General features: G+C 70.8%; 52 protein-coding genes, 2 tRNA genes and 2 pseudogenes. 34 read left to right on the top strand and 22 right to left on the bottom strand.

Annotation, left to right across the window (positions count from 1 at the left end):
- Positions 1–21: 21 nt before the first annotated feature.
- From rplI to rpsF, 4 genes are all read right to left on the bottom strand, one after another.
- Positions 22–468 carry a 50S ribosomal protein L9 gene (rplI, locus tag IE287_RS27535; RefSeq protein WP_189851906.1) on the bottom strand — a complete coding sequence of 149 codons (447 nt, stop codon included), beginning with the start codon at positions 466–468 and terminating at the stop codon, positions 22–24.
- Between the two features lie 18 nt (positions 469–486).
- The gene (gene rpsR / locus IE287_RS27530) at positions 487–723 is read right to left on the bottom strand and encodes a 30S ribosomal protein S18 (RefSeq protein ID WP_005315025.1); all 237 of its coding nucleotides are present in this window, start codon (positions 721–723) and stop codon (positions 487–489) included.
- A 79-nt stretch (positions 724–802) separates the two neighbouring features.
- A complete protein-coding gene (locus IE287_RS27525) occupies positions 803–1,399 on the bottom strand; it encodes a single-stranded DNA-binding protein (RefSeq protein WP_189851905.1) in 597 nt (198 codons plus the stop codon).
- A 69-nt stretch (positions 1,400–1,468) separates the two neighbouring features.
- Positions 1,469–1,759: a 30S ribosomal protein S6 gene (gene rpsF, locus IE287_RS27520; RefSeq protein ID WP_004950685.1), complete on the bottom strand. Its 291-nt coding sequence runs from the start codon at positions 1,757–1,759 to the stop codon at positions 1,469–1,471.
- A gap of 284 nt (positions 1,760–2,043) precedes the next feature.
- On the opposite strand from rpsF, the gene IE287_RS27515 reads away from it, so the two are divergent.
- The 3 genes from IE287_RS27515 (at position 2,044) to IE287_RS27505 (ending at position 4,721) form a co-directional block, all read left to right on the top strand.
- Positions 2,044–2,352, top strand: coding sequence for a hypothetical protein (locus IE287_RS27515; protein ID WP_189851904.1), 309 nt, complete (start codon positions 2,044–2,046; stop codon positions 2,350–2,352).
- A 122-nt stretch (positions 2,353–2,474) separates the two neighbouring features.
- Positions 2,475–3,593 (top strand): lipid II:glycine glycyltransferase FemX, encoded by a 1,119-nt coding sequence (locus tag IE287_RS27510; protein WP_189851903.1) that lies wholly within the window; start codon positions 2,475–2,477, stop codon positions 3,591–3,593.
- Between the two features lie 96 nt (positions 3,594–3,689).
- Positions 3,690–4,721, top strand: a complete 1,032-nt coding sequence (locus IE287_RS27505) for an alanine racemase (protein ID WP_189851902.1) — start codon at positions 3,690–3,692, stop codon at positions 4,719–4,721.
- 49 nt (positions 4,722–4,770) lie between these two features.
- Here the strand turns inward: IE287_RS27505 and IE287_RS27500 are convergent, their stop codons facing one another.
- Both IE287_RS27500 and IE287_RS27495 read right to left on the bottom strand, forming a co-directional pair.
- Complete coding sequence (locus IE287_RS27500; protein WP_229883780.1) at positions 4,771–6,324, bottom strand: glycosyltransferase family 87 protein; 1,554 nt, start codon at positions 6,322–6,324, stop codon at positions 4,771–4,773.
- A gap of 196 nt (positions 6,325–6,520) precedes the next feature.
- Positions 6,521–9,376 (bottom strand): transglycosylase domain-containing protein, encoded by a 2,856-nt coding sequence (locus IE287_RS27495; protein ID WP_189851900.1) that lies wholly within the window; start codon positions 9,374–9,376, stop codon positions 6,521–6,523.
- 382 nt (positions 9,377–9,758) lie between these two features.
- Between IE287_RS27495 and IE287_RS27490 the strand changes: the two genes are divergently transcribed.
- The 3 genes from IE287_RS27490 to IE287_RS27480 all read left to right on the top strand — a co-directional run bounded on the left by IE287_RS27490 (position 9,759) and on the right by IE287_RS27480 (position 12,935).
- Positions 9,759–10,433 carry a PadR family transcriptional regulator gene (locus IE287_RS27490; protein WP_189851899.1) on the top strand — a complete coding sequence of 225 codons (675 nt, stop codon included), beginning with the start codon at positions 9,759–9,761 and terminating at the stop codon, positions 10,431–10,433.
- A 48-nt stretch (positions 10,434–10,481) separates the two neighbouring features.
- Complete coding sequence (locus IE287_RS27485; protein WP_189851898.1) at positions 10,482–11,564, top strand: inositol-3-phosphate synthase; 1,083 nt, start codon at positions 10,482–10,484, stop codon at positions 11,562–11,564.
- Between the two features lie 84 nt (positions 11,565–11,648).
- The gene (locus IE287_RS27480; protein ID WP_189851897.1) at positions 11,649–12,935 is read left to right on the top strand and encodes an MFS transporter; all 1,287 of its coding nucleotides are present in this window, start codon (positions 11,649–11,651) and stop codon (positions 12,933–12,935) included.
- 63 nt (positions 12,936–12,998) lie between these two features.
- Here the strand turns inward: IE287_RS27480 and IE287_RS27475 are convergent, their stop codons facing one another.
- Entirely contained in the window at positions 12,999–14,441 is a 1,443-nt protein-coding gene (locus tag IE287_RS27475; RefSeq protein WP_189851896.1) for a CCA tRNA nucleotidyltransferase, read from the bottom strand.
- Positions 14,442–14,676: 235 nt separating this feature from the next.
- On the opposite strand from IE287_RS27475, the gene IE287_RS27470 reads away from it, so the two are divergent.
- The 7 genes from IE287_RS27470 to trxA all read left to right on the top strand — a co-directional run bounded on the left by IE287_RS27470 (position 14,677) and on the right by trxA (position 24,465).
- Positions 14,677–17,070, top strand: coding sequence for a DUF6049 family protein (locus tag IE287_RS27470; protein ID WP_189851895.1), 2,394 nt, complete (start codon positions 14,677–14,679; stop codon positions 17,068–17,070).
- Positions 17,071–17,115: 45 nt separating this feature from the next.
- Entirely contained in the window at positions 17,116–19,464 is a 2,349-nt protein-coding gene (gene murJ / locus IE287_RS27465; RefSeq protein ID WP_189851894.1) for a murein biosynthesis integral membrane protein MurJ, read from the top strand.
- Positions 19,465–19,580: 116 nt separating this feature from the next.
- Positions 19,581–21,281 carry a protein kinase family protein gene (locus tag IE287_RS27460; RefSeq protein ID WP_189851893.1) on the top strand — a complete coding sequence of 567 codons (1,701 nt, stop codon included), beginning with the start codon at positions 19,581–19,583 and terminating at the stop codon, positions 21,279–21,281.
- Positions 21,282–21,308: 27 nt separating this feature from the next.
- Complete coding sequence (sigM, locus tag IE287_RS27455; RefSeq protein WP_189851892.1) at positions 21,309–22,010, top strand: RNA polymerase sigma factor SigM; 702 nt, start codon at positions 21,309–21,311, stop codon at positions 22,008–22,010.
- Positions 22,007–22,948: an RsmA family anti-sigma factor gene (locus IE287_RS27450; protein ID WP_189851891.1), complete on the top strand. Its 942-nt coding sequence runs from the start codon at positions 22,007–22,009 to the stop codon at positions 22,946–22,948. The genes sigM and IE287_RS27450 overlap by 4 nt, the downstream gene beginning before the upstream one ends.
- Before the next feature lie 172 nt (positions 22,949–23,120).
- Complete coding sequence (trxB, locus tag IE287_RS27445; RefSeq protein WP_043222709.1) at positions 23,121–24,086, top strand: thioredoxin-disulfide reductase; 966 nt, start codon at positions 23,121–23,123, stop codon at positions 24,084–24,086.
- A gap of 46 nt (positions 24,087–24,132) precedes the next feature.
- Positions 24,133–24,465 (top strand): thioredoxin, encoded by a 333-nt coding sequence (gene trxA, locus IE287_RS27440; protein WP_229883779.1) that lies wholly within the window; start codon positions 24,133–24,135, stop codon positions 24,463–24,465.
- 64 nt (positions 24,466–24,529) lie between these two features.
- On the opposite strand, the gene IE287_RS27435 is transcribed toward trxA, so the two are convergent.
- The 9 genes from IE287_RS27435 to rpmH all read right to left on the bottom strand — a co-directional run bounded on the left by IE287_RS27435 (position 24,530) and on the right by rpmH (position 31,220).
- The gene (locus tag IE287_RS27435) at positions 24,530–25,147 is read right to left on the bottom strand and encodes a GNAT family N-acetyltransferase (protein WP_189851890.1); all 618 of its coding nucleotides are present in this window, start codon (positions 25,145–25,147) and stop codon (positions 24,530–24,532) included.
- 165 nt (positions 25,148–25,312) lie between these two features.
- Complete coding sequence (locus IE287_RS27430) at positions 25,313–26,374, bottom strand: ParB/RepB/Spo0J family partition protein (RefSeq protein ID WP_189851889.1); 1,062 nt, start codon at positions 26,372–26,374, stop codon at positions 25,313–25,315.
- Positions 26,371–27,450 (bottom strand): ParA family protein, encoded by a 1,080-nt coding sequence (locus tag IE287_RS27425; RefSeq protein WP_189851888.1) that lies wholly within the window; start codon positions 27,448–27,450, stop codon positions 26,371–26,373. Before IE287_RS27425 ends, IE287_RS27430 begins: the two co-directional genes overlap by 4 nt.
- A gap of 238 nt (positions 27,451–27,688) precedes the next feature.
- Entirely contained in the window at positions 27,689–28,405 is a 717-nt protein-coding gene (gene rsmG / locus IE287_RS27420) for a 16S rRNA (guanine(527)-N(7))-methyltransferase RsmG (protein WP_189851887.1), read from the bottom strand.
- Positions 28,406–28,523: 118 nt separating this feature from the next.
- Entirely contained in the window at positions 28,524–29,033 is a 510-nt protein-coding gene (locus tag IE287_RS27415; protein ID WP_189851886.1) for a Jag family protein, read from the bottom strand.
- Between the two features lie 31 nt (positions 29,034–29,064).
- Complete coding sequence (gene yidC, locus IE287_RS27410) at positions 29,065–30,363, bottom strand: membrane protein insertase YidC (protein WP_189851885.1); 1,299 nt, start codon at positions 30,361–30,363, stop codon at positions 29,065–29,067.
- A 3-nt stretch (positions 30,364–30,366) separates the two neighbouring features.
- Positions 30,367–30,693 carry a membrane protein insertion efficiency factor YidD gene (yidD, locus tag IE287_RS27405; RefSeq protein ID WP_030493766.1) on the bottom strand — a complete coding sequence of 109 codons (327 nt, stop codon included), beginning with the start codon at positions 30,691–30,693 and terminating at the stop codon, positions 30,367–30,369.
- Positions 30,690–31,061 carry a ribonuclease P protein component gene (rnpA, locus tag IE287_RS27400; RefSeq protein ID WP_189851884.1) on the bottom strand — a complete coding sequence of 124 codons (372 nt, stop codon included), beginning with the start codon at positions 31,059–31,061 and terminating at the stop codon, positions 30,690–30,692. The genes yidD and rnpA overlap by 4 nt, the downstream gene beginning before the upstream one ends.
- 21 nt (positions 31,062–31,082) lie before the next feature.
- The gene (gene rpmH, locus IE287_RS27395; protein WP_015659252.1) at positions 31,083–31,220 is read right to left on the bottom strand and encodes a 50S ribosomal protein L34; all 138 of its coding nucleotides are present in this window, start codon (positions 31,218–31,220) and stop codon (positions 31,083–31,085) included.
- 270 nt (positions 31,221–31,490) lie between these two features.
- Here rpmH and IE287_RS39630 point away from each other — a divergent pair.
- The 12 genes and pseudogenes from IE287_RS39630 to IE287_RS27345 form a co-directional block, all read left to right on the top strand.
- Positions 31,491–31,646, top strand: a pseudogene (locus IE287_RS39630) (hypothetical protein); the annotation flags it as partial.
- A complete protein-coding gene (gene dnaA / locus IE287_RS27390; protein WP_189851883.1) occupies positions 31,577–33,373 on the top strand; it encodes a chromosomal replication initiator protein DnaA in 1,797 nt (598 codons plus the stop codon). The pseudogene IE287_RS39630 and the gene dnaA, both read left to right, overlap by 70 nt.
- 1,124 nt (positions 33,374–34,497) lie before the next feature.
- Positions 34,498–35,628 carry a DNA polymerase III subunit beta gene (gene dnaN / locus IE287_RS27385; protein ID WP_189851882.1) on the top strand — a complete coding sequence of 377 codons (1,131 nt, stop codon included), beginning with the start codon at positions 34,498–34,500 and terminating at the stop codon, positions 35,626–35,628.
- A 135-nt stretch (positions 35,629–35,763) separates the two neighbouring features.
- The gene (gene gnd / locus IE287_RS27380) at positions 35,764–36,639 is read left to right on the top strand and encodes a phosphogluconate dehydrogenase (NAD(+)-dependent, decarboxylating) (RefSeq protein WP_189851881.1); all 876 of its coding nucleotides are present in this window, start codon (positions 35,764–35,766) and stop codon (positions 36,637–36,639) included.
- A gap of 58 nt (positions 36,640–36,697) precedes the next feature.
- Positions 36,698–37,819: a DNA replication/repair protein RecF gene (recF, locus tag IE287_RS27375; RefSeq protein WP_189851880.1), complete on the top strand. Its 1,122-nt coding sequence runs from the start codon at positions 36,698–36,700 to the stop codon at positions 37,817–37,819.
- Entirely contained in the window at positions 37,816–38,376 is a 561-nt protein-coding gene (locus IE287_RS27370; protein ID WP_189851879.1) for a DciA family protein, read from the top strand. Before recF ends, IE287_RS27370 begins: the two co-directional genes overlap by 4 nt.
- A 520-nt stretch (positions 38,377–38,896) precedes the next feature.
- Complete coding sequence (gyrB, locus tag IE287_RS27365) at positions 38,897–40,927, top strand: DNA topoisomerase (ATP-hydrolyzing) subunit B (RefSeq protein WP_189851878.1); 2,031 nt, start codon at positions 38,897–38,899, stop codon at positions 40,925–40,927.
- Between the two features lie 41 nt (positions 40,928–40,968).
- Complete coding sequence (gyrA, locus tag IE287_RS27360) at positions 40,969–43,572, top strand: DNA gyrase subunit A (RefSeq protein WP_189851877.1); 2,604 nt, start codon at positions 40,969–40,971, stop codon at positions 43,570–43,572.
- 105 nt (positions 43,573–43,677) lie between these two features.
- Positions 43,678–44,250 (top strand): DUF3566 domain-containing protein, encoded by a 573-nt coding sequence (locus IE287_RS27355; RefSeq protein ID WP_189851876.1) that lies wholly within the window; start codon positions 43,678–43,680, stop codon positions 44,248–44,250.
- A 122-nt stretch (positions 44,251–44,372) separates the two neighbouring features.
- Positions 44,373–44,446, top strand: a tRNA-Ile gene (locus tag IE287_RS27350).
- A 211-nt stretch (positions 44,447–44,657) separates the two neighbouring features.
- Complete coding sequence (locus IE287_RS38780; RefSeq protein WP_208809277.1) at positions 44,658–44,792, top strand: DLW-39 family protein; 135 nt, start codon at positions 44,658–44,660, stop codon at positions 44,790–44,792.
- Positions 44,793–45,098: 306 nt separating this feature from the next.
- Positions 45,099–46,436, top strand: a complete 1,338-nt coding sequence (locus tag IE287_RS27345; protein WP_229883778.1) for a hypothetical protein — start codon at positions 45,099–45,101, stop codon at positions 46,434–46,436.
- Between the two features lie 38 nt (positions 46,437–46,474).
- Here the strand turns inward: IE287_RS27345 and IE287_RS27340 are convergent, their stop codons facing one another.
- Both IE287_RS27340 and IE287_RS27335 read right to left on the bottom strand, forming a co-directional pair.
- On the bottom strand, positions 46,475–47,779 hold the full coding sequence (locus tag IE287_RS27340; RefSeq protein ID WP_189851875.1) for a serine/threonine-protein kinase: 1,305 nt from the start codon (positions 47,777–47,779) through the stop codon (positions 46,475–46,477).
- A 93-nt stretch (positions 47,780–47,872) separates the two neighbouring features.
- The gene (locus IE287_RS27335; protein WP_189851874.1) at positions 47,873–48,424 is read right to left on the bottom strand and encodes a helix-turn-helix domain-containing protein; all 552 of its coding nucleotides are present in this window, start codon (positions 48,422–48,424) and stop codon (positions 47,873–47,875) included.
- A 128-nt stretch (positions 48,425–48,552) separates the two neighbouring features.
- Here IE287_RS27335 and IE287_RS27330 point away from each other — a divergent pair.
- A tRNA-Ala gene (locus IE287_RS27330) sits at positions 48,553–48,625 on the top strand.
- A 70-nt stretch (positions 48,626–48,695) separates the two neighbouring features.
- On the opposite strand, the gene IE287_RS27325 is transcribed toward IE287_RS27330, so the two are convergent.
- Together IE287_RS27325 and IE287_RS27320 are read right to left on the bottom strand one after the other, a co-directional pair.
- Positions 48,696–49,124: a hypothetical protein gene (locus IE287_RS27325; protein ID WP_189851873.1), complete on the bottom strand. Its 429-nt coding sequence runs from the start codon at positions 49,122–49,124 to the stop codon at positions 48,696–48,698.
- A 29-nt stretch (positions 49,125–49,153) separates the two neighbouring features.
- Positions 49,154–50,053 (bottom strand): RNA polymerase sigma-70 factor, encoded by a 900-nt coding sequence (locus IE287_RS27320; RefSeq protein WP_189851872.1) that lies wholly within the window; start codon positions 50,051–50,053, stop codon positions 49,154–49,156.
- A 427-nt stretch (positions 50,054–50,480) separates the two neighbouring features.
- Here IE287_RS27320 and IE287_RS27315 point away from each other — a divergent pair, with 427 nt between their 5' ends.
- Positions 50,481–51,587 (top strand): acyltransferase family protein, encoded by a 1,107-nt coding sequence (locus IE287_RS27315; protein WP_229883777.1) that lies wholly within the window; start codon positions 50,481–50,483, stop codon positions 51,585–51,587.
- 213 nt (positions 51,588–51,800) lie between these two features.
- Positions 51,801–52,157, top strand: a complete 357-nt coding sequence (locus IE287_RS27310; protein WP_189851871.1) for a DUF6344 domain-containing protein — start codon at positions 51,801–51,803, stop codon at positions 52,155–52,157.
- A 63-nt stretch (positions 52,158–52,220) separates the two neighbouring features.
- Here IE287_RS27310 and IE287_RS27305 read toward each other — a convergent pair whose 3' ends face one another.
- A complete protein-coding gene (locus IE287_RS27305; protein ID WP_189851870.1) occupies positions 52,221–52,985 on the bottom strand; it encodes a DUF5324 family protein in 765 nt (254 codons plus the stop codon).
- Positions 52,986–53,216: 231 nt separating this feature from the next.
- Between IE287_RS27305 and IE287_RS27300 the strand changes: the two genes are divergently transcribed.
- On the top strand, positions 53,217–53,735 hold the full coding sequence (locus IE287_RS27300) for a peptidylprolyl isomerase (protein WP_189851972.1): 519 nt from the start codon (positions 53,217–53,219) through the stop codon (positions 53,733–53,735).
- 23 nt (positions 53,736–53,758) lie between these two features.
- The gene (locus IE287_RS27295) at positions 53,759–54,625 is read left to right on the top strand and encodes a rhomboid family intramembrane serine protease (RefSeq protein WP_189851869.1); all 867 of its coding nucleotides are present in this window, start codon (positions 53,759–53,761) and stop codon (positions 54,623–54,625) included.
- A 303-nt stretch (positions 54,626–54,928) separates the two neighbouring features.
- On the opposite strand, the gene crgA is transcribed toward IE287_RS27295, so the two are convergent.
- Entirely contained in the window at positions 54,929–55,183 is a 255-nt protein-coding gene (gene crgA, locus IE287_RS27290) for a cell division protein CrgA (protein ID WP_031003056.1), read from the bottom strand.
- Positions 55,184–55,323: 140 nt separating this feature from the next.
- Between crgA and IE287_RS27285 the strand changes: the two genes are divergently transcribed.
- The 4 genes and pseudogenes from IE287_RS27285 to IE287_RS27270 form a co-directional block, all read left to right on the top strand.
- Positions 55,324–56,103 carry a DUF881 domain-containing protein gene (locus IE287_RS27285; protein ID WP_189851868.1) on the top strand — a complete coding sequence of 260 codons (780 nt, stop codon included), beginning with the start codon at positions 55,324–55,326 and terminating at the stop codon, positions 56,101–56,103.
- 103 nt (positions 56,104–56,206) lie between these two features.
- Positions 56,207–56,368: a hypothetical protein gene (locus IE287_RS27280; protein WP_189851867.1), complete on the top strand. Its 162-nt coding sequence runs from the start codon at positions 56,207–56,209 to the stop codon at positions 56,366–56,368.
- Positions 56,365–57,003 carry an aminodeoxychorismate/anthranilate synthase component II gene (locus tag IE287_RS27275; protein ID WP_189851866.1) on the top strand — a complete coding sequence of 213 codons (639 nt, stop codon included), beginning with the start codon at positions 56,365–56,367 and terminating at the stop codon, positions 57,001–57,003. The genes IE287_RS27280 and IE287_RS27275 overlap by 4 nt, the downstream gene beginning before the upstream one ends.
- Positions 57,000–57,671 (top strand): annotated as a pseudogene (locus tag IE287_RS27270) (hypothetical protein); the annotation flags it as partial. The gene IE287_RS27275 and the pseudogene IE287_RS27270, both read left to right, overlap by 4 nt.

Here is a 57,671-nt window from a genome sequence, read left to right as displayed (position 1 = left end):
CGCAGACTGCTGAGCGCAGCGTTACGCGGCAACGACCTCGATGCCGAGCTTCGCGGCAACCTCGGGGTGCAGACGCACGAGAACCTGGTGCGAGCCCAGGGTCTTGATCGGCGAGCCGAGCTCGACGCGACGCTTGTCGACCTCGGGGCCACCGGCGGACTTGATCGCCGAGGCGACGTCGGCCGGGGTCACGGAGCCGAAGAGACGGCCGGCGTCGCCGGAGCGAACGGCCAGACGGACCTTCGTGCCCTCGAGCTTGGCCTTGACCTCGTTGGCCTGCTCGATGGTCGCGATCTCGTGGATCTTGCGGGCGCGGCGGATCTGCGCCACGTCCTTCTCGCCACCCTTGGTCCAGCGGAGCGCGAAGCCACGCGGAACCAGGTAGTTGCGAGCGTAGCCGTCCTTGACCTCGACGACGTCGCCGGCCGCACCGAGGCCGGAGACTTCCTGGGTGAGGATGATCTTCATTTTTCGGTCACCCTTCCCTTATCGCGCGGTGGACGTGTAGGGCAGCAGCGCCATCTCACGGCTGTTCTTGACGGCCGTGGCGACGTCACGCTGGTGCTGCGTGCAGTTGCCGGTCACGCGGCGGGCACGGATCTTGCCGCGGTCGGAAATGAACTTCCGCAGCATGTTCGTGTCCTTGTAGTCCACGTACGCGGTCTTGTCCTTGCAGAACGCGCAGACCTTCTTCTTAGGCTTGCGCACAGGCGGCTTCGCCATGGTGTTTCTCCTGTGTGATCAAGAAGTGTGGGGTACGAGCCGTCCCCGGGGCCTCTCCCGGAAGACCGGAAGGGGATCCCTAGAAGGGGGGCTCGTCCGAGTAGCCGCCGCCGGAGTTTCCACCCCAGCCGCCTCCGCCGCCCTGCTGCTGGCCGCCGGAGGACGAGCCGCCGGTGGCCCACGGGTCGTCGGCGGGAGCACCGCCGCCACCCTGCTGCTGGCCGCCGCCGCCGGAGTTTCCACCCCAGCCGCCGCCGCCCTGCTGCTGGCCGCCGCCGCCGAAGCCGCCGCCGCCACCCTGACCGCCGCGACCGGTGGTCTTGGTGACCTTGGCCGTGGCGTTGCGCAGGCTGGGACCGACTTCTTCGACGTCCAGCTCGAAGACCGTGCGCTTGACGCCCTGGTTGTCCTCGTAGGACCGCTGCTTCAGCCGGCCCTGCACGACGACACGCATGCCGCGCTGGAGGGACTCGGCGACGTTCTCCGCCGCCTGACGCCAGACCGAGCAGGTCAGGAACAGGCTCTCGCCGTCCTTCCACTCGTTGGTCTGCCGGTCGAAGGTGCGGGGAGTGGACGCGACGCGGAACTTAGCGACCGCCGCACCGGACGGGGTGAAGCGCAGCTCGGGGTCGTCGACGAGATTGCCGACGACCGTGATGACGGTCTCGCCTGCCATGGGTGAACCTCTCGGCGTTGCTTCTGGCTGCTTGCTGCTACTCGGTCCCGATTACCTCTGAGCGGAAGCTCAGTGGGTCTCGGGACGGAGGACCTTGGTCCGGAGGACCGACTCGTTCAGGTTCATCTGGCGGTCGAGCTCCTTGACGACCGCAGGCTCGGCCTGCAGGTCGATGACCGAGTAGATGCCCTCGGGCTTCTTCTTGATCTCGTAGGCGAGACGACGACGGCCCCAGGTGTCGACCTTCTCGACCTTTCCGTTGCCCTCACGGACGACGGAGAGGAAGTTCTCGATCAGCGGGGAGACAGCGCGCTCCTCGAGATCGGGGTCGAGGATGACCATCACCTCGTAGTGACGCATGTGGAACCCACCTCCTTTGGACTCAGCGGCCACGGTCGTTCCGTGGCAGGAGGGTCGTGATGCGTGAGCGACGGTATCGGCGACCACTGACAACGGGCCCCGACGAGCGGGACGTGTCGATGGATCCTGGCAGGACCAGGGCAGACACCGGCGCAGACCGTACAGAGTACCCGCACATCGCCTTGCGGTTGAAATCCGGTGGGGAGGGGACGCAATCTGTACACATCGGACGTCGGCGGCGCTAGGATGCGCCGCCCTCCGCTCGGAACGCCAGGAGGTGCCCCATGGCACAGGCAATGCGACCCGACCCCGGCCACTCCCTCTTCGCCACGGACGGCAAGCCGCACCCGCTCCAGGACACCCTGCTCGCGGTGACCCTGGTGCTCGGCGTCCTGTCCTTCGTGACCGCGCAGTTCCACAGCCTGCACCTGCTCAGCTCGTGGTCGGGCCTGATCGGCATCCTGACCGGGGCCTACGGCCAGTTCATCTCCGTCACCACCCGCGAACGCTTCTTCCTGATCATCGGCCTCGGCGCCTCCGCCGTCGGCTTCTACCTCGGCATGGCCCACGGAGGGCTCTTCGGCGGCGTCTGAGCCGACGCCGGGCACGTCAGGGCCCACGCGGCCCTCCGGGGCGCTCCCCGGTCACAGTAGGCTTCGGCGCGAGAGCCGGAGCCCCTGACCGATGGGGACACACCTGCCGAGGAGCGCCCCGCATGAGCCTGACCCTGAGGACCATCAGCCGAGAGCAGCATCTGGCGTACATCCAGACCCTGCCCGGCGCGAGCCACTGCCAGGTCCCGGCGTGGGCGGACGTGAAGACCGAATGGCGCTCGGAGAACCTCGGCTGGTTCGACAAGAACGGCGAGCTCGTCGGCGTCGGCCTGGTGCTCTACCGGCAGCTCCCGAAGCTCAAGCGCTACCTGGCCTACCTCCCCGAGGGCCCGGTCATCAACTGGCACGCCCCCAACCTCGACGAGTGGCTCCAGCCGATGCTGGCCCACCTCAAGCAGCAGGGCGCCTTCTCCGTGAAGATGGGCCCGCCGGTCGTCATCCGCCGCTGGGACGCGGCCGCGATCAAGTCCGGCATCCAGGACCCGGACGTCAAGCGCCTCAAGGACGTCCAGGCCACCGAGGTCGTGCCGCAGGCCTTCGAGGTCGCCGACCGGCTGCGCCGGATGGGCTGGCAGCAGGCCGAGGACGGCGGCGCCGGCTTCGGCGACGTGCAGCCCCGCTACGTCTTCCAGGTCCCGCTGGCCAACCGCTCCCTGGACGACGTCCTCAAGGGCTTCAACCAGCTGTGGCGCCGCAACATCAAGAAGGCCGAGAAGGCCGGCGTCGAGGTCGTCCAGGGCGGCTACGAGGACCTCGCCGAGTGGCAGCGCCTGTACGAGATCACCGCGGTCCGCGACAAGTTCCGGCCGCGCCCGCTCTCGTACTTCCAGCGCATGTGGTCCGTCCTCAACAGCGAGGACCCCAACCGGATGCGCCTCTACTTCGCCCGCCACAACGGCGTGAACCTCTCCGCGGCGACCATGCTCGTCGTCGGCGGGCACGTCTGGTACTCGTACGGCGCCTCCGACAACATCGGCCGCGAGGTCCGCCCGTCCAACGCCATGCAGTGGCGGATGCTCCGCGACGCGTACGCGATGGGCGCCACCGTCTACGACCTGCGCGGCATCTCGGACTCCCTCGACGAGACCGACCACCTCTTCGGTCTGATCCAGTTCAAGGTCGGCACCGGCGGCGAGGCCGTGGAGTACGTCGGCGAGTGGGACTTCCCGCTGAACAAGCTCCTGCACAAGGCGCTGGACATCTACATGTCGCGCCGCTGACGCTCCCCGCGGGGCTTGCGTACCCTCGTAGTCCCGTGGGTTTCGTACACATCTCCGACTCCCCACCGCAGCCATCAGAAAGGTTCCGGGCCGGCCATGGCGCTCTCCCTCTACGTCGACACCGCTCGCTGGCGGGCGCACCAGAAGACCGTGATCGACCAGTTCCCCGGCCTGATCCCGGTCTGCAAGGGCAACGGCTACGGCTTCGGGCACGAGCGGCTCGCCGAGGAGGCGGCCCGCTTCGGCGCCGACATGCTCGCGGTGGGGACCACGTACGAAGCGGCGAAGATCAAGGACTGGTTCGGCGGGGACCTGCTCGTGCTGACGCCGTTCCGGCGCGGCGAGGAGCCGGTGCCGCTGCCCGACCGCGTGATCCGCTCCGTCTCCTCGGTGGACGGCGTGCACGCCCTGGTCGGCGCCCGGGTCGTCATCGAGGTCATGTCCTCGATGAAGCGGCACGGCGTCCGCGAGGAGGAGCTCGGGCTGCTCGCCGCCGCGATCGAGGACGTGCGCCTGGAGGGCTTCGCCCTGCACCTGCCGCTCGACCGCCCGGACGGCACGGACGCCGTCGAGGAGGTCATCGCCTGGATGGACCGGCTGCGCGCCGCCCGGCTGCCGCTGCACACCATGTTCGTGAGCCACCTGCGGGCCGAGGAGCAGGCGCGGCTCCAGCAGCAGTTCCCGCAGACCCGCTTCCGGGCCCGGATCGGCACCCGGCTCTGGCTGGGCGACCACGAGGCCACGGAGTACCGCGGCTCGGTCCTGGACGTCACCCGGGTCGCCAAGGGCGACCGCTTCGGCTACCGCCAGCAGAAGGCCGCCTCGGACGGCTGGCTGGTCGTCGTCGCCGGCGGCACCTCGCACGGCGTGGGCCTGGAGGCCCCGAAGGCGATGCACGGCGTGATGCCGCGCGCCAAGGGCGTGGCCCGGGCCGGTCTTGCCACGGTGAACCGGAACCTGTCGCCGTTCGTGTGGGCGGGCAAGCAGCGCTGGTTCGCCGAGCCGCCGCACATGCAGGTCTCGATCCTCTTCGTGCCGGCCGACGCGCAGGAGCCCCAGGTCGGCGACGAGCTGGTGGCGCACCTGCGCCACACCACGACGCAGTACGACCGCCTCGTGGAGCGCTGAGCACGGCTCGGCGCTCCGCCCGGGGCGGCCGTACGTCACCGTCCTCGGATCACCCCCGGGAGCCCTCGGCCCCGGGGGTTCCCCATGTCACCAGGGGCTCCTGGCCGTCCGTGTCGGGAGCCGGGGCGGCGTGCCGGGCCGGATGGGCGGCCCGGCCCACGACGAAGACGTCCGGGGCGGTGTCCAGGACGCCGCCCGAGGGGTCGTCGGAGCCGTCGCGCCGGACCGGGTCCTTCTCGGGCGCCAGGACGTCCCGTACGACCACGGCGCACAGGTACAGCGTGCCCAGCAGGTGCAGCACGATCGCGAAGTGGTAGCCGTCCAGCGGCAGCCCCTGCTTGCTGCCGCTGCCGGTGAAGGCGAGGTACATCCAGATGCCGAGGTAGTACAGGACCTCGCAGGACTGCCAGACGAGGAAGTCGCGCCAGCGCGGCCGGGCGAGCGCGGCGAGCGGCACCAGCCAGAGCACGTACTGCGGCGAGTAGACCTTGTTGGTGAGGACGAACGCCGCGACCATCAGGAACGCCAGCTGGGCCAGCCGCGGCCGGCGGGGTGCCGCGAGGGCCAGCCAGGCGAGTCCGCCCGCGGCAAGCGCCAGGAGCAGCAGGGCGTACAGGTTGGCGCGCTCGGGCGGGATGGTCTGGCCGGCGCGCTGGCTGACCAGCAGCCAGACCGAGCCGAAGTCCACGTTCCGGTCGCGGCTGAAGAGGTAGAACTGCTTCCACCCCTCGGGCGCGAGGAGCATCACCGGCAGGTTCACCACGAGCCAGGAGCCCACCGCGCCGAGCAGCGCGGTGCCGAAGGCCCGCAGCCGGCCGGCCCGGACGCAGAGCAGCAGCAGCGGCCACAGGAGCAGCAGCGGGTAGAACTTCGCGGCGACGGCGAGGCCGAGCAGGATGCCGGCGGCGAGCGGCCGGGAGCGGGCCCACATGAGGATCGCCGCGGCGGTGAGGGCCACGGCGAGCAGGTCCCAGTTGATGGTGGCGGTGAGGGCCACGGCGGGCGCCAGGGCGACGAGGAGGCCGTCCCAGGGGCGCCTGCGGTGCGTGCGGGCCACGCAGACGGCGAGGACGGCCGCGCAGACCATCAGCAGGCCCGAGTTGACGAGCCAGTAGGCCTGCTCGCGGGCCTGGAGCTCGCCGCCGGGCGTCATCCAGGCCGCGACCTCCATGAAGAGCCCCGTCAGGACGGGGTACTCCAGGAACGGTATGTCGCCGGCGAGCCGGTCGAAGTAGGGCACCAGGCCCTCGGAGAAACCGCGCCCCGCGAACAGGTGCGGGATGTCCGAGTAGCAGGCGTGGGTGTACTGCGAGGTGGTGCCGCGGAACCAGGCCCAGTTGTAGCAGGGCAGCTTCTGCACCATGCCGAGGGCGAACATGCCGATGGCCACGAGGGCGATGATCCGCACCGGGGTGAACTGCCCGCCCACGGGCCCGCTGCCGGGCAGCGCGCGGCGCCCGTAGCGGCCACCGATGAGTTCGCTGCCCGCGGCGGCCACCTCGTCGCGCCGGGTGGGGGCGACCGTCGGGGGCTCGCCCTCGCGCGCTCCGTCCGGCGCCGCGGGCCCCTCCAGGGGTCCGCTCGTCTTCTTCAGGCTCGGCATGGGGGACATCCTGCCGTACGCCCCTGGGAATCCGGCCGCGACCGGGGCGCGAATCCGGTGCGCGGCCCTTCGCGTTCCGTGTTTCACGTGAAACACCAAGGGCCGCCGCGGTCCGCTCCGTACGTGCTGTACGGAGCGGCCGCGACGGCCCTCGCGCTGCCGGGGCCCCGCCCTCGCGGGCGGAGCCCCGGCCACCTCAGTCGAAGAGGCTGCCGCCCTCGGTGGAGCCTTCGCTCGGCTCGCCGCCGCTGCCGCCGTTGTTCCCGTTGCCGCCGCTGCCGGGGCCGCCCGGCTGCGTCGTCGGACCCGTGGGTGTCGTCGTGCCCGTCGGTCCGGTGGGGGTCGGTTCGGTGGTCCCGCCGCTGCCGCCGCCGTTGTCCTCGCAGTTCCAGCTGTCCCAGATGGAACAGGTGGTCTTGCCCGGCTTCGGCTCCTTGGTGGTCGGACGACCGCCGTCGGTGGGCGTCGCCGGGGGAGTCGTCGTCGGGGCGGTGGTGGCCGTCTCGGTCGGCGTCGCCGTCTCGGTCGGGGTCGGGGTGGCCGTCGGGGTGGGCGTGGCGCCACCGCCGTAGACCGCCTCGGCGTCCGCCAGCTTCTCCGGCTTCGGGAACTTCTCGACGGGCAGGTCGGCGACGGCGTCCGTCATGTAGTCGTTCCAGATGCGCGACGGGAAGGACGAGCCGTGGATCGACTTCTGGCCGCCCGTGCCGTACATCTCCAGGAACTCGCGGCCCTCCTTGGTCTCGTCGTCGTCGAAGCGGTACATGTCGATCGCCGTCGAGAGCTGCGGGGTGTAGCCGACGAACCAGGCCGACTTGTTCTGGTCGGTGGTACCGGTCTTGCCGGCCACGTCACGGCCGGGGATGGCGGCGTTCCGTCCGGTGCCGCCCTTGTCCTCGACGACGCTGCGGAGCACGTCGGTGACGTTGGAGGAGATGGCCGAGGAGAAGGCCTGCACGGCCTTGCCCTCGTGCTTGTAGATGACCTGGCCGCCCTTGAGCACCTTGGTCACCGAGAAGGGCTCGTTGCGCTCGCCGTTGTTGGCGAAGGTCGAGTAGGCGCCGGCCATCCGGATCGCGCTCGGGCTGGAGATGCCGAGGGAGAAGGACGGGATCTCGCCCTTCACCAGGGAGTCGGGGCGCAGACCGGCGGAGACGGCCGCCTCACGCACCTTGTCGATGCCGACGTCCATGCCGAGCTGCACGAAGGGGGAGTTGGCGGAGACGACCATGGCCTTGCGCAGGTTGATCTGCCCGTAGCTGGTGTCGCCCTCGTTGTCCTGCAGCCACTCCTCTCCCTTCTCGTTGTGCCAGATCTCGCCGTCGTAGGTACGGATCTTGAGGTTGTCCTTGCCGTTGTAACGGCTCTTGTCGGGGTCGACCAGGGTGCGCGTGGAGGCGTCCTGCGTGGCGGGGCCCTCGGGATCGCGAATGCCGTCCTTCATGGCGGCGGCGAGCACGAAGGGCTTGAAGGTCGAGCCGACCTGGGCGCCGGTGGTGTCGGCGTTGTTGGTGTAGTGCTTGGTCGCGTCCTGGCCGCCGTAGATCGCGACGATGGCGCCGCTCTTGACGTCGACGGAGGCGCCGCCGAACTCGACGTGGGTGTCGTCCTCCGGACGCTTCTTCTCGTCGATGTACTCGTCGTAGATCTTCTTCACCGAGTCCGACATCGCCTGCACCTTCTTCTTGTCGAAGGTGGTGTGGATCTCGTACCCGCCGAGGTTCAGGGCCTCTTCGCTGATGTCGTACTTGCTGCGGAAGTTGGCCTTCGCGGTGGCGACCAGGTAACCGATCTGGCCGCCGAGCTGGGCGTCCGTCTTCGGCTTCTTGATCTTCGGGAGGGTCTTGTACTTCGCCCGCTCCTCCGCCGAGATCTTGTTGTCCTTGACCATCTCGTCGAGGATCCAGCCCCAGCGGATGGTGAGCCGCTGGAGGTTCTTCTCGGGGGTGGCGTTGGGGTCGACCTCGGGGTAGCCGGCCGGGTCGAAGTAGGTGGCGCCCTTGAGGACGGAGGCGAGCACCGCCGACTCGGAGGCGTTGAGGGACTTGGCGTCCTTGTCGAAGTACGCGCGGGCGGCGGCCTGGATGCCGTAGGCACCACGGCCGTAGTAGGCGGTGTTGAGGTAGCCGGCCAGGATCTGGGGCTTCTCGACCTCGTTGCCGACCTTGATGGAGATGAAGAGTTCCTTCACCTTCCGGGAGAGGGTCTGCGACTGGTCGGCGAGCAGACCGTTCTTCACGTACTGCTGGGTGATGGTCGAGCCGCCCTGGGTCTCGCCGCCCTTCGCCATGTTCCACACGGCGCGGCCGATGCCCATGGGGTCGACGCCCCAGTCGTCCCGGAAGGTCTTGTTCTCGGCCGAGATCACGGCCTCCTGCATGACCTTCGGAATCTGGTCGATGCCGACGATCTGGCGGTTCTGCCCGGCGCCGGTGGCGACCATGCGGCTGCCGTCGGCCCAGTAGTAGATGTTGTTCTGCGAGGTCGCGGTCGCGTCCACCTTGGGGACGACGACCTGCGAGTACGCGACGACCGACGCACCCATGAGGAGCGCGCAGAAGAACAGGAACGCACCCGTCACGAGCTTCCAGGACGGCATCCAGCGACGCCAGCCGTCCTTGCCGTGGCGCGGGTAGTCGATCAGCCGCTTCTTGCCCGGAGGACGACCGCCCGGGCCCTGGCCGCGGCCGCCACCGCCGCCGCCTCCTCCGCCCCGGCGGCCACCGCCGCCGGGACCGTTCGGTCCGCCGGGGCCGGCCGCGGGCCCGCGCCGGCGTCCGCCGCGCTGGGCGGCCCGCCGGGCCTCCGCGCGTCCTCCGTACGGACGTGCCTCCTCCCCGTGGGAGGAGGGGGCCCCGTACCCGCCGCCGGACGCCCCGTACGGGTCCGAGGACCCGTACGAGGACGGCGAACCGTACGGAGGCGTCCCCGTGGCGGTGTCATGGGCCGGGGCCGACCTGCGGCCCGTCGGCTGCTGGGCGGCGCGTCGTGCCGCCGCGCGGCCGCCCGTCGGCGGCTCCTGCGACGGCATCCTGCGACGATGCTCGCTCATCGAACGACTACTCCTCGGGCAGGCGTGTGCGCCTGGAAGCGGCAGTTGAGTTCCGGTCCCCCCGAAATGCGTACGACCGGAGCCCATCGGAGGCCCCTTTCGTACCGCAGCCGGTCACCCGCTGCACTGACGCCCCAGCGCTGCTCCTGGTTCCCGGTGGTGTGCATGCCGCACAGACTACGCACGGCCAAAACCCCTCTTGCGCCGGAGTTCACCCCAAATCAGGCAAGTCGCACGCTGTGAATTGACGATGTGACGCCGGTCACGGCACCTCCGCTTGTCGGACCTCTCGGGCCGTTCTATCGTGCTGATGTATCGAGTCGATACATCAGCGCGGCATAAAGATGTCCGAGAGCGGAACGCGGGACGGAGGAGGCGACGGATGAGCAGGCGCTCAGGCATTCTCGAGTTCGCCGTCCTCGGCCTGCTGCGCGAGGCCCCCATGCACGGCTACGAGCTGCGCAAGCGCCTCAACACCTCGCTCGGCATCTTCCGCGCCTTCAGCTACGGGACGCTCTACCCCTGCCTCAAGACGCTGGTCGCCAGCGGCTGGTTGATCGAGGAACCGGGCAGCGCCCCCGAGGAGGCCCTCGCCTCGTCACTCGCAGGACGCCGGGCCAAGATCGTCTATCGGTTGACGCCGGAAGGTAAGGAGCACTTCGAGGAGCTCCTCTCCCACACCGGCCCCGATGCCTGGGAGGACGAGCACTTCGCCGCCCGCTTCGCGTTCTTCGGCCAGACCGAGCGCGACGTGCGGATGCGGGTCCTCGAAGGCCGCCGCAGCCGGCTGGAGGAGCGCCTGGAGAAGATGCGCGCCTCGCTGGCCCGGACGCGCGAACGACTCGACGACTACACGCTTGAGCTCCAGCGCCACGGAATGGAGTCCGTGGAGCGCGAAGTGCGCTGGCTGAACGAGCTCATCGAGAGCGAGCGGGCGGGCCGCGACCAGCGGCCCGACACCGACGCTCCGCACGACAACGATTCTGGAGAAACGGGCGGCCTGCCCCGGCACGGGGGCAGTACCCGGCCGGATCCGTCCGACGACACCACCAAGTGAAACCCTGCGCACAGCAGGGCTTCCACGATCACACAGGGAGCAACCGGAATGGGTTCGGTTCGCGTAGCCATCGTCGGCGTGGGCAACTGCGCCGCCTCGCTGGTGCAGGGCGTCGAGTACTACAAGGACGCCGACCCGGCGTCCAAGGTGCCCGGCCTGATGCACGTCCAGTTCGGCGACTACCACGTCGGTGACGTCGAGTTCGTCGCCGCCTTCGACGTCGACGCGAAGAAGGTCGGCCTCGACCTCTCCGACGCCATCGGCGCCAGCGAGAACAACACCATCAAGATCTGCGACGTCCCGAACACGGGCGTCACGGTCCAGCGCGGTCACACGCTCGACGGTCTCGGCAAGTACTACCGCCTGACCATCGAGGAGTCCGCCGAGGAGCCGGTCGACGTCGTCCAGATCCTGAAGGACCGCCAGGTCGACGTCCTCGTCTGCTACCTGCCCGTCGGTTCCGAGGACGCGGCGAAGTTCTACGCCCAGTGCGCCATCGACGCCAAGGTCGCCTTCGTCAACGCCCTCCCGGTCTTCATCGCCGGCACCAAGGAGTGGGCCGACAAGTTCACCGAGGCCGGTGTCCCGATCGTCGGCGACGACATCAAGTCGCAGGTCGGCGCGACCATCACGCACCGCGTGATGGCGAAGCTGTTCGAGGACCGCGGTGTCCGCCTTGAGCGCACGATGCAGCTCAACGTCGGCGGCAACATGGACTTCAAGAACATGCTGGAGCGCGACCGCCTGGAGTCCAAGAAGATCTCCAAGACGCAGGCCGTCACCTCGCAGATCCCGGACCGCGAGCTGGGCGAGAAGAACGTCCACATCGGCCCGTCGGACTACGTGGCCTGGCTGGACGACCGCAAGTGGGCGTACGTCCGCCTCGAGGGCCGCGCCTTCGGCGACGTCCCGCTGAACCTGGAGTACAAGCTCGAGGTCTGGGACTCCCCGAACTCGGCCGGTGTCATCATCGACGCCCTGCGCGCCGCGAAGATCGCCAAGGACCGGGGCATCGGTGGCCCGATCCTCTCCGCGTCCTCGTACTTCATGAAGTCCCCGCCGGTGCAGTACTTCGACGACGAGGCCCTGGCCAACGTCGAGAAGTTCATCAAGGGCGAGGTCGAGCGCTGACCTTCCCGGGTCCGATGCGTTTCACCTGACGAGGGTCCCCGCGGCACTGCCCGGGGACCCTCGCCGTATGTGAGTCTTGCTGCCATGTCCGTCGTACGTGATCTGCGCGTACTGCTGCGCCTGCGCGACTTCCGGCGCCTGCTCGCCGTCCGGCTGCTCTCCCAGTGCGCCGACGGGGTCTACCAGGTGGCCCTGGCCACGTACGTCGTCTTCTCCCCCGAGAAACAGACCTCCCCCGCGGCCATCGCCTCCGCCATGGCCGTGCTGCTGCTCCCGTACTCCCTCGTCGGCCCCTTCGCGGGCGTCCTCCTGGACCGCTGGCAGCGCCGCCAGGTCTTCCTCTACGGGAACCTGCTGCGCGCCCTGCTCGCCGGCGGAACCGCCGTGCTGATCCTCGCCTCCGTCCCGGACTGGCTCTTCTACGCCTCCGCCCTCTCCGTCACGGCCGTCAACCGCTTCGTCCTCGCGGGGCTCTCCGCCGCCCTGCCCCGGGTCGTCGACGAGGAACGGCTCGTCGTGGCCAATTCGCTCTCTCCCACCGCAGGAACCCTCGCCGCCACCGTCGGCGGCGGACTCGCCTTCGGTGTCCGGCTGCTCGCCGACGGCTCCGACGCGGCCGTGGTCGTCTTCGGTGCCGCCCTCTACCTCTGCGCCGCGCTCGCCTCGCTGAGGATCGCCCGTGCGCTGCTCGGCCCCGACCCCGGCCAGGTGCCGTCCCGGCTCTCCACGGCGCTCGCCTCCACCGCCCGCGGTCTCGCCGACGGACTGCGCCACCTCGCCGCACGCCGGCCGGCCGCCCGCGCGCTCGTCGCCGTCGGCCTGATGCGCTTCTGCTACGGGGCCCTGCTCGTGACCGTGCTCATGCTCTGCCGGTACGCCTGGAGCAGCACCGAGTCCGAGGGACTGGGGCTCCTGGGGATCGCCGTCGCCGCCTCGGGCGCCGGGTTCTTCGCCGCCGCCGTCCTCTCGCCGTGGGCGGTGGGGCGGTTCGGCCCCTTCGGCTGGATGATCCTGTGCTCGGCCGCGGCCGCCGTCCTCGTCCCGGCGCTCGCCCTGCCCTTCGCCCCCGCGCCCTTCCTCGTCGCCGCCTTCGTCCTGGGCCTCACCACCCAGGGCGCGAAGATCGCGACCGACACCGTGGTGCAGACGCACGTGGACGACGCCTACCGGGGCCGGGTCTTCTCCCTCTACGACGTGCTGTTCAACGTCGCCTTCGTCACGGCGGCCGGGGTCGCCGCCCTGATGCTGCCGCCCGACGGCCGCTCCCCGCTGCTGATCGCGCTGGTGGCGCTGGGGTACGCGGCCATCGCCCTGATGCTGCGGGACCGAGGCGGGAGGGACGGAGAGGGGAAGGGCGAGGATGCGGGGTGATGTTTCACGTGAAACACACGCCGTGTCGCTCTGCGTCGTTTCACGTGAAACACGGGGGCGGCGTCAGTCGCGCGCGGCCCACCACTCCTTGAGCGCGGCCACGGCCTGCTCGTACTCCATCGGACCGTTCTCCAGGCGCAGCTCCAGCAGGAACTTGTACGCCTGCCCGACGGCGGGACCCGGCTTGATCTCCAGGATCTCCTGGATCTGGTTGCCGTCGAGGTCGGGACGGATCGAGTCCAGCTCCTCCTGCTCCTGGAGCTGGGCGATGCGGTCCTCCAGGCCGTCGTAGGCGCGGGAGAGCGCGGACGCCTTGCGCTTGTTGCGCGTGGTGCAGTCCGAGCGGGTCAGCTTGTGGAGCCGGGAGAGGAGCGGCCCGGCGTCCCGGACGTAGCGGCGCACGGCCGAGTCGGTCCACTCGCCCGTCCCGTAGCCGTGGAAGCGCAGGTGCAGCTCCACGAGCCGGGAGACGTCCTTGATCATCTCGTTGGAGTACTTCAGCGCGGTCATGCGCTTCTTGGTCATCTTGGCGCCGACCACCTCGTGGTGGTGGAAGGAGACCCTGCCGTCCTTCTCGAAGCGGCGGGTCCGCGGCTTGCCGATGTCGTGGAGCAGCGCGGCGAGGCGCAGCACCAGGTCCGGGCCGTCCTCCTCCAGATCGATCGCCTGGTCGAGGACGGTCAGGGAGTGCTCGTAGACGTCCTTGTGCCGGTGGTGCTCGTCACTCTCCAGCCGCAGCGCGGGCAGCTCGGGGAGGACGTGAGCGGCGAGGCCGGTCTCGACGAGCAGGCCGAGGCCCTTCCGGGGGTGGGCGGAGAGGAGCAGCTTGTTCAGCTCGTCCCGGACGCGCTCCGCGGAGACGATCTCGAGCCGGTCCGCCATCTCCGTCATCGCCGTCACGACCTCGGGGGCGACCTCGAAGTCGAGCTGGGCGGCGAAGCGGGCCGCCCTCATCATGCGCAGGGGATCGTCGGAGAAGGACTCCTCGGGCGTGCCGGGGGTGCGCAGCACACGGGCCGCGAGGTCCTCCAGGCCGCCGTGCGGGTCGATGAACTCCTTCTCGGGGAGGGCCACGGCCATCGCGTTGACGGTGAAGTCACGCCGGACGAGGTCCTGCTCGATGGAGTCGCCGTAGGAGACCTCGGGCTTGCGGGAGGTGCGGTCGTACGCCTCGGAGCGGTACGTCGTGACCTCGATCTGGTAGCCGTCCTTCTGGGAACCGACGGTCCCGAAGGCGATCCCGACCTCCCAGACGGCGTCGGCCCAGGGACGGACGATCTTCAGGACGTCCTCGGGGCGGGCGTCCGTGGTGAAGTCCAGGTCGTTGCCGAGCCGGCCGAGGAGGGCGTCCCGTACCGAGCCGCCGACCAGGGCGAGGCGGAATCCGGCCTCCTGGAAGCGGCGGGCGAGGTCGTCGGCGACAGGGGCCACGCGCAGCAGTTCGCTGACGGCGCGGCGCTGCACCTGGCTCAGTTCGGTCGAGGTTTCTTCGTTGGCGTTCGGCACAACAGAAAAGGGTACGTGCCCGGCTCCACCCCGACGTCCCCGTTTTTCCGGCTCTCCCGTCACCCGCGCGGAAGACGTCTGTGGGGTTCCTGTGAAAACGGTCTCCTCCCGTGCCATCGGCTGGAGGAGTCCCCGGCACTCGGCCCGGCCGTGCCTCGTTACCATGCCTGGACACAGCAACCGGGAACCACTGGCATCACGGGCACCACCGACAACGACGAGGACGGGCGAACGCGTGGCTGAGGCGGCAGCTTTCCAGGGAACCGGCCCCTCACCTGCCCGCCGATGGCTGCGGCGCACCCTCACCGTCGCCGTCGGGGCACCACTCCTCGCCGGCCTGCTCCAGACCCCCTCCGCGACGCTGGCCCAGGCCGCGGAGGAGAACCCGGTCTCGCGGACGGTCGATGTGTCGATCGACACGCTCACCCCGAGCGCCCCCGTCGAAGGGGACACCGTCACGGTCACCGGGACGCTGACCAACCGCGGCAAGCGGGTCATCACCGACGCGACGGTGAACCTGCGGGTCGGCCCGCGGATGGACAGCCGCAGCGAGATCGACCAGGTCGCCGGACGCAAGGGCTTCCGCTCCGACAGCGACCCGCAGCCGCTGGACACCGTTCCCGAGATCGACATCCCGCGGCTCGAGGCCGGCGTCTCCCGCGACTTCCGGTTCTCCGTGCCCGTCGCCAAGCTGGGCCTCGACGACGAGGGCGGCGTCTACCAGCTGGGCGTCTCCCTCACCGGGCAGACCTCCCAGCAGCAGTACGACCGCGTCCTCGGCATCGAGCGGACCTTCCTGCCGTACCAGCCCGAGCCGACCTCCAAGCGGACCCAGCTCACCTATCTCTGGCCGCTGATCTCCTCGGCGCACGTGTCGGCCGACACCGCCTCGGACGAGCAGCAGAGCCCCGTCTTCCAGGACGACGAGCTGGCCGAGGAGCTCCGCCCCGGCGGCCGGCTCGACGAGATGGTCACCCTGGGCCAGGGCCTCCCGGTCACCTGGGTGATCGATCCGGACCTGCTGGCCTCCGTCGACGCCATGGCCAACAGCTACCGCGTCAAGGACGGCACCGGACACACCGCCGGTCTGAAGGAGAACAAGGAGCTGGCGCAGCGCTGGCTCGGCATGCTGGAGAAGGCGGTGCAGGGCCGCAAGGTGGTCGCGCTGCCCTTCGCCGACCCCGACCTCGCCTCCGTCGCCCACCGCGGCAAGGCCGTCCCCGGCTCGCTGGAGCACCTCCAGTCGGCGACCGCGCTGGCCGGGTCGACCGTCGAGACGGTCCTCCACGTCCGGCCGGCCACCGACTTCGCCTGGCCCGTCGAGGGCGCCGTCGACCCCTCGATCATGGCGGTCGCGACCTCGGCCGGGGCCCGCAAGGTGATCGCCCGCAGCGACAGCATCCGGGACGGCGGCCTCGCGTACACGCCCACCGCGGCCCGTCCGGTCGGCGGGGGCACGACGGCGGTGGTGAGCGACGCAGGGCTGTCGACCGCCTTCCAGGGCGACATGGTCCGGGCCGAGACGTCGACGCTCGCCGTCCAGGAGTTCCTGGCCCAGACCCTCGCGATCACCCTGGAGCAGCCGCAGGACCAGCGCAGCGTCGTGGTGGCCCCGCAGCGGCAGCCGAGCGTGGCCCAGGCCCAGGCGATGGCGGCCGCCGTGCGGGGCCTCGGCGCCCGCCGCTGGACCCAGCCGATCGACCTGGTAGCCGCCGCGGCCGTCAAGCCCGATCCGGACGCCTCCACCCGGGTGCCGGCCGCCTCGAAGTACCCGAAGAAGCTCCGCGACGGCGAGCTTCCGGTGCAGGCCTTCCGGGACATGAAGAGCACCCGCGACGAGCTGGACGACTTCCAGGTCATCCTCACCGACGCGACCCGGGTGGTTCCGCCCGTCGGGAGCGCGATCAACCGCGAGATGTCCACCTCCTGGCGCGGCCGGGCGGGCGCCGCCGCGATCTACCGCGTCGACGTCCAGGACGTCCTCCAGCGCCTCACCAAGAGCGTCGTCCTCGTCGACAAGTCCGCCCTGACCCTCTCGGGACGCAGCGCGACCATCCCCGTCACGGTGCAGAACAAGCTGCTCCAGGACGTGGAGGGGCTGGTCCTGCGGCTGACCTCCAGCAACGGGACCCGCCTGAAGGTCGACGGCGGGACCTCGGCGGACCTGCCCATCACGGTGCGCGCCGGGCACAGCCAGTCGGTGAAGTTCCCCGCCTCGGCCAACGCCAACGGCCAGGTCTCGATGACCGCCCAGCTCTACACCGTGGACGGCACGCCCTACGGCACCCCGATGACCTTCTCCGTGAAGGTCTCCGAGATGACCCCGACGGTGATGCTGGTCATCGCCGGCGGTGTCCTGCTCCTCGTCCTCGCCGGCGTCCGGATGTACAGCCAGCGCAAGCGCCTGGCCGCCCGCGCCGCCGAGAACCGCACGGAGCCGGAGACCGGACCGGAGCCCGGGACCGCGCAGGAGACCGGGGCCGGACCCGTCGACGCGACGGCGGGACCCGTGGACGGAGCGCCCGGGTCCGCGACCGCGGACCGAGCCGAGCACCCGAGTGACCTGGACGCGGACACCGGCTCCGAAAGCGGCGACCCGTCGGGCCCGGGTGAGAAAGTGGACCGTTGAGCGATGTCGTGGCCGGTCGGCCGGGGACGATGAGGTGGGGTAACCATGAACGCGCCGTACGACGCTGACCGCGGCCAGGACGCGGGCGGCGCCGCGCCGTCCGGCGGTACGCCTCCGGCACCCGCCGCGCCGGACGGGCAGCCGGCCCCGGCGCACCCGCCCCAGGAGCTTCGGCACGGGTACGGGGCCCAGACCCCCTACCCGCCCCAGACCCCGTACCCGCAGGGTCCCCAGCCGACGTACCCGCAGGGTCCTCACCCGCAGACCCCGTACGCGCAGGGCCCCTACGGCGCCCCGCCGCAGGACCCGTCCGCGCACCCCGGAAACGCGTACGCCCAGGACCCCTACGTCCAGGACGCCTACGCCCACGACCCCTACCGGGCGCAGGACCTGTCCGCGCAGGACCCGGTGGGCGAGGCGCTCTACGACCGCGCCGCGCACCCGCCGCCCCCGCCGGGCACGTACGAGGAGCCGCAGCCGCTCTACCAGCAGCCGGCCACGCCCCAGCACGCCCCGGATCCCCGGGTGTGGGCGCACACCCCGGCGCCCGAGCCCGACGGCCCCTCCCGCCACCTCCCGTACGGCGACGACGCCCGCACGGTCCAGTTCACCGGCGTCGACGACCTGGTGACCCGGGCGAGCGAGGAGGAACGGCCCGAGCAGGACGCCTTCGCCCACCTCTACCGGGACCAGCAGGGCCAGGGCCAGGTGCCCGCCCCCGCCGCGGAGCCCGACCCGCTGCCCGCCCCCGCGCCGAAGAAGACCGGCCGCGCCTCCGGGCTGCTGAAGTCGAGCGCGGTGATGGCCGCGGGCACCCTGGTCTCCCGGCTCACCGGCTTCGTGCGCTCCCTGGTCATCACCGGCGCCCTCGGCGCCGCGCTGCTCGGTGACACCTTCACCATCGCGTACACCCTGCCGACGATGATCTACATCCTCACCGTCGGCGGTGGCCTCAACTCGGTCTTCGTGCCGCAGCTGGTCCGCTCGATGAAGAACGACGAGGACGGCGGCGAGGCCTACGCCAACCGCCTGCTCACCCTCGTCATGGTGGCGCTCGGCCTCATCGTCGTCGCCGCCGTCTTCGCGGCGCCGGTGCTGATCCGGCTGATGTCGAACACGATCGCCGACGACGCCGCGGCCAACAGCGTCGCGGTGACCTTCGCCCGCTACTGCCTGCCCACCATCTTCTTCATGGGCGTGCACGTGGTGATGGGCCAGATCCTCAACGCCCGCGGCAAGTTCGGCGCGATGATGTGGACCCCGGTCCTCAACAACATCGTCATGATCGTCACCTTCGGCCTGTTCATCTGGGTCTACGGCACCTCCGCCGAGTCCCACATGGGCGTCCAGACCATCCCCGACGAGGGCATCCGCCTCCTCGGCATCGGCACCCTGCTCGGCCTCGTGGTCCAGGCGCTGGCGATGATCCCGTACCTGCGCGAGACGGGCTTCCGCTTCCGGCCCCGGTTCGACTGGAAGGGCCACGGCCTCGGAAAGACCGTCAAGCTCGCCAAATGGACCGTCCTGTTCGTCCTCGCCAACCAGGCGGGCGTCCTGGTCGTCACCCAGCTCGCCACCGCCGCCGGCGAGGAGTCGGGCAAGAACGGCGCCGGCTTCCTGGCCTACTCCAACGCGCAGCTGATCTGGGGCATGCCTCAGGCCATCATCACGGTCTCCGTCATGGCCGCCCTGCTGCCCCGGATCTCCCGCGCGGCCAGCGACGACGACCCGGGCGCGGTCCGCGACGACATCTCCCAGGGCCTGCGCAACTCCGCCGTCGCCATCGTCCCGGTCTCCTTCGCCTTCCTGGCCCTCGGCGTCCCGATGTGCACCCTGCTGTACGCCTCCAGCGGCATCGAGGCCGCCCAGGGGATGGGCTTCATCCTGATGGCCTTCGGCCTCGGCCTGATCCCCTACTCGGTGCAGTACGTGGTCCTCCGCGGCTTCTACGCCTACGAGGACACCCGCACCCCCTTCTACAACACGGTCATCGTCGCCGCCGTCAACGCGGCGGCCTCCGCCCTCTGCTACGTCGTGCTGCCCGCCCAGTGGGCCGTGGTCGGCATGGCCGCCTCCTACGGCCTCGCCTACGCCGTGGGCGTCGGCATCGCCTGGCGCCGGCTCAGCAAGCGCCTCGGCGGGGATCTCGACGGCGCCCACGTGCTGCGCACCTACGCCCGTCTCTGCATGGCCTCGCTGCCGGCCGCGGTCGTCGCGGGCGCCGTCGGTTTCGGCCTGCTGAAGCTGCTCGGCGAGGGCGCCCTCGGTTCGCTGGTCGCGCTCCTGCTCGGCGGTGCGGTGCTCCTCGGGGTCTTCTTCGTCGCCGCCCGGCGCATGCGGATCACCGAACTGAACACCCTCGTGGGTATGGTGCGGGGCCGTCTGGGACGCTGATCCCGCCCCTCGGGCAACCATCGGGGGGAACCGTGTGTCGTGCATAGCGTCCGACTGTGGGCACAATTGGCTTGGCTGTTGGATGTGGCGCAACGGATGGGGAGGCAGGAACGACGGTGGCGGAACGTAGCACGGCTGCCGTCGACGTGGCCGACAACAGCGGTGACAACCCGCTGACCGCGCAGGCGGACACGGCCGCGACCGACGGGGTGGCGGAAGAACGGAAGACGGCGGAGGAGCCCACCGGGGCCCCCGAGCAGAAGGCGGTCGAACAGAAGAACGGCGAACAGCCCTCCATCACGGCACCAGAGCTGCACAGCGGCCACAAGCTGGCCCGGCGCTACCGGCTGGAGGAATGCGTCACCCGTCTGGACGGCTTCAGCAGCTGGCGGGCCGTCGACGAGAAGCTGCGGCGGGCCGTCGGCGTGCACCTGCTGCCGGCCGACCACCCGCGCGCCCGCTCCGTCCTGGCCGCCGCCCGCTCGGCGGCCCTGCTCGGCGACCCCCGGTTCGTCCAGGTCCTCGACGCCGTCGAGGAGAACGACCTCGTCTACGTGGTCCACGAGTGGCTTCCCGACACCACCGAGCTGACCGCGCTCCTCGCGGACGGGCCGCTCCAGGCCCATGACGCCTACCAGCTGGTCAGCCAGGTGTCCCAGGCGATGGCCGCCGCCCACCGCGAGGGGCTGGCGCACCTGCGCCTCACCCCGAGCGCCGTCCTGCGCAGCTCCACCGGGCAGTACCGGATCCGCGGCCTCGCGGTGAACGCCGCCCTGCGCGGCATCACTTCCGACGGGCCGCAGCGCACCGACACCGAGGCCATCGGCGCCCTCCTCTACGCCGCGCTCACCCAGCGCTGGCCGTACGAGAGCGACGCCTACGGCCTCTCCGGGCTGCCCAAGGGCGTCGGTCTGATCCCGCCGGACCAGGTCCGCGCCGGCGTCCACCGGGGTCTCGCCGAGATCGCCATGCGCGCCCTCGCCAACGACGGGGCTACCGCCTCCCGGCAGGAGCCGCCCTGCACCACTCCGGACGAGCTCGCCAAGGCCGTGGCCGCGATGCCCCGCGTCAAGCCGCCGGAGCCCGAGTTCGTCGCCCCGGTCGAGTACCAGCACCAGCGCACCACGTATCAGCAGGGCACCTACGGACGGCCCCAGCCGCGCCCCATGGCCACCCAGCCGATGCCGGTCCCGCCGGCCCCGCTGGAGAGCCGTACGGGCAAGGCGCTGAAGTGGGCGGTGGGAGCCCTGCTCATCGCCGCCCTGGGTCTGGGCAGCTGGCAGATCGCCGACCGGCTGCTGCCCCGCGACAACCAGACCACCAACAACCCGACCCCGGCGCCGCCGGCCGAGGAGAAGCCCGAGCCCCCGAAGCCGCTCGCCATCACCTCCGCCGACGACTTCGACCCGCCCCCGGGAGGGAACGGCGAGGAGTACCCGGAGTCCGTGGGGATGGCCCACGACGGCGACCCGAGCACCTTCTGGCACACCAAGAACTACAAGAACGCCAAGTTCGGCAACCTGAAGGACGGCGTCGGGATCGTCCTGGACCTGGGTTCCGACAAGAAGGTCAGCGAGGTCGACCTGTCCTTCGTGGGACACACCTCGGTGGAGATCCGCACGGCCCCCGAAGGCGCCTCCACGGCGCCGTCCACGGCCGAGGGGTTCACCACCCAGGCGTCCCAGGCCGGCACCGACGTGAAGCTCCCCCTCACCAAGCCGGTCACGACCCGCTACGTTCTGGTCTGGCTGACGGAGCTGCCTCTCACCGACGGCGAGTTCCGCGGCCAGCTGAGCGAAGTCAAGATCATGGGCTGACGAGCACAGGGGAGGGGGCTGTCACCGTTGAACCGTCCGATAGACGCCACAGACGACCGGGAACTCCTGGCGCGTCACGTCGCCGGGGACCCGGACGCCTTCGGTGAGCTCGTACGGCGCCACCGCGACCGGCTGTGGGCGGTGGCGCTCCGGACCCTGGGGGACCGGGAGGAGGCGGCGGACGCCGTCCAGGACGCCCTCCTCTCGGCCTTCCGCGCCGCCCACACCTTCCGGGGCCAGTCGGCCGTCACGACCTGGCTCCACCGCATCACCGTGAACGCCTGTCTGGACCGCCTCCGGAAGACCGCCACCCGGCGGACCTCGCCCGTCGACGACACCGCCCGGTTCGAGCAGCTCCTCGAACCGCACGAGTCCGCCGAGGCGCCCGCCGAACGCCAGGACCTCCACCGGCAGCTGCTCGCCGCACTCGCCACCCTCGCCCCCGACCAGCGCGCCGCCCTCGTCCTCGTCGACATGCAGGGATACCCGGTCGCCGAGGCGGCCCGTATCCTCGGCGTTCCCACCGGCACCGTGAAGAGCCGTTGTGCACGCGGCCGGGCCCGGCTGCTGCCGATGCTCACTCATCTGCGCGCCGACACCGTGGGTAACGAGGCTCCCGAAGGGGGAAGGAACCGGACGCCGGGGGCATCCGTCCCACCGGTGTCGGAGCCGACGGAAACCGGACCGACTGATCCAGCTGCTGTGAAGGGCGGAGGTGGGCGCGCGTGACCACGACCGACAAGGCCGACACCGCACAGCACCCGGACGTCTCGGAGATCTCCGACCTGACCGAGGGGCTGCTCTCACCGAGCCGGTCCGCGGCCGTCCGCAGGCACCTCGACGGCTGTCCGCTCTGTGCCGACGTCCGGAGCTCCCTGGAAGAGATCCGCGGACTCCTGGGCACCCTGCCGGGACCGCCTCGCATGCCCGCCGAGATCGCCGGCCGGATCGACGCCGCCCTCGCCGCCGAAGCACTGCTCGACGCCACCGCCCCCGACTCCGCCCACCGTGTTTCACGTGAAACGGCGGCGGCCGCGGACGACGCCGTTTCACGTGAAACGGCCCACTCGACCTCCACCCGCTCCGGCAGCGCCCGCACGGCGGCCTCCAGCCGCCCCCAGGGCCGCCCCGGCGGGGCCACCGGGCCCGGACGGGGCGGGACGCGTCACCGCGGCCGGATCGCCCTCCTCTCGGGCCTCGCGGGGACGCTGGTCGCCGTGGTCTGCGCCTACAGCCTGTACGCCGTCACCCAGAACGGTTCCTCGACGACGCACGGCGTCGCGGCCGACGCCCCCGTGAGCGCACCCGTCGGCGCCTTCTCCGGCGAGCCGGTCGAGGACAGGGTCGCCCAGCTGCTCTCCGGCGATGCCGCCCTGACGCCCAAGGGCGACCAGCCCGAATCGCTCTCGGCGGAGGAGACGGGCAGGGTGGGAACCGCCCAGCGGAACAGCGACACCGCCCTCCCGAGCTGCGTCCTCGCGGGCACCGGACGCCAGGACACCGTCCTCGCCTCCGAGCGCGGCGAGTACGAGGGCGTCTCCGCGTATCTGCTCGTCCTCCCCGACCGGGCCGACGGCAACCGCGTCCAGGCCTACGTCGTGGACGCCTCCTGCAGCGGTGACACCCCGGCGAAGCTGCTGCAGAGCGCCTCCTATCCGAAGCCCTGAGCGCTCCCCCGCCTCACTCGCGTCTCACCGTCCGTCTCATCCTCCGTCTCACGCACGTGCCGCGCGGCGCCCTCGGGAATGCTCGCCCCTTAGGATCCGTTGGGTGGGGTGAGAGTGACCGAGACACCACCCCGTAGGCAGTAGGCAGTCTGCAGAGACGAGGAAGAAACCCGTGAGCGACGTCCGTAATGTGATCATCATCGGCTCCGGGCCCGCGGGTTACACCGCTGCGCTCTACACGGCCCGAGCGTCGCTGAACCCGCTGGTCTTCGAGGGTGCCGTCACCGCCGGTGGCGCGCTGATGAACACCACCGAGGTCGAGAACTTCCCCGGCTTCCGCGACGGCATCATGGGCCCTGACCTCATGGACAACATGCGGGCGCAGGCCGAGCGCTTCGGCGCCGAGCTCGTCCCGGACGACATCGTCGCCGTGGACCTCACGGGCGAGATCAAGACCGTCACGGACACCGCCGGCACCGTGCACCGCGCCAAGGCCGTCATCGTCACCACCGGCTCGCAGCACCGCAAGCTCGGCCTGCCCAACGAGGACACTCTCTCCGGTCGCGGTGTCTCCTGGTGCGCCACCTGCGACGGCTTCTTCTTCAAGGACCAGGACATCGCCGTCGTCGGCGGCGGCGACACCGCGATCGAGGAGGCGACCTTCCTCTCGCGCTTCGCCAAGTCGGTGACCATCGTCCACCGCCGTGACACCCTGCGCGCCTCCAAGGCGATGCAGGAGCGCGCCTTCGCCGACCCGAAGATCAAGTTCGCCTGGGACAACGAGGTCGCCGAGATCCACGGCGACCAGAAGCTCTCCGGTCTGACCCTGCGGAACACGAAGACGGGCGAGACCAGCGAACTGCCGGTCACCGGCCTCTTCATCGCCGTGGGCCACGACCCGCGCACCGAGCTCTTCAAGGGCCAGCTGGAGCTCGACGCGGAGGGCTACCTCAAGGTCGCCGCCCCGTCGACCCGCACCAACCTGACGGGTGTCTTCGGCGCCGGTGACGTCGTCGACCACACCTACCGCCAGGCCATCACGGCCGCCGGTACCGGATGCTCCGCCGCGCTCGACGCCGAGCGCTTCCTGGCCGCGCTCGCCGACAGCGAGAAGCTGGCCGAGACCCCCGCGGTCTGAACCGAACTCCTCCCACCCCACACCCCGCGAAGTTAAGGAGACCGCCGTGGCCGGCGCCCTGAAGAACGTGACCGACGCTTCCTTCGAAGAGGACGTCCTCAACAGCGAGAAGCCCGTCCTGGTGGACTTCTGGGCTGCCTGGTGCGGCCCGTGCCGTCAGATCGCCCCCTCGCTGGAGGCCATCGCCGCCGAGCACGGCGAGATCGAGATCGTGAAGCTCAACATCGACGAGAACCCGGCCACGGCCGCCAAGTACGGCGTCATGTCCATCCCGACGCTGAACGTGTACCAGGGCGGCGAGGTCGTGAAGACCATCGTCGGCGCCAAGCCGAAGGCCGCGATCGTGCGCGACCTGGAGCCCTTCCTCGGCGCGAAGTGACCCCTCGCTGTTTCACGTGAAACGGCCCGCCCCCTGAGGGGCGGGCCGTTCTCCGTTCCCGGACTCACAGCGGCCTGAGCGCCGGTTCCTTCTGCACCGCCCCGAGCAGCCGGTCCAGGGCCATCTCGACGTCCTCCTTCCAGGAGAGCGTCGTCCGCAGCTCCAGGCGGAGCCGTGGGAAGGCGGGGTGCGGGCGTACGGTCTTGAAGCCGACGGCGAGCAGGTGGTCGGCCGGCAGCACACAGGCCGGTTCCTTCCACCGGGCGTCACCGAAGGCCTCGATCGCCTTGAAGCCCCGCCGGAGGACGTCCTTCGCCACCGTCTGCACCATCACCCGGCCCAGTCCCTGGCCCTGGTACTCCGGCATGATCCAGGCCGTCATCAGCTGGACGGCATCAGCCGCCACCGGGCTCGTGGGAAAGGCCGTCGCCCGCGGCACATAGGCCGGGGGAGCGTAGAGCACATAGCCGACCGGCACGTCGTCCACGTAGACGACCCTGCCGCAGGACCCCCACTCCAGCAGGACGGCGGAGATCCACGCCTCCTTCTCCACCTCCGCGCGGCCCGCCTTCACGGCGGCCTCCCCGCTCACCGGATCGAGCTCCCAGAAGACGCAGGAGCGGCAGCGCTTCGGGAGGTGCGGAAGATTGTCCAGCGTGAGCGGTACGAGCCGACGCCCCACGGCTGCCCCTCGCTTCCCTGGCCGTCGAACGACCACCGAGCACGAATACGGCTCTCGGAATCGTATCCACCAGGGTATCCGTGCGACACCGCACACAGGCAAAGGGCGGGCCCGCTCCGATGACGTACGGAACGTGACCCGCCCTCCGGGAACTGCCGGGAAGCGTCAGGACGACGCGTCGTCCTGGTCGGCCTTCAGCTGCTCCATGATCTTGCTCTCGCCGGGGGCCAGCGTCGTGAGGATCCGGTCGAGGTCCTCCACCGAGGCGAACTCGACGACGATCTTGCCCTTCTGCTGCCCCAGGTCGACCTTCACCCGCGTCTCGAAACGGTCCGAGAGGCGCGTGGCCAGGTCGGAGAAGACCGGCGAGACCCGGGCGCCCGCCCGGGGCTTCCGCGCCTTCACCGCGGCGGTCTCCTCGGAGCCCATGAGCTTCACGATCTCCTCGACCGTGCGCACCGACAGGCCCTCGGCGACGATCCGGTACGCCAGCTGGTCCTGGGCCTCCGGATCCTCCACCCCGAGCAGGGCACGGGCGTGACCGGCGGAGATCACCCCGGCGGCGACCCGGCGCTGGACCGGCGGGGAGAGCCGCAGGAGCCGCAGGGTGTTGGAGACCTGGGGACGCGAGCGCCCGATCCGGTCCGCGAGCTGGTCGTGGGTGCAGCCGAAGTCCGTGAGCAGCTGCTCGTAGGCGAAGGCCTCCTCCAGCGGGTTCAGCTGCGCCCGGTGGAGGTTCTCCAGGAGCGCGTCCAGGAGCATCTTCTCGTCGTCGGTGGCCCGGACGATCGCGGGGATCGTCTCCAGACCGGCCTCGCGGCAGGCACGCCAGCGCCGCTCGCCCATGATCAGCTCGTACGCACCGTCACCGGTCTCGGCCTTCCGGACGACCACGGGCTGGAGCAGACCCACCTCCTTGATGGAGGTGACGAGCTCGGCGAGGGCTTCGTCGTCGAAGACCGTACGAGGCTGCTGCTTGTTGGGCGTGATGGCGTCGAGGGCGATCTCGGTGAAGTACGCGCCCGCGACCAGCGCCGGCTCGGGCTCCACGGGGACGGCCGGCGTCACCGACTCGGAGTGCGGGGTGCTCTGGGGGAACAGGCGTGCCGCGCCGCTCCCGGGGAGCGTGGAGACGGCGCCGGCCTCCGGCGTCTCCTGGTCCTGCGGGGCACCGGCGAACAGCGCGCCGAGCCCTCGCGGCCCCAGTCCCCTACGTCGGTCGCTCACTGAAGTTCCTCCGCCATGCTGTGCTGGTTGTTCTGGTGCCCCACACGGCCGTGCTGCTGGGGCTCGTAGTGGAGGGAGACGCCTCGGAAGGCGATCTCGCGGGCCGCCTCGATGTACGACAGGGCTCCACTGGAACCGGGATCGTAGGTGATCACGGTCTGGCCGTAGCTCGGTGCCTCGGAGATGCGGACGGACCGCGGGATGCTGGTCCGGAGCACCTCCTGTCCGAAGTGGGTGCGGACCTCCTCGGCGACCTGCGAGGCGAGCCGGGTCCGGCCGTCGTACATGGTCAGCAGGATCGTCGAGACGTGCAGCGTCTGGTTGAGGTGCCCGCGGACCAGGTCGACGTTCTTCAGGAGCTGCCCGAGGCCCTCCAGCGCGTAGTACTCGCACTGGATCGGGATGAGCACCTCGGCACCCGCCACCAGGGCGTTCACCGAGAGCAGGCCGAGGGACGGCGGGCAGTCGATCAGGACGTAGTCGAGCGGCTGCTCGTAGGCCTGGATCGCCCGCTGGAGGCGGCTCTCGCGCGCCACCATCGACACCAGCTCGATCTCCGCACCGGCGAGATCGATCGTGGCCGGGGCGCAGAAGAGGCCTTCGACGTCCAGAACGGGCTGGACCACTTCGGAGAGCGGCCGGCTGTCGACGAGGACGTCGTAGATCGAGGGCACGTCGGCGTGGTGGTCGATGCCCAGGGCCGTGGAGGCGTTGCCCTGTGGATCCAGGTCGATGACGAGGACCCGGGCACCGTGCAGCGCCAGGGACGCGGCCAGATTGACGGTCGTGGTCGTCTTGCCCACGCCGCCCTTCTGGTTGGCCACCACCATGATGCGGGTCTGCTCGGGACGGGGAAGCCCCTCCCCTGCTCGACCCAGGGCCTCTACGGCCAGCTGGGCAGCACGACCAATGGGGGTGTCGTCCATCGGGGGCAGCGTTTCACGTGAAACATCTTCCCCTGCCGATTCGGTTCGGGGACCGGGGACCGGATCGGTCATCGGTCCCGCGATGTTGGCGTCGGACCGCAAGGATTCACTCTCCTCGGCATCAAGCTCGCGATGGGAAGAGCCTGCCATGCCTTCGGGGTCCGGAACCAGCGAGGTCGGTGGTTCTGTGGGTGAATCCACCTCGGTGGAAAACTCCGTAACCCTCGCGGGTGGCTTCACACGGGGTCTGCGGTCCCGGGGGGTTGCGGCTGCGCGCCCGCGGCTGATGATCCCCTGGAGCAGTGAGCGACGTTTCACGTGAAACACGATGCCCCTGCGGCCCTTCCGGGACCGTCCGACACTCCGTGAAAGCGGACGAATGCGACGCTCAGCGGCGCCGACGGGTCTTGCTCGTCCGCGCGGCCTTGGCCCGCTTGGCCGCGAAGCGCACACCACCGGGGCTCTCGCCGACCTCGACCCGCACCACCGTGGACATCGGATCGACGATGCCCTCGCCGACGTGGTGCACCGAGGTCTCCACCACACCCAGCTTCGAGAGCGCGGCACGCGCCCCGTCGAGCTCCTCCTGCGCGGTGTCCCCCTTCAGCAGGAGCATCTCACCGTAGGGGCGGAGCAGGGGCACGCCCCAGCCGGCCAGCCGGTCGAGAGGAGCCACGGCACGGGCGGTCACGACGTGGACCGGCGGGAACTTGCCGAGCATCTCCTCGGCGCGGCCGCGCACCACGGTCACGTGGTCGAGGCCGAGCAGCTCCACGACTTCCTGGAGGAAGTTGATCCGGCGCAGAAGCGGCTCCAGGAGCGTGATCTTCAGGTCCGGACGCACCAGGGCGAGCGGGATGCCGGGCAGACCGGCCCCGGAGCCGACGTCGCAGACCGTGACGCCCTCGGGCACGACCTCGGAGAGCACCGCGCAGTTCAGCAGATGGCGCTCCCACAGCCGCGGGACCTCACGGGGGCCGATGAGCCCACGCTTCACACCGGCGTCCGCGAGCAGCTCCGCGTACCGCACGGCCTCGGGGAAGTACTCGCCGAAGACTTTCCGTGCCTGCTCCGGCGCCTCGGGGAGCTCCGCTGCCTCCGTCACGGGGACCGTCCTTCCGTACCGCACGGATACCGTGCGAGCGCACTGTGGTGGCTGAACTATCAGGCTGACAAAGATCGGCCCCGTCTGCGAACAGACGGGGCCGACGCGAGGAGAGGGGTCAGGCAGGGAGGACGACGACGAAGCGCTGCGGCTCCTCGCCTTCGGACTCGCTGCGCAGACCGGCGGCGGCGACCGCGTCGTGCACGACCTTGCGCTCGAACGGGGTCATCGGGTCCAGCTTGACCGGCTGACCGGTGGACTTCACCTCGTCCGCGGCCTTGGCGCCGATCTGGGCCAGCTCCGTGCGCTTCTGCGCGCGGAACCCGGCGATGTCGAGCATCAGACGGCTGCGGTCACCGGTCTCCCGGTGCACGGCCAGGCGGGTCAGCTCCTGGAGCGCCTCCAGGACCTCGCCGTCCCGGCCCACGAGCTTCTGCAGATCACGACCGCCGGAGTCGCTGATGATCGAGACCGCGGCCCGGTCCGCCTCGACGTCCATGTCGATGTCGCCGTCGAGGTCGGCGATGTCGAGCAGGCCCTCAAGGTAGTCGGCCGCGATCTCACCCTCCTGCTCCAGGCGGGTCAGGGTGTCGCCACCCTCGGCGGCGGAGGTGGTGCCTTCCGTCACGGATGGACTCCTTCTAGATACGTGGACGCTTCTACTTCTTGGAGGACGGGTGCTTGGGCCGCTGCTGGCCCTTGCGCTGGCGGTTGCCGGAGCTGGCGCGGCTGCGGCCGCCGGCCTGGGCACCGCCCTTGGCGGGCGTCTCGGGCTTCTTCTCCAGCGAGGTCTTCGGCGCGGCGTCCTGGGCGGTCTCGCCCGCGGACTCCTCGGCCGTCTCCACGACGGCTTCGTCGGCCTCGTCGTGCTTGGCCTGCTGACCGCCGGCCTGGCGCTGGGCCTTGCTCTGGCGCTTGGGCTGCTGCCGCTTGGGGGCGGCGATGCCCTCGGCCTCGGCGACGGCGGCGTCGCTCTTCACCACGGTGCCGTCGGCCTGGGCGGCGAAGCCGGCCTTGGCGAGACCGCCGATGAAGCGGCGCTCGTTCTCGTTGCGGTCGGAGCCCTTGGCGACGATCGCCTTGACGACGGCCTTGTGGCGACGGCTGCGGATCTCACCGTGGTGCGTGACGCTCTTCAGCAGGCGCTGGAGGTAGGAGTCCTGCGCCTTGCTGCCCGGGGTCGGGTTCTGGTTGATCACGTACATCTGCTGGCCCATGGTCCACACGTTGGTGGTCAGCCAGTAGACGAGGACACCGACGGGGAAGTTGATGCCCATGACCGCGAAGATCACCGGGAAGATGTACATGAGCATCTTCTGCTGCTGCATGTACGGGGTCTTCACCGAGAGGTCGACGTTCTTCATCATCAGCTGGCGCTGGGTGAAGAACTGCGAGGCCGACATCAGGACGATCATGATCGCGGTGACGATGCGGACGTCGGTCAGCGAGGCGCCGAGGGCCGCGACGGCCTCGGGGGAGTCCATGAACTTCGAGGCGATCGGAGCGCCGAAGATGTGCGCCTCGCGGGCGCTGTTGACCAGGTCCTGGTTGAGGACACCGATCTCCTTGCCCGACGCGATGTTGGACAGCACGTGGTACAGGGCGAAGAAGAACGGCGACTGGGCGAGGATGGGAAGGCACGAGGAGAGCGGGTTGGTGCCCGTCTCCTTGTACAGCTTCATCATCTCTTCGGACTGACGCTGCTTGTCGCTCTTGTAGCGCTCCTGGATCGCCTTCATCTTCGGCTGGAGCGCCTGCATGTTCCGCGTCGCCTTGATCTGCTTCACGAAGAGCGGGATCAGCGCGATACGGATCAGCACCACGAGGGACACGATCGACAGGCCCCAGGCCCAGCCCGTGTCGGGGCCGAAGACGGCCCCGTACAGCTTGTGGAACTGGACGATGACCCAGGAAACGGGCCAGGTGATGAAGCTGAACAGACTGGCAATCGTGTCCACTAATCAGGCTCCTTGAGCATTGGGCGAGGTCTCTGCGGCCGGGCTCGTCTCGGCGGAGATCCCGCCCTTGTCGCCGCGCAGCGCGTTCCTGAGCATCTCGTGCCAGCGCGGACGCTTACGCGGGGGGACATGGTCCACTCCGCCGGGCGACCACGGGTTGCACCGCAGGATGCGCCAGGCGGTCAGGGCGATGCCCTTGATCGCGCCATGCCGGTCTATGGCCGTGAATCCGTAGTGGGAACACGACGGGTAGTACCGGCAGACGTCGCCCAGAAGAGGGCTGATCGTCCACTGGTACAGCTTGATGAGGGCGAGGAACGGGTACTTCATCGCGTACCCCCTCCCAGCAGCCGCTGGAGGGCGGCGTCCAGGTCGCGGGCCAGGTGGGCGTGGTCGGCGTCACCGGCTCCGGGCAACGCCCGTACGACCACCAGGCTACCGGGGGGCAGCGCGGACAGCCGGTCGCGGACGAGGTGGCGCAGACGACGCTTCACCTGGTTGCGGACGACCGCACCGCCCACGGCCTTGCTCACGACGAAACCCGCACGCGCCGGAGGAGCGCTCTCCCCAGGCGCGTGCGGGTCCGTGGCACCGCTACGCAGGTGGACGACGAGGAGTGGGCGACCGGCCCGGCGTCCTCGACGTACCGCGGTTGCGAAGTCCTCGCGCCGCCTCAGCCGATTCTCGGTAGGCAGCACGTCATGACCTGTTTAGGTGGATCAGGCGGACAGGCTCGCGCGACCCTTGGCGCGGCGGTTCGCCAGAATGGCGCGGCCGGCACGGGTACGCATGCGCAGGCGGAAGCCGTGGGTCTTCGCACGACGACGGTTGTTCGGCTGGAAGGTGCGCTTGCTCACTCGGGGGCTCCAGAAATGATTCGGGTGGTGGCGGGACATCGCCTGGCTGTCACCGTGCGCCCACGAGTAGCTCGCATACGCTCGAGTGCACCGCTACGCGATCACTTACGTGATCTTTGCCCATCGGAGGCAGGCGGCAGCAGCCATCGACAACTCGACCTGGTTACGGTACGCGCGGTTACGCCATCCGGTCAAACCGACCCGTCGTAGGGGTCCTTTGTGCACAGGCTGTGGACAACAACTTGAACCACGTCAGCCGCCGCGACTACCGTGGCTGGACTCGACTGTCTCTTCCGTTCTGTTCCTATCGTCCCGAGAACCACACCATTCGTGGGACCTGCGAGAAAGCGTGCCCCGTGGCTGACGTTCCTGCCGATCTTGCCGCAGTGTGGCCACGCGTGCTCGACCAGCTGCTCGGAGAAGGACAGCAGGGCATCGAGCCCAAGGACAAACAGTGGATCGAGCGCTGCCAGCCGCTGGCACTGGTCGCCGACACCGCGCTGCTCGCCGTCCCCAACGAATGGGGCAAGCGGGTGCTGGAGGGCCGGCTGGCCCCGCTGATCAGCGAGACCCTCAGCCGCGAGTGCGGCCGCCCGATCCGGATCGCGATCACCGTCGACGACTCCGTCGGCGAGCCGCCCCCCGTGCCCTCCGCCGGCCGGCCGCCGCAGCCCCGCTACGAGGAGCGCCCGCAGCCCGATCCGTACGAGAAGTACGACGCCTACGGGCACCGCGCGCTGCCCGACGACGGACTGCCCGCCGCTCGGCCGGCCTATCCGGACTACCAGCAGCCCCCCCGCCCCGAGCCGGGCGCCTGGCCGCGGTCCCAGGAGGACCTCTCCTGGCAGCAGCCGCGCCTCGGCGGTTTCCCCGAGCGCGCCCCGTACACCGGCCCGGCCGCCTCCGAGCCGTCCGGGCGTCCGCGCTACGACGAGCCCTCCCGCGGCTACGAGCAGGCGCAGCGGCCCGAGCGCGCCGAGCTGCCCGAGCCTCCCGGGGCCGGTCCGCGCCCCGGTCCCGGCGGCGGCCAGGGGGTCGGGCCCGGCCTCGGCCAGGGCTCCCCGGGCGGTACCGGCGCGGGCGGCGGCTCCGGTGCCGGATCCGGCGGGCCCGGCGAGCAGCACGCGCGGCTGAACCCGCGGTACCTCTTCGACACCTTCGTGATCGGTTCCTCGAACCGCTTCGCGCACGCGGCCGCGGTCGCGGTGGCCGAGGCGCCCGCGAAGGCCTACAACCCCCTCTTCATCTACGGGGAGTCGGGGCTCGGCAAGACGCACCTGCTGCACGCCATCGGACACTACGCGCGGAGCCTCTACCCCGGCACGCGCGTGCGGTACGTGAGCTCGGAGGAGTTCACCAACGAGTTCATCAACTCGATCCGCGACGGCAAGGGCGACGCCTTCCGCAAGCGCTACCGCGACGTGGACATCCTGCTCGTCGACGACATCCAGTTCCTCGCGAGCAAGGAGTCGACGCAGGAGGAGTTCTTCCACACCTTCAACACGCTGCACAACGCGAACAAGCAGATCGTGCTCTCCTCCGACCGGCCGCCCCGGCAGCTGGTGACCCTGGAGGACCGGCTGCGGAACCGCTTCGAGTGGGGACTCACCACCGACGTGCAGCCGCCCGAGCTGGAGACGCGCATCGCGATCCTCCGCAAGAAGGCGGTGCAGGAGCAGCTGAACGCCCCGCCGGAGGTGCTGGAGTTCATCGCCTCCCGGATCTCGCGGAACATCCGCGAGCTGGAGGGCGCGCTGATCCGGGTGACGGCCTTCGCGAGCCTCAACCGGCAGCCGGTGGACCTGGGGCTGACCGAGGTCGTCCTCAAGGACCTGATCCCGGGCGGCGAGGACTCGTCGCCGGAGATCACGGCGCCGGCCATCATGGCCGCCACGGCCGACTACTTCGGGCTCACCGTGGAGGACCTCTGCGGTTCCTCCCGCAGCCGCGTCCTGGTGACGGCCCGCCAGATCGCCATGTACCTGTGCCGGGAGCTGACGGACCTGTCGCTGCCGAAGATCGGCGCGCAGTTCGGCGGCCGCGACCACACGACGGTGATGCACGCGGACCGGAAGATCCGGGCCCTGATGGCGGAGCGGCGCTCCATCTACAACCAGGTCACCGAACTGACCAACCGCATCAAGAACGGCTGACGGCAGCTCCGTTCGGTGGTCCACAGGCATCCGTACGGACCGCGCACGGACCACGGAACACGTGCACAGGCACCACGGAACACGTGCACAGGCTGTGCACGGGCTCGCACGCGACTCTCGCGCGGACCGCGCGGACCGCGCACAGCCTGTGTACGGCTTTCGAGGGCGCTCCGGGACACCTCCCGGGGCGCCCTTCGGCGTTCCCCGGCGGCTGTCCGGCGGCCGTCGGGGGACTGTCAGGGGGCTGTCGGACGACGGTCCGGCAGCGTGCGGAAGGCCGGTTCGGGGTGGGGTGGAAGACCGTCCCGGGACGCGCGGAAGCCTGTTCCGTGGCGCGGGGGAGGCCGTTCGGAAGCGAGCGGGAGGCCGTTCCGGTGGCGCGCGGGTGCCAGGCCGCGGAGGTCCGTGTTCGATTGCTCCGCTCCGGTGGCGGGTTCTCCACAGATTGCGGGATGATCTCCCGTCCACAGGGTGGGGACTGCCGAGTTATCCGGAACGTGTCCACAGGGCCGGTGGGCGAGGGTCCATCGCTCCAGCTCACGGGGGTGTGGATTTGTTGGCAACCAGTTTCCACAGGCTGTGGATGAATCTTTCGTCCACAGGGACCCCAGAGAGTTGTCCACTGGCTGCCCACAGGGAGGAGTCGGTTGCCCACAGCTTCTCCACACCGCTGTCCACTGTTCGGCAACAAAACACCCCTGTTCACCGGCCAGAGTGAAAGGCGTCACACCAAGGGAGACGTTTGGGCTGTGGGGAACCTGGGGAAAGCTGGGGACAGCACTGGGGAGAACTCCCCCTTGCCTGTGTACCGGGTGTGCAGAACTTTCGGGCGTCCACAGAGAACCCTGGTTTTCCACGGGTTCCACCCACAGGGTCGGTGGACAAAAAACTGGGCCTGACCTGCGCGGACGACGTTATCCACGGTTTCCACAGGCCCTACTACTACTTCCACTCATAGTTAGCCCGGGAATCGCTTTGAAGCGGGGCCTGTGTACAACTCGGCGCCGGAGCCCCGACCCGCTCTCGTCACGACTTGACCCCGAGCCGCACCGAGTGTCGGCGGCGTACGTCAGACTGGATCCCGCAGTCGACGAAGAGCCAGCAACAAGCAGGAGGCGGTTCCGGTGAAGATCCGGGTGGAGCGCGATGTACTCGCGGAGGCGGTGGCGTGGGTGGCTCGCAGCCTTCCGGCCCGTCCGCCGGCGCCCGTTCTCGCGGGCCTTCTGCTGAAGGCCGAGGACGGCGCGCTGAGCTTCTCGAGCTTCGACTACGAGGTCTCCGCCCGCGTCTCCGTCGAGGCCGAGGTCGAGGAGGACGGCACCGTCCTCGTCTCCGGCCGCCTCCTCGCCGACATCTGCCGCGCCCTCCCCAACCGTCCGGTGGAGATCTCCACAGACGGTGTACGGGCGACCGTGGTCTGCGGCTCCTCCCGCTTCACCCTCCACACCCTTCCTGTGGAGGAGTACCCGGCGCTGCCGGAGATGCCCACCGCGACCGGCACCGTCCCCGGTGAGGTCTTCGCCGCCGCCGCCGCCCAGGTGGCCATCGCCGCCGGCCGCGACGACACGCTGCCGGTACTCACCGGTGTGCGCATCGAGATCGAGGGCGACACCGTCACCCTCGCCTCCACCGACCGCTACCGCTTCGCGGTCCGCGAGTTCCTGTGGAAGCCGGAGGCCCCGGACGCCTCCGCGGTCGCCCTGGTGCCCGCCAAGACGCTCCTGGACACCGCCAAGGCGCTCACCAGCGGCGACACCGTCACGCTGGCGCTCTCCGGCTCCGGCAAGGGCGAGGGCCTGATCGGCTTCGAGGGCGCGGGCCGCCGCACCACCACCCGCCTCCTGGAGGGCGACCTCCCGAAGTACCGGACGCTCTTCCCCACCGAGTTCAACTCGGTCGCGGTGATCGAGACCGCCCCCTTCGTGGAGGCCGTCAAGCGCGTGGCCCTGGTGGCCGAGCGCAACACGCCGGTCCGCCTCAGCTTCGAGCAGGGCGTGCTCATCCTGGAGGCCGGCTCCAGCGACGACGCACAGGCTGTGGAGCGCGTCGACGCGCAGCTGGACGGCGACGACATCTCGATCGCCTTCAACCCGACCTTCCTGCTGGACGGCCTGAGCGCGATCGACTCCCCGGTCGCCCAGCTCTCCTTCACGACCTCCACCAAGCCGGCGCTCCTCAGCGGCCGCCCGGCCGTGGACGCCGAGGCGGACGAGGCCTACAAGTACCTGATCATGCCGGTGCGGCTGAGCGGCTGACGTCCGGCTCTGCCGAGCGGCTGACCTGCGCGCGGGGGCGTCGACTGAGCGGCTGACCCCACAGGTGTGCGGCCGGGTCCGGGCGTAGGCTCGGACCCGGGTAGGAACCGCACACGACGCTTAAGGAACACTCTGATGGAGCTCGGTCTCGTCGGTCTCGGCAAGATGGGCGGCAACATGCGCGAGCGCATCCGCCGCGCAGGCCACACCGTCATCGGATACGACCGCAACCCGGACCTCGCCGATGTCCACAGCCTCGAAGAGCTTGTGGGCAAGCTCAAGGCTCCGCGGGTCGTGTGGGTCATGGTCCCCGCGGGTGCGGCGACCCAGTCCACCATCGACGAGCTGGCGGAGCTGCTCTCCCCCGGCGACGTGGTCGTGGACGGCGGCAACTCCCGCTGGACCGACGACGAGAAGCACGCCGAGGAGCTCGCCGCCAAGGGCATCGGCTTCGTCGACTGCGGTGTCTCCGGCGGCGTCTGGGGCCTGGAGAACGGCTACGCGCTGATGTACGGCGGCGACGCCGAGAACGTGGCGAAGGTCCAGCCGGTCCTCGACGCGCTCAAGCCCGAGGGCCCGTACGGTGCCGTCCACGCCGGCAAGGTCGGCGCCGGCCACTTCGCGAAGATGGTCCACAACGGCATCGAGTACGCGATGATGCAGGCCTACGCCGAGGGCTGGGAGCTGCTGGAGAAGGTCGACTCCGTGGAGAACGTCCGCGAGATCTTCCGCTCCTGGCAGGAGGGCACGGTCATCCGCTCCTGGCTGCTCGACCTCGCGGTCAACGCCCTCGACGAGGACGAGCACCTCGACCAGCTGCGCGGCTACGCGTCGGACTCCGGCGAGGGCCGGTGGACCGTCGAGGCCGCCATCGACAACGCCGTCCCGCTGCCGGCGATCACCGCGTCGCTCTTCGCGCGGTTCGCGTCCCGGCAGGACGACTCCCCGCAGATGAAGATGATCGCCGCGCTGCGCAACCAGTTCGGCGGCCACGCGGTCGAGAAGAAGTAGCAATCCACAGGCTGTGCACCGTCCGGTGCACAGCGACCGGGGGAAGGCCGGCGCCACCATGCACGTCACGCATCTCTCGCTGGCCGACTTCCGCTCGTACGCCCGGGCCGAGGTGTCCCTCGACCCGGGCGTCACCGCGTTCGTCGGGGCGAACGGCCAGGGAAAGACCAACCTCGTCGAGGCCGTCGGCTATCTCGCCACCCTCGGCAGCCACCGCGTCGCCTCGGACGCCCCGCTGGTGCGGATGGGCGCCGAGCGGGCCGTCATCAGGGCCGCCGTCACCCAGGGCGAACGCTCCCAGCTGGTCGAGCTGGAGCTCAACCCGGGCCGCGCCAACCGCGCCCGCATCAACAGGTCCTCGCAGGTCAGGCCGCGTGACGTGCTCGGCATCGTGCGGACCGTGCTCTTCGCGCCCGAGGACCTGTCGCTGATCAAGGGCGACCCCGGCGAGCGCCGGCGCTTCCTCGACGAGCTGATCACGGCGCGCGCGCCGCGCATGGCGGGCGTGCGGTCCGACTACGAGCGCGTCCTGAAGCAGCGCAACACCCTGCTGAAGTCCGCCGCCATGGCCCGCCGCCACGGCGGCCGGGGCATGGACCTGTCCACCCTGGACGTCTGGGACCAGCACCTGGCCCGGGCCGGCGCCGAACTGCTCGCCCAGCGGCTCGACCTCGTCCACACCCTCCAGCCGCTCGCGGACAAGGCGTACGAACAGCTCGCCCCCGGCGGCGGACCGATTCTGCTGGAGTACCGCCCCTCCGCCCCCGGCACCGGACACACCCGCGAGGAGCTGTACGAGCAGCTGATCGCCGCCCTCGCCGAGGCCCGCAAGCAGGAGATCGAGCGCGGCGTCACCCTCGTCGGCCCGCACCGCGACGAGCTGCTGCTCCGCCTCGGCGACCTGCCGGCCAAGGGGTACGCGAGCCACGGCGAGTCCTGGTCGTACGCCCTGGCGCTCCGCCTCGCCTCGTACGACCTGCTGCGCTCCGAGGGCAACGAGCCGGTGCTCGTCCTCGACGACGTCTTCGCCGAGCTGGACGCCCGCCGGCGCGAGCGCCTCGCGCAGCTGGTGGCCCACGGCGAGCAGGTCCTGGTGACGGCGGCGGTCGACGACGACGTGCCGGACGTGCTGGCCGGAACGAGGTACGCGGTGTCCGGAGGGACGGTGGAACGCGTATGAGCGGTACCGGAGAAACTTCCCCACAGCCTGTGGACAAGCCCGCGGCCCCCGAACCCTCGGGCGTGGACCTCGCCCGGGTCGCGCTGCGCGCCGCCAAGGAACAGGCACGCGCGCGCGGGGCGGCCGCCCAGGAGAAGAAGCAGGCCAGGCGCGGCGGCGGCCTGCGCTCCGGCGCGCGCTCCGACGGGCGCGACCCCATGGCGCTCGGCTCCGCGATCAACCGGCTGCTCGCCGAGCGCGGCTGGGAGACGCCGGCCGCCGTCGGCGGGGTCATGGGCCGCTGGCCGCAGATCGTCGGCGAGGACCTCGCGAAGCACTGCGTCCCGGTGAAGTACGAGGACGAGCCCGACGCGCGCGTGCTGACCGTCCAGTGCGACTCGACCGCGTGGGCCACGCAGCTGCGGCTGCTCGCGCCCACGCTGGTCGCCCGGCTCAACGAGGACCTCGGGCACGGGACGGTCCGGCTGATCAAGGTGCTCGGGCCCGGCGCGGGACAGCGCCGCTACGGGCCGCTGCGGGCGCCCGGCTCCGTGGGCCCCGGGGACACGTACGGCTGAGACCCGCGCGGGCGCGCGGGGCGCCGGTGCCGCGTGCCCGACCGGGCCGGGCGCCGGGGCACGGGCCCGAACGGTCCGGGCGCCGGGACGCGGGGCGCCGTGCCCGCCCGTTCCTCCCCCCCCCGAGGGCCCCGAGGGCCCCGAGGGCCCCGAAGAGACCGGGAAGTCCGACCAGAGACTCCGAGAAGTCCGGCCGGGGCCCCGAAAGTCCGGCCCGGGACCCCCGGAAGTCCGGCCGGGACCCCGGCGGAACGCGTGCCGCGGCGGGGCGGGACGCACGCCCCCGGCCGGAGGCGACTACGGGTCACCGCCCGAAGCGCTAGGTGGCCGTCAGGGGCCCCTGGAGACCCTGTCCGGATATGGGGAGTCGTCTCGGGGGCGCTCAGGGCGGCACATGCGCATTCAGGTACCCGCAAACCCCCATGACTGTCGGTGGTACCGGTAGACTGGAAGACAATCCCGCCTTACTGCGGAACTGTCGAACGACGCAGCCGGCTCCCCTATGCCCGGAGCACGGCCTGTGCTGTGCCAGAAAGGGCGCTTCGTGGCCGATTCCGGCAACCCCAACGAGAACACTCAGTACACCGCCAGCAACATCCAGGTCCTGGAGGGCCTGGATGCGGTGCGCAAGCGCCCCGGTATGTACATCGGCTCGACCGGCGAGCGCGGCCTGCACCACATGGTCCAGGAGGTCGTCGACAACTCGGTCGACGAGGCCCTGGCCGGCCACGCGGACACCATCGACGTGACGATCCTGCCCGACGGCGGCGTGCGCGTCGTCGACAACGGGCGCGGCATCCCCGTCGGCATCGTCGAGTCCGAGGGCAAGCCGGCCGTCGAGGTCGTGCTGACGGTCCTCCACGCGGGCGGCAAGTTCGGCGGCGGCGGCTACGCGGTCTCCGGCGGTCTGCACGGCGTCGGCGTCTCCGTCGTCAACGCCCTCTCCACCAAGGTCTCGGTGGAGATCAAGACCGACGGCCACCGCTGGACCCAGGACTACAAGATGGGCGCCCCCACCGCGCCCCTCGCGCAGCACGAGGAGACCGAGGAGACCGGCACCTCGGTCACCTTCTGGTCCGACCCGGACATCTTCGAGACGACCGAGTACTCCTTCGAGACGCTCTCGCGCCGCTTCCAGGAGATGGCCTTCCTCAACAAGGGTCTGACGATCACGCTCACCGACGAGCGCGACTCCGCCAAGGCCACCGTCGGCGCCGACGACCCGGACGCCGAGGCCGCCGCCGAGCCGGCCGCGCGCACGGTGACGTACCACTACGAGGGCGGCATCGTCGACTTCGTGAAGTACCTCAACTCGCGCAAGGGCGAGCTGATCAACCCGACCGTCATCGACATCGAGGCCGAGGACAAGGAGCGCCTGCTCTCCGCCGAGATCGCGATGCAGTGGAACTCGTCGTACAGCGAGGGCGTGTACTCCTTCGCCAACACGATCCACACCCACGAGGGCGGTACCCACGAGGAGGGCTTCCGCGCCGCGCTGACGACGCTCGTCAACAAGTACGCGCGCGAGAAGAAGCTGCTCCGCGAGAAGGACGACAACCTCACCGGCGACGACATCCGCGAGGGTCTGACCGCGATCATCTCGATCAAGATCGGCGAGCCGCAGTTCGAGGGCCAGACCAAGACGAAGCTCGGCAACACCGAGGCGAAGACCTTCGTCCAGAAGGTCGTGCACGAGCACCTGACGGACTGGTTCGACCGGAACCCGAACGAGGCCGCGGACATCATCCGCAAGGGCATCCAGGCCGCCACCGCGCGCGTGGCCGCCCGCAAGGCCCGCGACCTCACCCGCCGCAAGGGCCTCCTGGAGTCGGCGTCCCTCCCGGGCAAGCTCTCCGACTGCCAGTCGAACGACCCGACGAAGTGCGAGATCTTCATCGTCGAGGGCGACTCCGCCGGCGGCTCCGCCAAGTCCGGCCGGAACCCGATGTACCAGGCCATCCTGCCGATCCGCGGCAAGATCCTGAACGTCGAGAAGGCCCGGATCGACAAGATCCTCCAGAACACCGAGGTCCAGGCGCTGATCTCGGCCTTCGGCACCGGGGTCCACGAGGACTTCGACATCGAGAAGCTCCGCTATCACAAGATCATCCTGATGGCGGACGCCGACGTCGACGGCCAGCACATCAACACCCTGCTGCTGACCTTCCTCTTCCGCTTCATGCGGCCGCTGATCGAGCACGGGCACGTGTACCTCTCCCGCCCGCCGCTCTACAAGATCAAGTGGGGCCGGGACGACTTCGAGTACGCCTACTCGGACCGCGAGCGCGACGCGCTGGTCGAGCTGGGCAAGCAGAACGGCAAGCGGATCCGCGAGGACTCGATCCAGCGCTTCAAGGGTCTCGGCGAGATGAACGCCGAGGAGCTGCGCGTCACCACCATGGACGTCGAGCACCGCGTGCTCGGCCAGGTCACCCTGGACGACGCCGCCCAGGCCGACGACCTGTTCTCGGTGCTGATGGGCGAGGACGTCGAGGCACGGCGCTCCTTCATCCAGCGCAACGCCAAGGACGTTCGCTTCCTCGACATCTGAGTCGGTCCCAGCTGACCGTACGAAAGGACTGACGACCAGCAATGGCCGACGAGAACCCCCCCGTGACCACCGAAGAAGAAGAGCCGGTGCTGCGCATCGAGCCCGTCGGGCTCGAGACCGAGATGCAGCGCTCGTACCTCGACTACGCGATGTCCGTCATCGTGTCCCGCGCGCTGCCCGACGTCCGCGACGGCCTCAAGCCCGTCCACCGGCGCGTGCTGTACGCGATGTACGACGGCGGCTACCGGCCCGAGAAGGGCTTCTACAAGTGCGCCCGCGTCGTCGGCGACGTCATGGGCACGTACCACCCGCACGGCGACTCCTCGATCTACGACGCGCTCGTCCGCCTGGCCCAGCCGTGGTCGATGCGGATGCCGCTCGTCGACTCCAACGGCAACTTCGGCTCCCCGGGCAACGACCCGGCCGCCGCCATGCGCTACACCGAGTGCAAGATGGCGCCGCTGTCGATGGAGATGGTCCGCGACATCGACGAGGAGACCGTCGACTTCACGGACAACTACGACGGCCGCAACCAGGAGCCGACGGTCCTCCCGGCCCGTTTCCCCAACCTCCTGGTCAACGGCTCCGCCGGCATCGCGGTCGGCATGGCGACCAACATCCCGCCGCACAACCTCCGCGAGGTCGCCGAGGGCGCCCAGTGGTACCTGGCCCACCCCGAGGCCAGCCACGAGGAGCTCCTCGACGCGCTCATCGAGCGGATCAAGGGCCCCGACTTCCCGACCGGCGCGCTCGTCGTCGGCCGCAAGGGCATCGAGGAGGCGTACCGCACCGGCCGCGGCTCCATCACGATGCGCGCGGTCGTCGAGGTCGAGGAGATCCAGAACCGCCAGTGCCTGGTGGTCACGGAGCTGCCGTACCAGACCAACCCGGACAACCTCGCGCAGAAGATCGCCGACCTGGTGAAGGACGGCAAGATCGGCGGCATCGCCGACGTCCGCGACGAGACCTCGTCCCGGACCGGCCAGCGCCTGGTGATCGTGCTCAAGCGCGACGCCGTCGCCAAGGTCGTCCTGAACAACCTGTACAAGCACACCGACCTCCAGACGAACTTCGGCGCCAACATGCTGGCGCTCGTCGACGGCGTGCCGCGCACCCTCTCGCTGGACGCGTTCATCCGCCACTGGGTGACGCACCAGATCGAGGTCATCGTCCGCCGGACGAAGTTCCGGCTGCGCAAGGCCGAGGAGCGCGCCCACATCCTGCGCGGCCTCCTCAAGGCCCTCGACGCGATCGACGAGGTCATCGCCCTCATCCGCCGCAGCGAGACGGTCGAGGTGGCCCGCGAGGGCCTCATGGGGCTCCTCCTGATCGACGAGATCCAGGCCAACGCGATCCTGGAGATGCAGCTCCGCCGCCTCGCCGCCCTGGAGCGCCAGAAGATCATCGCCGAGCACGACGAGCTCCAGGCGAAGATCAACGAGTACAACGCGATCCTCGCCTCGCCGGAGAAGCAGCGGACCATCGTCAGCGAGGAACTGGCCGCGCTCGTCGACAAGTTCGGCGACGACCGCCGCTCCAAGCTGGTGCCCTTCGACGGTGACATGTCCATCGAGGACCTCATCGCCGAGGAGGACATCGTCGTCACCATCACGCGTGGCGGCTACGTGAAGCGGACGAAGACCGAGGACTACCGCTCGCAGAAGCGCGGCGGCAAGGGCGTGCGCGGGACGAAGCTGAAGCAGGACGACATCGTCGACCACTTCTTCGTCTCCACCACCCACCACTGGCTGCTCTTCTTCACCAACAAGGGCCGGGTCTACCGGGCCAAGGCGTACGAGCTGCCGGACGCCGGCCGCGACGCGCGCGGCCAGCACGTGGCCAACCTGCTGGCCTTCCAGCCGGACGAGCAGATCGCCCAGATCCTGGCGATCCGCGACTACGAGGCGGCCCCGTACCTGGTCCTCGCCACCCGCTCCGGCCTGGTGAAGAAGACCGCGCTGAAGGACTACGACTCCCCGCGCTCCGGCGGCGTCATCGCCATCAACCTGCGCGAGCGGGACAACGGCGCCGAAGGCGTCGCCGACGAGCTGATCGGCGCCGAGCTGGCCTCCGCCGAGGACGACCTGCTGCTGATCTCCAAGAAGGCGCAGTCGATCCGCTTCACCGCCACGGACGACGCGCTGCGCCCGATGGGCCGCGCCACTTCGGGTGTCAAGGGCATGAGTTTCCGCGAGGACGACGAACTGCTCTCGATGAATGTCGTCCGGCCCGGTACGTTCGTCTTCACCGCGACGGACGGCGGATACGCCAAGCGCACCCCCGTCGACGAGTACCGCGTCCAGGGTCGCGGCGGCCTCGGCATCAAGGCCGCCAAGATCGTGGAGGACCGGGGCTCGCTCGTGGGCGCGCTGGTGGTCGAGGAGACCGACGAGATCCTCGCCATCACGCTGTCCGGCGGTGTGATTCGCACGCGAGTCAACGAAGTCAGGGAGACCGGCCGTGACACCATGGGCGTCCAGCTGATCAACCTGGGCAAGCGCGATGCCGTCGTCGGCATCGCACGGAACGCCGAGGCCGGCGGCGAGGACGAAGAGGTCGACGACGCCGAGGGTGCCATCGAGGCATCCGAGGCCGAGGCATCGGTCGAGGGCACGGAGCCTGCGACCGGGGATCACGAGGAGTAGAGCGTGAGTGGAGCCACGGGCGCCGGATCGGCGGCCGCCGGAGCTTCTGCAGGTGCCGGAGCGCACGGCGCCCGTGGCTCGGCCACGGACTCCCAGGGGGTTGCGGTGACGGACACTCGGGGGCAGCAGCCCCCCTACCAGGGCTACAACGGCGCTCTGCCCGGCGAGCGCCCCGCGGCGCAGCCGGCGGGCGCCTACCACCCGCCGAGGGCCTACGAGGGCCCTCAGGGCGGCGGCCACACCCAGGGCGGCGGCCAGTCCGCCTCCGCGGTGCGGCGGCCCCGGACGGGCGCGCGGACGACCCCGCGCACCCGCAAGGCACGGCTGCGGGTGGCGAAGGCCGACCCGTGGTCGGTCATGAAGGTGAGCTTCCTGCTCTCCATCGCGCTGGGCATCTGCACGGTCGTCGCGGCGGCCGTGCTGTGGATGGTCATGGACGCCATGGGCGTCTTCTCGACCGTCGGCGGGACGATCAGCGAGGCGACGGGCTCGAACGAGTCCAACGGCTTCGACCTGCAGTCCTTCCTGTCGCTGCCGCGGGTCCTCATGTTCACCTCGGTCATCGCGGTGATCGACGTGGTCCTGATGACCGCCCTGGCGACGCTCGGCGCGTTCATCTACAACCTGTCCGCCGGCTTCGTCGGCGGCGTCGAGCTCACGCTGGCCGAGGACGAGTAGGGCGCGGGGGGCCGGTCCCGCGGGACCGGCCCGGGCCTCCGGCCCGGGCGATTTTGGGACTGGCCCCCACGTGCGCTAATGTTCAGGAGTCAGCGCGCGGGACACACACCGCAAAGCGCGGCGGGGCTATAGCTCAGTTGGTTAGAGCGCATCCCTGATAAGGATGAGGCCACAGGTTCAAATCCTGTTAGCCCCACACATCGAGAAGGACCCCCGACCGGTTACGGTCGGGGGTCCTTCCGCGTTCGGGTCTTCGGACCCGCTACAGGCCGCGCCGGGCGGTTGCTCCGTCCGGGTCGATCCCGGGGCGTCAGGTTTGGCGCCCGCACAGGTCACCGATCGGTATCGGTCGATGTGTAGAGTGGGCGTTGGAAGTCTCCTACGTCAACGAAAGACGAGGTCGCGCGGTGAAGAAGCTGCTCCTGGTCGCACTGGCCGCCATCGGCGGGCTCCTCGTGTACCGCCAGATCCAGGCGGATCGCGCCGAGCAGGACCTGTGGACGGAGGCGACCGACTCCGTGCCGTCCGGCTCCGGTGTCTGAGACCCGCCCCATCTGAAACCGAGATCCCGGCCGCGCCCCGCGCGGCCGGGATCTCGGCGTTTCCGGGTCCGTCCCACGGGCCGCGGGCCCGGCCCACCGGGGGGGAACCGTTCGCTTGCTCCCGCGAAGCCGGTGCCCGGGCGGCGGTTACGTGGAGATTCTGCGCACGTCGGCGGCGGACCTCCCGGGCCGGGGCGAATCCGCCCCCGGTGCGGACACCGGGGCCGCGAGCCGGGCAGGATGGTCCGGCACGGCGGCCCCGGGCGGCCGGGCGGCGCGGGTGACGGAGACGACGAGGGGAAGCGCGTGAGCACGCAGGCGGGGGCCACGGCCGGCGACGGGACCGGACGCCGGGGAAGGACCGCGGCCAGGACGCGGAGGATCGCGGCGCTGCTCACGGCCGCCGCGGCGGTGGGCACGCTCACGGCCCTGCCCGCGCGGGCCGACGGGACCGCGGCGCTCCCCCCGTACGCCTTCGACCCCGGGGCCCAACGGATCCAGGGGGCCGCCTCCAGCGCCGACGCGCGGGTGCTGGAGCCGGGGAGGACCTACCGGGACACCCTGAAGAAGGACGGCAAGGTCTACTACCGGCTCGACCTGGACGTGAAGAGGAACGCGTACGTCTCGGCCGTCGCCGTCCCCAAGCCGGGCGGGAAGGCCGCGTACGGCGACGGCTTCCGGATCGCGATCCAGGACGGCTCCGGCACCGAGTGCGGCTACCAGGAGGTCAACTTCGCCTCCGGCGACCACGTCCGGCCGCTGACCGGCTACGCGCGCCGGATCGTCGACCCGGACGCCTCCGGCTGCCAGGACGCCGGCACGTACTACGTGCTCGTGGAGCGGGAGTCGGACGCGGCCTCCGCCGCCGACGACTGGGAGCTGGAGCTCCAGCACGTCTCCGAGCCGCTGCTGAGCAAGGCCGGACCGGACGAGCTGCCCGACTCCTGGCCCTCGGGGACGCCCGCGCCGCCCACCGGCGGGCCCACGGTCCGCCAGGGCGGGGACGGCTTCCACGCCGCCGTCTCGCTCCGGAGCGGCGAGTGGCGGGCGGACATCCTGCCCGGCCAGACGCTCTTCTGGCGGGTTCCGGTCGACTGGGGCCAGCAGCTCTTCGCCACCGCCGAGCTGGGCAGCAGCAGCACCGGCGACGAGCTGGTCGGCAACGCGCTCGCGCTCGGCCTCGACAACCCGGCGCGCGGCTACGTCGACCTCCAGACCGTCGGCTACAGCGGCAAGCAGGCCACCGCGGCCCTCGCCCCGCAGCGCCCGGTCGCCCACGAGAACCGCTCCTCGTACGAGACCGCGACGAGCGGCATGCGCTTCGCCGGCTGGTACTACCTCACCGCCACGCTCAGCCCGGAGATCGCCCGGGAGTACGGCGACAAGGCGGTGCCGCTCACGCTGAGGGTCACCGTCAGGGGCGACCGGAAGCCCGGTCCCGGCTACGACGGCGATCCGGGCGTCTTCCAGGTGACCGCCGACGACGACAAGGCCGCGGAGAACGGCCTCACGGGCGGCGGGGACGGGACCGACGGCACCATGGTCGCCCTGGCCGCGGGCGGCCTCGGCCTCGGCACCGTCCTGCTCGCCGGCCTCGGCGCGTGGACCCTGCTGGCCCGCCGCCGCACGCCCGCCGGCCACTAGGGCCGCGCGGAAGGCCTCCCGGGGCCGGACCGGGGCCCTCAGAGCCGGGTCAGCGCCCAGAAGCCGACCGCGAGCGACACCAGCGCCAGCAGCAGCACCGGGACCGCCACCTTCGGGGGCGGTCCCGGACGCCGTCCGGGCACCGCCACCGGGGCCGTGGGGCCGTGGGGGCCGGGCATCCCGGCGGGCTGGGAGGCGTACGGGTGGGCGGCGGCGTACGGATGCGTCGGGGCGGTCGGCGGGGAGAGGTGGAAGCTGCCGGTCCCGGAGGGTGCGGGCACCTCCTGGTACGGCTGCCGGTACGGGTTCCGCAGAGGATCCCCGTACCCCTGGGCAGCCGGAGCCGGAGCCGGAGCCGGAACAGGAGCAGGAGCAGGAGCGGGCGGTGCGGGGGCGGCGGCCGGGGCCGGCGGGGCGGCCGGGGCGTTCCCGGGCGGCGGCGGGGCGTCCCGGACCGGGCGGGCGGCCGGGCCCCCGGGGCCGAAACCGGCGGGCAGCGGACCGAGCTGGTCGACGATCTCGACCGTCTCCTCGCCGCCCTCCGGCTCGGGCAGCATCTCCACGGCGGCGCTCAGCGCCTTCCGCACGCCCGTGGCCGTCCGGAAGCGGGCCTGCGGATCGGGCTGGAGCAGCCCGGCGAGGACCTGCCACAGCGGCTCGGGGACGCTCGCCGGCGCCGGCGGGGTGCCGTGGTTCACGAAGTGCTCCACGAGGGCCCGGGAGTCCGGCCGGGTGCCGTGCAGCAGATAGAGGGCGACCAGCCCGACGGCGTACAGGTCCGCCGTGAAGTCGGGCTCGGCTCCCATGAGTTGCTCGGGCGCGAAGTAACCGGGCGTGCCCACCACGTAGTTGGTCTCGGTGAGCCGGGGTTCGCCCTTGCGCATCGAGATGCCGAAGTCCGAGAGGCGCAGGTGCGGACGGCCCGTGCCGGTGGCCTCCATCAGGATGTTGGCCGGCTTGATGTCCCGGTGGACGACGCCCTCCGCGTGCACCGTCGCCAGCCCGGACAGCAGCTGGTCGAGCAGGGTGCAGACATAGCGAGGCGGCAGCGCCCCGTAGGCGCCGACGACGTGGGCGAGCGAGCCGCCCGCGACCAGGTCCATGGTGAAGAGGACCTGGTCGTCGTCGGCGGCCCAGCTGGCCGGGGCGAGGACGTGCGGGTGGTCGATCCGCAGCGCCTGTTCCCGGACGAAGCGGAGCAGCGTGTGGGCGTCGCTCTGCTGGAGCACCTTGGCCGCCACGTAGCGGCGGCGGCGGTGGTCCCAGGCGCGCCAGACCGCGCCCGCCCCGCCCCGCCCGATCGGATCGATCAGCTCGTACCTGCCGGCGAAGACCTCACCCATCGCGCTGCGCCCGCTCCCCGTCGTCGTCGGTCGTCCGTCATCGATCGTCCGTCACCGGTCACCGTCATCGGTCACCGGTCGTGCGCGACCGCGTCAGTTCTGGTGCGACTCGTAGTGGGCGACCGCGTCGGCGGTGCGCCCGGCGCCGTACACCCGCAGGAACTCTGCCAGTTCCGGGTGGGCGGGGGCGAGGGAGTCGGCGGCGTCGATGATGTCGCCGGCGGCGGCCACGGAGCGCAGCAGCGACTGGATCTCGCGGACCACGCGGCGCACGGTCGGGGCGCCGGAGCCGTGGGTGGTCTGCCCGTTGGTGCCGGTCAGGACGGAGCCGCCCTGGGACTTCTTGATCTCGTCCATGCGGTCGGTGGCCTCGGCGGCGCTGACGCTGCCGTCGGCGACCTGCACGGCGAGCTCCTGGAGGGCCTGGACGCGCTGGACCACGGCCGGGTTGCCGATCTTGGCCCGCTGGCCGCTCATGAGCTGGGAGAGCATGGGCGCGGACAGTCCGAGCACGGCGGCCAGCCGGGCCTGATTGAGCCCGAGGTCGTCGATCAGCCGGCGGAAGAGCGCCCCCAGCGGCTCCCCGTACCAACTGCGCTGAAGCTCTCTGGCTCTTGCCGTGGCTTCCTGCTGCGCTGCGTCCATCACTTCTCCCCATCCCTGCGGTTCGCCACTGCGAACCTCGGTCAGCATCTTACGGAGCGTGGTCGTCCACCGGGAGTCCCCACCTTTTGCCCGGGACAGGGGGAGAACCGGTACGCTGTCCTCGTTCCGGGGCCTTAGCTCAGTTGGTAGAGCGCTGTCTTTGCATGGCAGATGTCAGGGGTTCGACTCCCCTAGGCTCCACCGGACGAAGAAGCCCCTCCGGACCGCGGGAACGCGGTCCGGAGGGGCTTCTCGCCGTTCGGGGCCGGGGTCAGGCCGTCCGGACGGCCTCGCGGGACGGCCGGGGCTCCGCCGACGCGGTCAGGACGCGGACCAGGTCCAGGGTGCCGAGGACGACCATGACGACGCCCAGCGGCACGTGGAGCGCCGGCAGGTGGGCGATGCCCAGGGCGACCTGGACCGACGCGAGGACGAGCAGGCCGGAGGCGTACAGGACGGGCCGGGGGCTGCCGCCTCCCGGGCGCCAGGCGACGATCGCGGCCACCAGGTAGAGCATCGAGGCGCCGTACATCACGCGGGAGCCGACGTCGTGGAGCAGCGCGCCCTGCGGGGAGACGAGCAGGGCGCCGGCGGTGCCCGCCTGGAAGAAGAGGGCCAGGGCCTGCAGGGCGACCGCGGCCCTGACGGTCTTCCGGTGCGCGGTGCCGGGCCGTGCGGTCGGCGTGGTCCGTCCGGTCATCTCGGGGTCCTTTCCTGCGGCGGGTCGGGTCAGCGGAGTGTCAGGGCGGTCGCGGCCAGGGCGTGGCCGAGCTTCTCGGGGTTGCGGACGTAGTAGAGGCCGCTGATCAGGCCGTTCTCGACGCGGATCGCCATGACCCCGTCCATCTCCCCGTCGACGTGCACGGCGAGCGCCGGGGCGCCGTTGACGACGGTGGGCTCGGTGGTGACCGTGACGTTCTCCCTGAGGGAGCCGCCCAGGTAGAAGCGGGTCACCTTGTCGGCGCCGACGATCGGGCGGAGCGCGGCGCGCTTGATGCCGCCGCCGTCGCTGACGAGGACGATGTCGGGGGCGAGCAGGTCGAGGAAGTCCTGCGGATCGCGGGTCTCCAGCGCCCGCCGGAAGGACTCCACGACGGCCCGTGCCTCGCGCGCGGAGACCGTGGTGCGGGGACGGCGGGCGTCGACGTGCCGGCGGGCGCGGTGCGCGATCTGGCGGACGGCGGCCGGGGTCTTGTCGACGGCCGTCGCGATCTCGTCGTACCCCACCTCGAAGACCTCGCGGAGGACGAAGACGGCCCGCTCGGTCGGGGTGAGGGTCTCCAGGACCAGCATCATCGCCATCGACACGGACTCGGTGAGCTCGACGTCCTCGGCCACGTCCGGGGTGGTGAGCAGCGGTTCGGGCAGCCACGGGCCGACGTACGACTCCCGGCGGCGCTGCACGGTCCGGAGCCGGTTGAGCGCCTGGCGGGTGGTGATCCGCACGAGGTACGCCCGCCGGTCGCGGACCTGCTCCAGGTCGACGCCGGTCCAGCGGAGCCAGGTCTCCTGGAGGACGTCCTCGGCGTCGGCCGCGGAGCCGAGCATCTCGTAGGCCACCGTGAAGAGCAGGTTGCGGTGGGCGACGAAGCTCTCGGTCGCCGGGTCCGTGCCGTGTGCGCTGGTCATGCTTCCGTCTTCTCCCCGTCGTGGCGTGCGTGGTCTGCGTGGTGTGGCGGGCGTCACGGTCGCGTCGGCGCGCCCGGTGGGCCGGTCGGCCGCCGTGACCCCGGCGTACCCGTCGCCGATCACGGCCGCCCCGGTGTTCCCGCCCATGTGTCTCCTCCGTCTTCCGCCGTGCGTCTTCAGGGTTCCGGCCTCAAGACACCGGGCGGGGCCCGGTTGTGACGAGGTGTGATGCGCCTCACTTCAGGAGGTGGAGAATGTTCGGAAGTCGACCGATTTAGTGTCTGTTTCCGATAAAGCATGAGTGTTGAATCACGCAACATGAACGTTGTGAGGAGCCTGTGTGACACCTAAGCTCGGCTTCCACCGTGCCGTACTCCTGCCACTCTGAGGTGTGCATGGCACATTCCGAGGGTGGGGATCGATCCAAGTGGCGAAGCTCGACGAAGCCGTACTGTCCGCGGACCGAATAGGCCGGCACGAGCCCCGACTGGCCCAGCCGTCCGCGACGCGACGCCGAGGCCGCCTGTACGTACTCGACGGCCTGCGCCTGGGCGCCGCGCTCATGGTGGTCGCCTACCACTACACGGCGATCGGCGCCGCCCCGTGGAACAAGCCCGCCTCGGACGTCTTCCCCGAGGTCTCCCGCTTCACCGGCTACGGCTACCTCGGCGTTCAGCTCTTCTTCGTGATCAGCGGCTTCGTCATCTGCATGAGCGCCTGGGGCCGGCCGCTGAAGGCGTTCTTCGTCTCCCGCGTCGTGCGGCTCTACCCGGCCTACTGGGTCGCGGTGATCGCGACCACGGTCACGCTCGCCGTGATCCCCGGCGAGCGGCAGCGCCTCGCCTGGCACGACGTCCTCACCAACCTGACGATGCTCCAGGAGCCCCTCGGGGTCAGGCCCGTCGACGCGGTCTACTGGACGCTCTTCGCGGAGCTCCGCTTCTACCTGCTCTTCGCGGTCCTCGTCTGGGTCGGCCTGACCTACCAGCGCGTGATCCTCTTCTGCTGCGTCTGGGGGGCGGCCACGATCCTCCTCGCCCCGGCCGAGCCGGGACCGCTGCGGACGCTGGTCATGCCCGAGTACAGCTGGTTCTTCATCGCGGGCATGGCGTTCTACCTGATGTACCGCTTCCGCCCGAACCTGCTGCTCTTCGGCATCGTCGGCGTCTCCTTCTGCGCCTCCCTCGCGCCCTCCATCGAGAAGTTCCGGCACATCCCCCGCATCGGGGAGCAGGAGAGCTGGCCCGTGGTCGCGATCCTCGCGGTCATCTTCGGACTCATGTCCCTGATCGCGACCGGGAAGCTGTCCGGCGTCCAGTGGAAGTGGCTGCCGGTCGCGGGGGCGCTGACCTACCCCCTCTACCTGCTGCACGAGTTCATCGGCTGGGAGATCATCGGCCACTTCGCGCCCCGCGGCATCGACCCGTGGGTGCTCGTCGGCGCGACCACCGCCGGCATGCTGGTGCTGTCGTACCTGGTCTACAAGCTGGTCGAGACGCCGCTGAGCCGCTACCTCAAGAGCAGGCTCAGCTAGGCCACGGTCCGACCGCGGCGTCCGGGCACTGGTCCGGACGGGTGGTGTTCATCGGAAGAACTGCGCGGCGACGGCGTCGCTCCGCCGTATCCGAGGGCCCGTACAGATCATGAGGAAGGTATGCAAAGCGTGCAACCCGACAGGGACCGTCCGGGAAGCGCGCGGAGCCTCTGTACGCGCCCGTAGAACGCCGCACCGCGAAAGTGAGGGGCCATGGCCACCGCCAAGGTCAAGCAGTTCTGGACCGCCTTCATCTCCGTCCTCTTCGCCCTGCTCGCCTCCGTCGGCCTCACGGCCCCGGCCGCCGCCCGGGGCCAGGCCCCGGTGACCCAGCCCGAGGAGCCGGCCGCGCCGGCCGCCCCGGCCGCCGCCGAGCGCACCGGGTCCGTCGTCGCAGCGAGGCGGGCGGAGCCGTGGGCACCCGTCCGGCAGGGCTCGCTGCCGCCCACCATCAAGCAGCGGATCGGTGCCGAGGCGCACGGCTCCTCGCCCTCGGTCCGGCACTCCCGCGCGGCCGCTCCGCTCGCGAGCGACCCGGCCGCGCTGACCGACCTGGCGCTCGCCGCCTAGGGTGCGGGAGAACACTCCCTCCCGGCACCCCGGCCCGTCCGGCACGGTCGGAGGGACCCCGGATCAGCGGCGCTCGTCGGGCTCCGCGGAATCGATCTCCTTGTCCACCTCGATCCCGGACTCCTTCTCGACCTCGATCCCGGACTCCTTGTCCACCTCGGTCCCGGACTCCGCGACCACCTCCGTACCGGCCTCGGCCTCCGCGCCCGTGAAGACGTCCGACGCGGACGGCACGCCCGAGCCCTCGTCCACCTCCGTGGGAGCCGGCGGCTCGACCAGCCAGTCGGGATTGGCCTGCCTGTCCCACCACCTCCAGGCGACGAACGCGCCGCCGACCAGCACGCCGAGCACGGCGAGCCCCTTGACGAGACGCCCGGCCCTGGCCCGGCGCTCCTGCTTCCTCACGATCTTCCGGATGTCGTCCGGCGTCACCTGACCGCGCAGCGCGGCCCAGGCGGCAACAGAACGAGCCCCGGCCTCCTCCACCACGGGAGTGGTCGCGGCGACCGCGCTCTCCACGCGCGGGACGGTGTAGTCGGCCACCTGATGGGCGGCCGAGCGGGTCCGGGCCGCGGCGACACGCGCGGCGTCGTCGACCCGCGGCGGCACGTGCGGCGCCACGTGGGCGGCGTACTGCACCCGGGCCTGCGCGCGCGCCTGCCGAGCGGCGCTCGACACCTTGGGTGCGAGCCGCACCCGCGCCTCGTGCGCATAGCGCGCGGCCTGGTCCTTGGCCGTGCCGGCGTACGGCGCCACCACGTCCGCGGCGTGCAGGACGCTCTCCTTCGCCGAATCCGTAGCAGCGCGCACGCTGTCCATGCGAGTCACGGGTTCCTCCTCCTCGGTGGCGAGCGGTATCGGTTTTTCACCTTTCCATCCTTTTCGGCATCATGCCTGCCGGAGCGGGGTCCGGCATGCGGGGCGGGCATCCGGGGCACGCGGGGCGTGCGGGCGGCCCGTGCGGGGCATGCGAGGATCGAGGCGCCAGAGCCGAGGGAGCGTGAGCGGATCCGCTCCGCGGCGTGACGCACGACCAGGGAGGGAAGGCGGACCGTGGCCATGCCGTACGCGATCCTCAAGACCAGCGCCGGCGACATCGAGGTGCGCCTGATGCCGTTCCACGCGCCGAAGACGGTGCGCAACTTCGTCGAGCTCGCCTCGGGCGGGCGCGAGTGGACCCACCCGGCCACCGGCGCGGTCTCCACGGACCCGCTCTACGACGGCACGGTCTTCCACCGGGTCATCGGCGACTTCATGATCCAGGGCGGCGACCCGCTGGGGACGGGCACGGGCGGCCCCGGGTACGAGTTCGCCGACGAGTTCCACCCCGAGCTGTGGTTCGACCGGCCCTACCTGCTGGCGATGGCCAACGCCGGGCCGGGCACCAACGGCTCGCAGTTCTTCATCACGGTCGGCCCCGCGACCTGGCTGAACCGCAAGCACACCATCTTCGGCGAGGTCGTGGACCCGAAGAGCCGGGCCGTCGTCGACGGCATCGCGGGAGTCCCCACCGACGCGCAGACCCAGCGGCCGCTGACGGACGTCGTGGTCGAGTCCGTGGTGATCGAGCAGCGCTGACCGGGACGAAGGGGGACCCGCCCATGGACGCGCAGTCCGGACTGCCGCACTGCTACCGCCATCCCGGCACCGAGACGGGCATCCGCTGCACCCGCTGCGAGAAGCCGATCTGCCCGCAGTGCATGATCTCCGCCTCCGTCGGCTTCCAGTGCCCCGACTGCGTCCGCAGCGGCTCGGGCACCGGGCACGGGGCCGGCGCCAACCAGGCCAGGACGCTCGCGGGCGGCCGGGTCAGGACCGACGACCGGCTGGTCACCAAGATCCTCATCGGGATCAACGTGCTGGTCTACGTCTTCGTGCTGATCGGCGGCGACCGGTTCGTCGACGAGTTCGTGCTGATCGGGTACGCGTACAACCCGCTGCTCGGCGAGGTCGTCGGGGTCGCGGACGGCGAGTGGTACCGGCTGCTCACCTCCACGGTCCTGCACCAGGAGCCGTGGCACATCCTCTTCAACCTGCTCGGCCTGTGGGTGATCGGCGGGATCGTCGAGCCCGAGCTGGGCCGGTCCCGGTACGCGCTGCTGTGCCTGCTGTCGGGCCTGTCCGGCTCGGTGCTCGCCTATGTGGTCGCCGCCCCGAACCAGCCCTCCCTCGGGGCCTCGGGGGTCGTCTACGGCCTGATCGGCGCGTGGGCGGTGCTGGCCCGCCGGAGGCGCCAGGACATGGGCCCCGTGGCCCTCTTCGTGGCGCTGTCCCTGGTGATGACGTTCACCCGTCCGGGCATCTCCTGGGAGGCGCACGTGGGCGGCCTGGTGGCCGGCGTCCTGGTGACGTACGCGCTCGTGCAGGCGCCCCGGGCCCGCCGGGGACTGATCCAGTACGGCGCCTGTGGACTGCTGCTGCTGATCGACCTCGGCGTCGTGACGGCCCGGACGCTGGCGCTCACCTGAGCGCGTAGACCTGTGGACGAGCTGGGGATGCGAGCTTTCCCCAGAGTTATCCACAGAGGGTGGCAGTTTCTCCCCACCCCTCGGGGTGTGACGGAGCCCCCTACCTCTGAGCTGGGATTTCTCCCGAGAGGCAGGGGGCTTCGGTCGATTCCGAGAAGCTCTCCGCAGTCATACCGGCGTCAACCCGGCGTGAGTTATCCACAGATCTTCGTAAGTTATCCAGTGCTGTGCACAACGCTGTGGATAAACTCTGGGGTGAGCTTGACGGCGGGCGTACGGAGCCGCTACGCGCCGCTAAGACGCTCACTTCCACTGCGTGGACACACCGAACCCGGCGGCGATGAAGCCGAAGCCGACCACGATGTTCCAGTTCCGGATCGACTCGATCGGAAGCGAACCGTCGGTGACGTAGAAGACCACGATCCACACCAGACCGATGGCGAACAGGGCCAGCATCACCGGAGCGACCCAGCTGCGGTTCGTCAGCTTGATGGTGGCGGCCTGCTTCGCCGGCGGGGGCGTGTAGTCGGCCTTCTTGCGGATACGTGACTTCGGCACGAGGGACTCTCCTGTCGATGCGCTGCGTGACCGCGCAGGGAACTGTGGCTGTCGCCGGGATGTGACGTAGCAGGTCGACTGCGCCCCCCGGGCGTCCGTTAGCGTAGTGGTTCCGCGGCGCAGAAGGGGATCAGGGTACGTTGAGCAATTCCGCCGACACTCCGGGCGAACCCCCCGCCGGGCCGGGACGCGCCACCGGATGGCGCCCCGTCCGGCTGCTGACCCTCGCCGTCTTCGCCCTCGCCGGGCTGCTCTTCGTCACGAGCTTCAACACCGCCAAGGGCACCAACATCCGCACGGACGCCTCCCTGCTGAGGCTCTCCGACCTCATCGAGGAACGCAGCCACAAGAACGCCGGCCTCGACGAGACCACCGCCGCCCTGCGCGGCGAGGTCGACTCCCTCGCCGCCCGCGACGACGGCTCCACCGCCGCCGAGGACGCCCGCCTGAAGGCGCTGGAGACCACCGCGGGCACCACCGAGGTCTCCGGCTCCGGCCTCACCGTCACCCTCGACGACGCCCCGCCCGGCGCCCAGGCCGCCCCCGGCTACCCCGAGCCGCAGGCCAACGACCTGGTCATCCACCAGCAGGACCTCCAGGCCGTCGTCAACGCCCTCTGGGCGGGCGGTGCCGAGGGCATCCGCGTCATGGACCAGCGGCTCATCTCGACCAGCGCGGTCCGCTGCGTCGGCAACACCCTCATCCTCCAGGGCCGCGTCTACTCGCCCCCGTACAAGATCACCGCGGTCGGCGACCGGGGGAAGCTGGACAAGGCCCTCGCCGACTCCCCGGCGCTCCAGAACTACCAGCTCTACGTGAAGGCCTACGGGCTCGGCTGGAAGGTCGACGACCACAAGAAGGTGACCCTGCCCGGCTACACCGGCGCGGTCGACCTGCACCACGCGAAGCCCGCCGCCTAGGACCGCCCCGGCCCGCCCGTCCACAGGCTTCGGACAGCCTGCCCCCGACGGAGCCGTCGCCCCGTACTCTGGTGCCCGTAACGAACGGAAGGGGCGCGACGTCATGTACGGATGGATCTGGCGGCATCTGCCGGGCAACGCGTTCGTGCGCGCGGTGATCTCGCTCGCGCTGGCGCTCGGGGTCGTCTACGTCCTCTTCCAGTACGTGTTCCCCTGGGCGGAGCCTCTGCTTCCGTTCAACGACGTGACGGTGGACGGCCAGTGAGCGCGCGAATTCTCGTCGTCGACAACTACGACAGCTTTGTCTTCAACCTCGTCCAGTACCTCTACCAGCTGGGCGCCGAGTGCGAGGTGCTCCGCAACGACGAGGTGGAGCTGAGCCACGCCCAGGACGGCTTCGACGGCGTGCTGCTGTCACCCGGTCCCGGCGCCCCCGAGCAGGCGGGCGTCTGCATCGACATGGTGCGGCACTGCGCCGCCACCGGGGTCCCCGTCTTCGGCGTCTGCCTCGGCATGCAGTCGATGGCCGTGGCCTACGGCGGCGTCGTCGACCGGGCCCCCGAGCTGCTGCACGGCAAGACCTCGCCGGTCGTCCACGGGGGCAAGGGCGTCTTCGCCGGCCTCCCCTCGCCGTTCACGGCCACCCGCTACCACTCGCTGGCCGCCGAGCCGTCCGTCCTGCCGGCCGAGCTCGAAGTGACCGCGCGGACCGAGGACGGCATCATCATGGGCCTCCGCCACCGGGAACTGCCCGTCGAGGGCGTGCAGTTCCACCCCGAGTCGGTCCTGACCGAGCACGGCCACCTGATGCTCGCCAACTGGCTGGAGCAGTGCGGCGACAAGGGAGCGGTCGGCCGCTCCGCGGGGCTCGCGCCGGTGGTGGGCAAGGCCGTCGCGTGACCACGGGCTCGCCGTGGTTCCGGGACTCCGAGCACCCCGGCACCGAGCCGATACCGCAGGAGCACGGACCCCAGCCGTACGAGCAGAGCCCGTACGGCTACGAGCAGCAGGACCCGTACCCGTACCCGTACCCGGCGGAGCCGTCGTACGGGACCGAGGCCGGCCCGGCGTACGGGACCGGGACCGGCCCGGCGTACGGGACCGGGCGCGAGGCCGGGTACGGCGCCGGGACCGGATACGGCTACGACCCGGCGGCCCCGGCCCCCGGGGCACCCGCCCCGGGCCGCGACCCGGCCGCCCCCGCCTACGAGGCTCCGGCGCCGGTCCACGAGGCCCCCGCCCCCGCCTACGAGGCCCCCGCGCCGGTGCGCGAGGCGCCGCGGCGTCGGCGGGCGCCCCGGGAGGCCGTCCACGAGCCCATACGCGAGCCGTACGGGGCCGGGGAGACCCGGGAGCTCCCCCAGGTCGCGGAGGAGGCTCCACGGCCCGTGGAGGGCCTCTCCGGACCGGGCCGGGCCGAGCGGCGCCGGGCCGCCGCCAAGCAGGGCCGGGGGAAGGGCCGCAGGGGTGCGGAGCGTCCGGCCGGTACCGCCACCGGCGCGGGGGCGGCCGCGGGACGGCCGCTGTCACGGGTGGAGGCCCGCCGGGCCGCCCGGGAGGCCAAGGCC

The sequence above is a fragment of the Streptomyces omiyaensis genome, assembly GCF_014650895.1.
Classification (GTDB): Bacteria; Actinomycetota; Actinomycetes; order Streptomycetales; family Streptomycetaceae; genus Streptomyces; species Streptomyces omiyaensis.
This window is presented reverse-complemented; position numbering and strand designations above follow the sequence as displayed.

Coding starts and splice junctions, on each gene's coding strand:
- rpsF (WP_004950685.1), bottom strand. CDS start 1,759: ATGCGTCACTACGAGGTGATGGTCATCCTCGACCCCGATCTCGAGGAG.
- IE287_RS27295 (WP_189851869.1), top strand. CDS start 53,759: ATGGACGCGCAGTCCGGACTGCCGCACTGCTACCGCCATCCCGGCACC.
- IE287_RS27335 (WP_189851874.1), bottom strand. CDS start 48,424: ATGGACGCAGCGCAGCAGGAAGCCACGGCAAGAGCCAGAGAGCTTCAG.
- yidD (WP_030493766.1), bottom strand. CDS start 30,693: ATGAAGTACCCGTTCCTCGCCCTCATCAAGCTGTACCAGTGGACGATC.
- IE287_RS27495 (WP_189851900.1), bottom strand. CDS start 9,376: ATGAGCGAGCATCGTCGCAGGATGCCGTCGCAGGAGCCGCCGACGGGC.
- gyrA (WP_189851877.1), top strand. CDS start 40,969: ATGGCCGACGAGAACCCCCCCGTGACCACCGAAGAAGAAGAGCCGGTG.
- IE287_RS27485 (WP_189851898.1), top strand. CDS start 10,482: ATGGGTTCGGTTCGCGTAGCCATCGTCGGCGTGGGCAACTGCGCCGCC.
- IE287_RS27310 (WP_189851871.1), top strand. CDS start 51,801: ATGGCCACCGCCAAGGTCAAGCAGTTCTGGACCGCCTTCATCTCCGTC.
- IE287_RS27515 (WP_189851904.1), top strand. CDS start 2,044: ATGGCACAGGCAATGCGACCCGACCCCGGCCACTCCCTCTTCGCCACG.
- gnd (WP_189851881.1), top strand. CDS start 35,764: ATGGAGCTCGGTCTCGTCGGTCTCGGCAAGATGGGCGGCAACATGCGC.
- IE287_RS27480 (WP_189851897.1), top strand. CDS start 11,649: ATGTCCGTCGTACGTGATCTGCGCGTACTGCTGCGCCTGCGCGACTTC.
- rplI (WP_189851906.1), bottom strand. CDS start 468: ATGAAGATCATCCTCACCCAGGAAGTCTCCGGCCTCGGTGCGGCCGGC.
- IE287_RS27280 (WP_189851867.1), top strand. CDS start 56,207: ATGTACGGATGGATCTGGCGGCATCTGCCGGGCAACGCGTTCGTGCGC.
- IE287_RS27425 (WP_189851888.1), bottom strand. CDS start 27,450: ATGGCAGGCTCTTCCCATCGCGAGCTTGATGCCGAGGAGAGTGAATCC.
- IE287_RS27500 (WP_229883780.1), bottom strand. CDS start 6,324: ATGCCGAGCCTGAAGAAGACGAGCGGACCCCTGGAGGGGCCCGCGGCG.
- recF (WP_189851880.1), top strand. CDS start 36,698: ATGCACGTCACGCATCTCTCGCTGGCCGACTTCCGCTCGTACGCCCGG.
- IE287_RS27490 (WP_189851899.1), top strand. CDS start 9,759: ATGAGCAGGCGCTCAGGCATTCTCGAGTTCGCCGTCCTCGGCCTGCTG.
- IE287_RS27300 (WP_189851972.1), top strand. CDS start 53,217: ATGCCGTACGCGATCCTCAAGACCAGCGCCGGCGACATCGAGGTGCGC.
- IE287_RS27320 (WP_189851872.1), bottom strand. CDS start 50,053: ATGACCAGCGCACACGGCACGGACCCGGCGACCGAGAGCTTCGTCGCC.
- IE287_RS27325 (WP_189851873.1), bottom strand. CDS start 49,124: ATGACCGGACGGACCACGCCGACCGCACGGCCCGGCACCGCGCACCGG.
- rpsR (WP_005315025.1), bottom strand. CDS start 723: ATGGCGAAGCCGCCTGTGCGCAAGCCTAAGAAGAAGGTCTGCGCGTTC.
- murJ (WP_189851894.1), top strand. CDS start 17,116: ATGAACGCGCCGTACGACGCTGACCGCGGCCAGGACGCGGGCGGCGCC.
- IE287_RS27505 (WP_189851902.1), top strand. CDS start 3,690: ATGGCGCTCTCCCTCTACGTCGACACCGCTCGCTGGCGGGCGCACCAG.
- IE287_RS27340 (WP_189851875.1), bottom strand. CDS start 47,779: ATGGGTGAGGTCTTCGCCGGCAGGTACGAGCTGATCGATCCGATCGGG.
- IE287_RS27525 (WP_189851905.1), bottom strand. CDS start 1,399: ATGGCAGGCGAGACCGTCATCACGGTCGTCGGCAATCTCGTCGACGAC.
- IE287_RS27370 (WP_189851879.1), top strand. CDS start 37,816: ATGAGCGGTACCGGAGAAACTTCCCCACAGCCTGTGGACAAGCCCGCG.
- IE287_RS27510 (WP_189851903.1), top strand. CDS start 2,475: ATGAGCCTGACCCTGAGGACCATCAGCCGAGAGCAGCATCTGGCGTAC.